The 42,930-nt window shown below is 61.6% G+C and carries 40 protein-coding genes (1 of these 40 cut by a window edge); 8 read left to right on the top strand and 32 right to left on the bottom strand.

What is annotated here, in order from left to right; translation table 11 throughout:
• Positions 1-833: lipoyl synthase (locus AC1DD7_RS21965; RefSeq protein WP_477516547.1), on the top strand; the 833-nt coding region annotated here is incomplete at its 5' end.
• A 113-nt stretch (positions 834-946) separates the two neighbouring features.
• Positions 947-1,708 (top strand): DUF4191 domain-containing protein, encoded by a 762-nt coding sequence (locus AC1DD7_RS21960; protein WP_431119694.1) that lies wholly within the window; start codon positions 947-949, stop codon positions 1,706-1,708.
• Between the two features lie 139 nt (positions 1,709-1,847).
• Here AC1DD7_RS21960 and AC1DD7_RS21955 read toward each other — a convergent pair whose 3' ends face one another.
• The gene (locus AC1DD7_RS21955; protein WP_477516546.1) at positions 1,848-2,285 is read right to left on the bottom strand and encodes an RDD family protein; all 438 of its coding nucleotides are present in this window, start codon (positions 2,283-2,285) and stop codon (positions 1,848-1,850) included.
• Positions 2,286-2,610: 325 nt separating this feature from the next.
• Here AC1DD7_RS21955 and glnA point away from each other — a divergent pair, with 325 nt between their 5' ends.
• Positions 2,611-4,035: a type I glutamate--ammonia ligase gene (gene glnA / locus AC1DD7_RS21950; RefSeq protein ID WP_477516545.1), complete on the top strand. Its 1,425-nt coding sequence runs from the start codon at positions 2,611-2,613 to the stop codon at positions 4,033-4,035.
• Positions 4,036-4,188: 153 nt separating this feature from the next.
• Here the strand turns inward: glnA and AC1DD7_RS21945 are convergent, their stop codons facing one another.
• The 5 genes from AC1DD7_RS21945 to AC1DD7_RS21925 all read right to left on the bottom strand — a co-directional run bounded on the left by AC1DD7_RS21945 (position 4,189) and on the right by AC1DD7_RS21925 (position 10,293).
• Positions 4,189-4,542 carry a hypothetical protein gene (locus AC1DD7_RS21945; protein ID WP_477516544.1) on the bottom strand — a complete coding sequence of 118 codons (354 nt, stop codon included), beginning with the start codon at positions 4,540-4,542 and terminating at the stop codon, positions 4,189-4,191.
• 572 nt (positions 4,543-5,114) lie between these two features.
• Positions 5,115-5,315: an AsnC family protein gene (locus AC1DD7_RS21940; protein ID WP_477516543.1), complete on the bottom strand. Its 201-nt coding sequence runs from the start codon at positions 5,313-5,315 to the stop codon at positions 5,115-5,117.
• A gap of 19 nt (positions 5,316-5,334) precedes the next feature.
• The gene (locus tag AC1DD7_RS21935; RefSeq protein WP_477516542.1) at positions 5,335-5,919 is read right to left on the bottom strand and encodes a GNAT family N-acetyltransferase; all 585 of its coding nucleotides are present in this window, start codon (positions 5,917-5,919) and stop codon (positions 5,335-5,337) included.
• A 12-nt stretch (positions 5,920-5,931) separates the two neighbouring features.
• Entirely contained in the window at positions 5,932-8,943 is a 3,012-nt protein-coding gene (locus tag AC1DD7_RS21930; RefSeq protein ID WP_477516541.1) for a bifunctional [glutamine synthetase] adenylyltransferase/[glutamine synthetase]-adenylyl-L-tyrosine phosphorylase, read from the bottom strand.
• Between the two features lie 9 nt (positions 8,944-8,952).
• Positions 8,953-10,293 carry a glutamine synthetase family protein gene (locus tag AC1DD7_RS21925; RefSeq protein WP_477516540.1) on the bottom strand — a complete coding sequence of 447 codons (1,341 nt, stop codon included), beginning with the start codon at positions 10,291-10,293 and terminating at the stop codon, positions 8,953-8,955.
• A gap of 188 nt (positions 10,294-10,481) precedes the next feature.
• Between AC1DD7_RS21925 and panB the strand changes: the two genes are divergently transcribed.
• A complete protein-coding gene (gene panB, locus AC1DD7_RS21920) occupies positions 10,482-11,387 on the top strand; it encodes a 3-methyl-2-oxobutanoate hydroxymethyltransferase (protein WP_477516539.1) in 906 nt (301 codons plus the stop codon).
• Between the two features lie 15 nt (positions 11,388-11,402).
• Here the strand turns inward: panB and AC1DD7_RS21915 are convergent, their stop codons facing one another.
• A complete protein-coding gene (locus AC1DD7_RS21915; RefSeq protein ID WP_477516538.1) occupies positions 11,403-11,567 on the bottom strand; it encodes an SPOR domain-containing protein in 165 nt (54 codons plus the stop codon).
• Positions 11,568-11,676: 109 nt separating this feature from the next.
• On the opposite strand from AC1DD7_RS21915, the gene map reads away from it, so the two are divergent.
• From map to AC1DD7_RS21900, 3 genes are all read left to right on the top strand, one after another.
• A complete protein-coding gene (gene map / locus AC1DD7_RS21910; protein ID WP_477516537.1) occupies positions 11,677-12,555 on the top strand; it encodes a type I methionyl aminopeptidase in 879 nt (292 codons plus the stop codon).
• 72 nt (positions 12,556-12,627) lie between these two features.
• On the top strand, positions 12,628-13,431 hold the full coding sequence (gene ppgK / locus AC1DD7_RS21905; protein ID WP_477516548.1) for a polyphosphate--glucose phosphotransferase: 804 nt from the start codon (positions 12,628-12,630) through the stop codon (positions 13,429-13,431).
• Between the two features lie 7 nt (positions 13,432-13,438).
• Positions 13,439-14,206: an SDR family oxidoreductase gene (locus AC1DD7_RS21900; RefSeq protein WP_477516536.1), complete on the top strand. Its 768-nt coding sequence runs from the start codon at positions 13,439-13,441 to the stop codon at positions 14,204-14,206.
• Here the strand turns inward: AC1DD7_RS21900 and nrdR are convergent.
• The 3 genes from nrdR to AC1DD7_RS21885 all read right to left on the bottom strand — a co-directional run bounded on the left by nrdR (position 14,203) and on the right by AC1DD7_RS21885 (position 16,830).
• Positions 14,203-14,724 (bottom strand): transcriptional regulator NrdR, encoded by a 522-nt coding sequence (gene nrdR / locus AC1DD7_RS21895; RefSeq protein ID WP_477516535.1) that lies wholly within the window; start codon positions 14,722-14,724, stop codon positions 14,203-14,205. The genes AC1DD7_RS21900 and nrdR overlap by 4 nt on opposite strands.
• Before the next feature lie 197 nt (positions 14,725-14,921).
• Positions 14,922-16,295, bottom strand: coding sequence for a histidinol dehydrogenase (gene hisD, locus AC1DD7_RS21890; protein WP_477516534.1), 1,374 nt, complete (start codon positions 16,293-16,295; stop codon positions 14,922-14,924).
• A gap of 4 nt (positions 16,296-16,299) precedes the next feature.
• Complete coding sequence (locus AC1DD7_RS21885; protein WP_477516533.1) at positions 16,300-16,830, bottom strand: hypothetical protein; 531 nt, start codon at positions 16,828-16,830, stop codon at positions 16,300-16,302.
• A gap of 115 nt (positions 16,831-16,945) precedes the next feature.
• On the opposite strand from AC1DD7_RS21885, the gene AC1DD7_RS21880 reads away from it, so the two are divergent.
• Positions 16,946-17,446 (top strand): flavin reductase family protein, encoded by a 501-nt coding sequence (locus tag AC1DD7_RS21880; protein WP_416418636.1) that lies wholly within the window; start codon positions 16,946-16,948, stop codon positions 17,444-17,446.
• 30 nt (positions 17,447-17,476) lie between these two features.
• Here the strand turns inward: AC1DD7_RS21880 and dnaE are convergent, their stop codons facing one another.
• The 22 genes from dnaE to AC1DD7_RS21770 form a co-directional block, all read right to left on the bottom strand.
• Complete coding sequence (gene dnaE / locus AC1DD7_RS21875; RefSeq protein WP_477516532.1) at positions 17,477-21,034, bottom strand: DNA polymerase III subunit alpha; 3,558 nt, start codon at positions 21,032-21,034, stop codon at positions 17,477-17,479.
• Positions 21,035-21,104: 70 nt separating this feature from the next.
• Positions 21,105-22,031, bottom strand: a complete 927-nt coding sequence (locus AC1DD7_RS21870) for an RluA family pseudouridine synthase (protein ID WP_477516531.1) — start codon at positions 22,029-22,031, stop codon at positions 21,105-21,107.
• Positions 22,024-22,629 (bottom strand): signal peptidase II, encoded by a 606-nt coding sequence (gene lspA, locus AC1DD7_RS21865; RefSeq protein WP_477516530.1) that lies wholly within the window; start codon positions 22,627-22,629, stop codon positions 22,024-22,026. The genes AC1DD7_RS21870 and lspA overlap by 8 nt, the downstream gene beginning before the upstream one ends.
• Before the next feature lie 99 nt (positions 22,630-22,728).
• The gene (locus AC1DD7_RS21860) at positions 22,729-23,424 is read right to left on the bottom strand and encodes a DivIVA domain-containing protein (RefSeq protein ID WP_431119671.1); all 696 of its coding nucleotides are present in this window, start codon (positions 23,422-23,424) and stop codon (positions 22,729-22,731) included.
• 171 nt (positions 23,425-23,595) lie between these two features.
• Complete coding sequence (locus AC1DD7_RS21855; RefSeq protein ID WP_431119670.1) at positions 23,596-23,883, bottom strand: YggT family protein; 288 nt, start codon at positions 23,881-23,883, stop codon at positions 23,596-23,598.
• Between the two features lie 132 nt (positions 23,884-24,015).
• Positions 24,016-24,549, bottom strand: coding sequence for a cell division protein SepF (locus tag AC1DD7_RS21850; protein ID WP_216922977.1), 534 nt, complete (start codon positions 24,547-24,549; stop codon positions 24,016-24,018).
• A gap of 85 nt (positions 24,550-24,634) precedes the next feature.
• Positions 24,635-25,393, bottom strand: coding sequence for a YggS family pyridoxal phosphate-dependent enzyme (locus AC1DD7_RS21845; protein WP_477516529.1), 759 nt, complete (start codon positions 25,391-25,393; stop codon positions 24,635-24,637).
• Positions 25,386-26,096, bottom strand: coding sequence for a purine nucleoside phosphorylase YfiH/LACC1 family protein (locus tag AC1DD7_RS21840; RefSeq protein ID WP_477516528.1), 711 nt, complete (start codon positions 26,094-26,096; stop codon positions 25,386-25,388). Before AC1DD7_RS21840 ends, AC1DD7_RS21845 begins: the two co-directional genes overlap by 8 nt.
• A 24-nt stretch (positions 26,097-26,120) precedes the next feature.
• Positions 26,121-27,341 (bottom strand): cell division protein FtsZ, encoded by a 1,221-nt coding sequence (gene ftsZ, locus AC1DD7_RS21835; protein ID WP_431119664.1) that lies wholly within the window; start codon positions 27,339-27,341, stop codon positions 26,121-26,123.
• A 216-nt stretch (positions 27,342-27,557) separates the two neighbouring features.
• Positions 27,558-28,418: a cell division protein FtsQ/DivIB gene (locus tag AC1DD7_RS21830; RefSeq protein ID WP_477516527.1), complete on the bottom strand. Its 861-nt coding sequence runs from the start codon at positions 28,416-28,418 to the stop codon at positions 27,558-27,560.
• On the bottom strand, positions 28,411-29,781 hold the full coding sequence (gene murC / locus AC1DD7_RS21825; protein WP_477516526.1) for a UDP-N-acetylmuramate--L-alanine ligase: 1,371 nt from the start codon (positions 29,779-29,781) through the stop codon (positions 28,411-28,413). Before murC ends, AC1DD7_RS21830 begins: the two co-directional genes overlap by 8 nt.
• Positions 29,778-30,896: an undecaprenyldiphospho-muramoylpentapeptide beta-N-acetylglucosaminyltransferase gene (murG, locus tag AC1DD7_RS21820; protein ID WP_477516525.1), complete on the bottom strand. Its 1,119-nt coding sequence runs from the start codon at positions 30,894-30,896 to the stop codon at positions 29,778-29,780. The genes murC and murG overlap by 4 nt, the downstream gene beginning before the upstream one ends.
• Positions 30,897-30,902: 6 nt before the next feature.
• Positions 30,903-32,204: a putative lipid II flippase FtsW gene (ftsW, locus tag AC1DD7_RS21815; protein WP_477516524.1), complete on the bottom strand. Its 1,302-nt coding sequence runs from the start codon at positions 32,202-32,204 to the stop codon at positions 30,903-30,905.
• Between the two features lie 2 nt (positions 32,205-32,206).
• Positions 32,207-33,796, bottom strand: a complete 1,590-nt coding sequence (gene murD / locus AC1DD7_RS21810) for a UDP-N-acetylmuramoyl-L-alanine--D-glutamate ligase (protein WP_477516523.1) — start codon at positions 33,794-33,796, stop codon at positions 32,207-32,209.
• Positions 33,778-34,887: a phospho-N-acetylmuramoyl-pentapeptide-transferase gene (gene mraY, locus AC1DD7_RS21805; protein ID WP_477516522.1), complete on the bottom strand. Its 1,110-nt coding sequence runs from the start codon at positions 34,885-34,887 to the stop codon at positions 33,778-33,780. The genes murD and mraY overlap by 19 nt, the downstream gene beginning before the upstream one ends.
• Positions 34,884-36,374, bottom strand: a complete 1,491-nt coding sequence (locus AC1DD7_RS21800; RefSeq protein ID WP_477516521.1) for a UDP-N-acetylmuramoyl-tripeptide--D-alanyl-D-alanine ligase — start codon at positions 36,372-36,374, stop codon at positions 34,884-34,886. The genes mraY and AC1DD7_RS21800 overlap by 4 nt, the downstream gene beginning before the upstream one ends.
• A gap of 6 nt (positions 36,375-36,380) precedes the next feature.
• On the bottom strand, positions 36,381-38,018 hold the full coding sequence (locus AC1DD7_RS21795; RefSeq protein ID WP_477516520.1) for a UDP-N-acetylmuramoyl-L-alanyl-D-glutamate--2,6-diaminopimelate ligase: 1,638 nt from the start codon (positions 38,016-38,018) through the stop codon (positions 36,381-36,383).
• A gap of 104 nt (positions 38,019-38,122) precedes the next feature.
• Positions 38,123-39,919 (bottom strand): peptidoglycan D,D-transpeptidase FtsI family protein, encoded by a 1,797-nt coding sequence (locus AC1DD7_RS21790; protein WP_477516519.1) that lies wholly within the window; start codon positions 39,917-39,919, stop codon positions 38,123-38,125.
• 42 nt (positions 39,920-39,961) lie between these two features.
• Positions 39,962-40,624, bottom strand: a complete 663-nt coding sequence (gene ftsL, locus AC1DD7_RS21785) for a cell division protein FtsL (RefSeq protein WP_477516518.1) — start codon at positions 40,622-40,624, stop codon at positions 39,962-39,964.
• The gene (gene rsmH / locus AC1DD7_RS21780) at positions 40,621-41,649 is read right to left on the bottom strand and encodes a 16S rRNA (cytosine(1402)-N(4))-methyltransferase RsmH (protein ID WP_477516517.1); all 1,029 of its coding nucleotides are present in this window, start codon (positions 41,647-41,649) and stop codon (positions 40,621-40,623) included. Before rsmH ends, ftsL begins: the two co-directional genes overlap by 4 nt.
• A 136-nt stretch (positions 41,650-41,785) precedes the next feature.
• Entirely contained in the window at positions 41,786-42,217 is a 432-nt protein-coding gene (mraZ, locus tag AC1DD7_RS21775; protein WP_223936683.1) for a division/cell wall cluster transcriptional repressor MraZ, read from the bottom strand.
• 456 nt (positions 42,218-42,673) lie between these two features.
• Positions 42,674-42,930: the 3' portion of a DUF3040 domain-containing protein gene (locus tag AC1DD7_RS21770; protein ID WP_224167050.1), read on the bottom strand. It continues 112 nt past the right edge of the window; 257 of the gene's 369 nt are visible here — the last part of the coding sequence; the start codon falls outside the window, past its right edge; the stop codon is at positions 42,674-42,676.

Raw genomic sequence — 42,930 nt, 5'->3', positions numbered from 1 at the left:
GTTGCCCGAACATTTTCGAGTGCTGGGAAGACAAGGAAGCCACGTTCCTGATCGGCGGGTCCGAATGCACCCGGCGCTGTGATTTCTGCCAGATCGATACCGGCAAACCCTCCCCGGTGGACATGTTCGAACCCACCAAGGTGGCCCGCAGTGTTCAGGCGATGCAGCTGCGCTACGCCACGGTCACCGGCGTGGCCCGTGATGACCTCGCCGATGAAGGCGTCTGGCTGTACGCCGAAACGGTCCGCAAGATCCACGAACTGAACCCGGGCACCGGGGTGGAGCTGCTGATCCCGGACTTCTCCGGCAAACCCGAACACATCGCCGCGATCTGCGATTCCAAGCCCGAGGTATTCGCACACAACGTCGAGACCGTGCCCAGGATCTTCAAGCGGATCCGCCCGGCGTTCCGGTACAAACGCTCCCTGGATGTCATCACCCAGGGCCGGGACCTGGGCATGGTGACCAAGTCCAACCTGATCCTGGGCATGGGCGAAACCCGCCAGGAAATCTCCGAAGCCCTGCGGGACCTGCACGCGGCCGGGTGTGACCTGATCACGATCACCCAGTACCTGCGCCCCTCCGAACGGCACCTGCCCGTGGACCGGTGGGTCAAGCCCCAGGAATTCGTGGACCTCCAGCACGAGGCCGAAGAAATCGGCTTCCTCGGTGTCATGTCCGGACCCCTGGTGCGCTCCTCCTACCGGGCCGGACGTCTGTGGGCCACCGCAATGCGCAAGAAGGGCTGGGAAATCCCCGCCGCCCTGGCCCACATCGAGTCCTCCGGCACCACCCGCCAGGAAGCCTCCACCATCCTCGCCGCCCACGCCTAACCCCTGGTCGGCAAACACTTCACCAGCAATACCATGAAGCAGTACCGAAGGGCCGGATGCCAAGCGTAATGGCGTCCGGTCCTTCGGCGTCCATCACGTAGAATTAAGGCACTATGGCGAATTCCTCTGATTCCAGCAAATCGACCCCCTCGGCCGACGCCCCCAAGCGTGGGCTGTTCCAGCGCAAGCCCAAGGAAGCCAAGGCCAAGAAGCCGAGCCAGCTGAAGCAGATCGCTGAAGTCTTCAAGATGACGCGGCGCAATGATCCCCAGGTTGTGTGGATCATGCTGCTGGCTTTCCTGGCGGTAGTTGCCGTGGCCTTCCTCGTCGGCTACCTCTTGGAAAACTGGGTTACCGGCCTCATTATCGGTATTCCGCTGGGTCTCCTGGCCGCCGTTTTCATCCTCTCCCGTCGCGCAGAGAAGGCTGCCTTCGCGCAGATCGAGAATCAGCCCGGTGCTTCCGGTGCGGCCTTGGGTACTCTACGTCGCGGCTGGGTCACGCAGGACCAGCCTGTCGCGGTTAACCCCCGCACTCAGGACGCCGTCTTCATGGCAATTGGTCGTCCCGGCGTCGTTTTGGTCAGTGAAGGTCCCACGCATCGCGTCAAGCCGTTGGTGGAAGCCGAGCGCAAGCGCCTGACGCGCATCCTGCCCAACGTCACCATCCACGTCCTGGAATCCGGTCGCGGCGAGGGCCAGGTGCCTTTGAACAAACTCGCCAAGACCATGGGCAAGATGAAGAACGAACTCACCAAGGTGGAGGTCAACGCTGTGTCCAAGCGCATCAACTCCCTTGGTACCCGCCTGCCGATCCCCAAGGGCATCGACCCCTACAAGGCTCGCCCGGACCGCAAGGCTGCACGCGGACGCTGATTGTCCGTAGTTGCTTGATTGCCCACACGAAAAACCGCCCCTGTCTCGAAGGAGACAGGGGCGGTTTTTATTGGTCCATGCTTTTTTATTTGTGTTTGCTTGCTATGGGGTTGGTTCCAACCGGTGAGGACTGAAGACGCTACATCCGAATGAGGATGGTGTTCATGGCTTTATCGTGAAGTCCACGCTGATCCGGATCAAAGATGACTGCAGGGATAACCAGGCAGAGGAGCACGGTACGCACCACAGCGGCCAGGGGGCCGGCGGGACCTCCCCCCAAGCGGACCACATGAATGCCGGCAATCCTGTGGCCGATGCTGTACCCAAGGGTGCCGATCAGCAGAATCTGCTCCGCGGCAAAAATTGCGAGCGTTGCCCACTGGTTGCCGCCAAATGCGAAGTTGCTAATGACCAGTGCAATGGTCCAGTCGATCACGATGCCCAGGATTCGTCGCCCAGCACGCGCCATCGAGCCTGGTCCGGCCTCAGGAAGGCCGAGTCTCTCACCCGGGTATTTGGAGATGCCGGATGTGTCCGGCCCGCTTAGCCAGGAGCCTATGTCTTTTCGATCAACCACCCTCCAAGCCTAACGGTTGGCGGACGGACAGTCCGACGGCGAAGGCCGCCTTTGGTGCCTTCGTCTGGGCATATATTGCGCCAAAGTGTTCGCCCACTGGACCCGCGTGGACCTGACACCGGAAAGCCGACTACCGTTTACACAACAGATCATTCTGTAACCTGCCCGAAACAATACTGACACTCCCGGGAAATCCCATCTCCCTAAGGTGGTATGAGTTGCTAGCCACCGCGGCAAGGGGAATTTTTTGTGTCTCCGGGCCTCCGGCATGGGCTGGCTCACGCGGCCTTCCGGGCCTGTTACTTGATATGCATAAGGAGCATAGATGTTCAAGACTGCGGACGAAGTCCTCAAGTTCATCAAAGACGAAGACGTCAAATTCGTCGATATCCGCTTCACCGACCTTCCGGGCGTCCAGCAGCACTTTAACGTGCCGGCGAAGAGCGTAGACCTCGACTTCTTCGTGAACGGTCAGCTCTTCGACGGATCTTCCATCCGCGGCTTCCAGGGCATCGCTGAGTCCGACATGCAGCTCATCCCGGATGTGACCTCGGCTTTCATCGACACATTCCGCATTGAGAAGACGCTTGCGCTGAACTTCTCCATCGTGAACCCCCGTACGGGCGACCCCTACCACCGCGACCCCCGTGGCGTAGCGGAGAAGGCTGAAGCGTACCTGGCTTCCACCGGTATTGCGGACACTGCGTTCTTTGCCCCCGAGGCCGAGTTCTTCGTCTTCGACAACATCCAGTACCAGTCCTCCCCGCAGGGCAGCTTCTACAAGATCGACTCTGAAGAAGCCCACTGGAACACCGGCCGCAAGGAAGAGGGCGGAAACCTCGGCTACAAGACCCCCGTCAAGGGCGGTTACTTCCCGGTTTCCCCCACCGACAAGCAGGCTGACCTCCGCGACGCCATGTGCGTTGAACTGGACAAGGCCGGCCTCGAGGTCGAGCGCTCCCACCACGAAGTTGGCTCCGCCGGCCAGGCAGAGATCAACTACAAGTTCACCACGCTGACTGCAGCTGCTGACGACCTCCAGAAGTTCAAGTACGTCATCAAGAACACCGCAGACGCATGGGGCAAGTCCGTAACCTTCATGCCGAAGCCGGTCTTCGGTGACAACGGCTCGGGAATGCACTGCCACCAGTCGCTCTGGAGCAACGGCGACCCGCTGTTCTACGACGAAAAGGGCTACGCTGGCCTCTCCGACACCGCCCGCTGGTACATCGGCGGCCTGCTGAAGCACTCCTCGGCAGTCCTCGCATTCACCAACCCGACGGTCAACTCGTACCGCCGCCTGGTCAAGGGATTCGAAGCTCCGGTCAACATGGTGTACTCGCAGGGCAACCGCTCTGCTGGTATCCGTATCCCCATCACGGGCACCAACCCGAAGGCCAAGCGCATCGAATTCCGCGCTCCGGACCCCTCGTCCAACCCGTACCTGGCCTTCGCTGCCCAGCTGATGGCCGGCATTGACGGCATCCGCAACCGCATCGAGCCCCCGGCTCCCATCGACAAGGACCTCTACGAGCTCCCGGCCGAGGAAGCCAAGGACATCCCCAAGGCTCCGGGTTCCCTGGAAGAAGCCCTCGAGGCCCTGCGCGAGGACAACGAGTTCCTGCAGGCTGGCGGTGTCTTCACCCAGGACCTGATCGATACTTGGATTGAATACAAGTACGAGAATGAGATTCGCCCGCTGTCACTGCGCCCGAACCCTTACGAGTTCGAGCTCTACTACGGCGTCTAGCAACACCGGCGGCTAAACGAGGTTTAGTCTGCACAGAACCCAGCGAGGTTCCCGGTCAAGAAGGCCGGCAACAGGTTTGTACCTGTTGCCGGCCTTCTTTTTGCTGCCGCCGCCCGAGTCAGCAAAAGCCGTAAGGCTGTGGCGAACTTCGATCTATTCGGATTCCTTGCCCTGATCACGGTCCCGGATGTTTTTTCCGAACTCGTCCAGCTTCTCCCTGACGGCCTTCGCGGCATCCGCAAAACCCTTTTCCGCAGTGCTCAGGGGATCCAATTGAAGGTAGACGTGCTGATCGATCGGGAGGTCGTACTCGTCCTTCAAATGCGTGCCGCCGGAGACGCCATCGAGCGACAAATAGACAAGCGCCTCAGTTCTTGCGATGCCAGCGATCGTCCCGAAGACAACCGTGAAATCGTTGGGCTGAAAGCTAATGGATTGACCCACGTGGCGGCGATCCAGCTCTCCAGCAGGAATAGCCTTCTCAAACGAACTTCCGTTGTATTCCATGTACTTCTCCTAAGCATCGAGAGTAGTTACGGAACCGAGTCTATAAGGCTTTCCAACGGACGAACCAGCACCTTGCCTTTGGTCTTTAGTGCCTGGTTTTCGGGACTTCTCCAGGTTGCTGTGGAGCTGCGCAGTCCGCGCAAAACACCCGATCGGTTTCTTCACCGCAGCACTGACAGCGGTGAACCAGTGCCGCTTGTTCCATCACATAGGTTGTCATAGCAAATATGGTGCCTACCCAGGGCAGGTCAGGGCACGAGTAGTGTGTACTCGTTTTTTACCCTTCCGGCACAGCCAACTACTTGGTTTCGAAAAGGCCCTGCGCTCCCCCATCATCGTGCCGCCACTCGGCGTCAGTAAAAGTGGCGAAACAGCGCCGGCACGCATAGACGTCGCCGCGGCCATGCCGGGAAGACCAGTGCGGCCCTGCCTGCTCACACCGGAAGCACGATGCATCTGAGAAGGGTGCCCCCTCCGAATCCCGCCTGACTGTCACGCGAGAATCCTAAGGGACACCATGCCCGGACGAACAGACCCCAAGGGATCCCCGTCGCTGGTCGGCCGGACTGGTCCTACTGCTTCCCGTACTTTTTATGAACCGCCTGCTTGGTCACGCCGAGGCAAAGTGCGATTGCCTCCCACGACAAACCGGACTGCCTGGCTGCGCGTACAAGGGAAGCCTCAGCCCTGCCAACTTCCTTGTGAAGTTCAGCTACGGCATACAGCGCCTCCGCGGGCCCCATGCCGTCCATCGATCCAACAAGTGTTTTCATCCTGCCCGCCTCCATGGCGTCAACCATAGTTGACGCGATGATCGTCGTCAACTATGGTTGACAACAGTTCCCCCGAGGACGAAACGGGGGCATCCTCAAAGGCCTTGTACATGATGCGTTGAGGGCCGGAGTTGCCACCAAGGTAGCGGCCAGCGTCAACAAAACCAGCTTTTGCATAGGCTGCAATGCCTGCCGGATTGCGCTCATTGACAGAAAGCACGACGCCGGCCTGGCCGCCACCCCGCCTGACCGTCAGTTTGCGGGCCTCGTCTATCGCAGCCCCCGCGGCCAGCGTCCCGAGGCCCCGCCCCTGGCATTTCGAGTCGATAAGGAATCCCCTGAGAAGCCACGCCGAATCGTCGTTCGGCCACCCCGCAAGGCTCGCGGCCCCGGTTTGGAGGGTCAGCACTCCCACCCCCACCCCTTCGGACTCAATCACATAGGGCAACCGGGACTCCTCTTCTAGGCTGATGAGCATCATGCGCAGGGGGTCCCCCACGAAATCACGCTGCGCTTGCTCCACCGCCATTTCCGCCACCGCCCCCAACTGAATGGCGCGCGCGTCATCGTCCAGCAGCTTGAGGGGAATAAGCCAGATACTCATCACCAGCCGGCCTCAGTTACCGTAGAACTCTTTTTCGAAGACAGCCCTGGCACGGCGGCTAAGGCGCAGGTAGTCCTCCTCGAACTGCCCTGCGGCCCCGGGCGCGTAGCCACACCAACGCGCCACAGCTTCAAGGTCCCTCCGCGACGATGGAAGTACATCCGAGGCCCGGCCTGTCACGATGACGTTTGCCGAGCGGATGCGGCTGGCGAGCTTCCACGCCTCCCGCAAGAGTCCGGCGTCGTCCTTGCCTACAAGCCCAAGGTTCTCGGCCGCCGCAAGTGCCTCCAACGTGGACGTAGTGCGCAATGCAGGCTGCTTGCCCGCATGCTGCAACTGGATGAGCTGGACTAGCCATTCAACATCGCTCAATCCACCGCGGCCAAGCTTCACGTGCCGGGCCGGATCAGCGCCACGAGGCAGCCGCTCCGATTCCACGCGCGCCTTGATGCGCCTGATTTCCCTGACATCCTGTTCGGAGAGCTCAGCCGGGTAGCGGATGGGATCAATAAGCTGAAGGAAGTCCACTGCCAGGTCGTCTGAACCTGCCATGGGACGCGCCCGCAGCAGCGCCTGCGCTTCCCATATCAGTGACCACCGGCGGTAGTACTCGGCGTAGGACTCCAAAGACCGGACCATGGCGCCGTTCTTGCCTTCGGGCCGCAGGTCCGCGTCCACCATCAAGACCCGCTCGGCCATGATGGCGGGCTTGAGCGGTTGGGTAAGGAGGCTGGAGACTTTGGCGACTATCGCCGTCGCCTGCTCCTGCGCTTCCTCATCGGTGAATCCAGGCCGGGCACGATGAACGTACATGACGTCGGCGTCTGAGCCGTAGCCGATCTCACGGCCACCCTGCCGGCCCATCGCCACCACCAGAACCTCGGTTTTCAGAGGATCGGACTGGGTAGCGATGCCTTCGGCCACATGCAGGGCTCCGAGCACGGCCGCCCGGTCTGTTTCGGCCAACGCCAGTCCCACGGCGTCCTGGTCAAGCAAACCGGCACTATCGGCAATCGCGGTCCGCAGAATCTCCCGGCGGCGGATCAACCGGATGAGGCGCATGGCACTCTCCGGATCCGGGTGCCGGGACAATTTGGACCGGATTTCCTGCCATTGCGCTTCAAAGGGAATGGGAGCCAGGTCCTTGTCGCTGCCAAGCCACGCCACGGACTCCGGTGAGACTTCCAGGAGGTCCGAAATGAGCCGGGAATTGGCAAGGACCTGGCAGAGGCGTTCGGCTGCCGCTTGGGAATCACGAAGCATCCCCAGATACCAGTGCGTGGTGCCCAACGCTTCGCTGACCCTTCGGAACGCCAGGAGCCCGGCGTCGGGATCCACGCCTTCGGCAAGCCAGCCTAGAAGAATGGGCAACAGTTGCCGCTGCAGTGCCGCACGTCGGCTTACACCGGCAGTCAGCGCCTCAATGTGACGCATTGCGCCCTTGGGATCGAGGTAGCCGAGGGCGGCAAGACGGCCCTGGGCTGCTTCCGGGCTCAGTTTGGCATCTTCGCTGCTGAGTTTCGCCGCGGTGTTGAGCAGCGGCCGGTAGAAAATACGCTCGTGCAGTTCCCGAACGGACCGCTTGGTCTTCTGCCAGGTGGCCATCAGCTGGTCAGGATGGGGGCGTTCAAGCGAGAAAGGCCCCAGGACAGCCTTCGCCAGCACCCGCTGCGCATCCTCCGCCACTGGCATGAGGTGGGTCCGGCGCAACTGGAACAATTGAATCCGGTGCTCCAGAAGCCGAAGATAGCGATATGCGTTGTCGAAACCGGCCGCATCGGCACGTCCGATGTAGCCGCCGGCGGACAGTGCCGCGATGGCCGAGGTGGTGTCGCGGCAGCGAAGAGATTCGTCCGATTTGCCGTGAACCAGCTGCAACAACTGCACAGTGAATTCGACGTCGCGCAGCCCGCCACGCCCAAGTTTGATCTGCCGCTGTTCCTCGGCGGCCGGAATGTAGTCCGTGACCCGGCGCCTCATGGCCTGGACGGATTCGACGAAGCCATCACGGCCGGCGGACGCCCACACGAGTGGTTCCACTGCCTTTTCATAGCGCTGGCCCAGTTCCCGGTCGCCGGCAATCGTACGGGCCTTCAGCAACGCCTGGAATTCCCAGCTCTCGGCCCATCGGGCGTAGTAGCTCAGGTGTGAGGGGAGGGTCCGCACCAACGGCCCGGATTTTCCTTCCGGGCGAAGGTTGGGGTCCACTTCCCACAAACCCGGCTCAGGCGCGGATGAGGAAATCGCCCGCGAGATGCCGGACGCCAGGGCGGTCCCGATGGTCGCGGCGCGGGCGTCGTCCAAGTCCTCTGCCTCGATGACGTAAATGACGTCGACGTCGGAAATGTAGTTAAGTTCGCGGGCACCACACTTGCCCATGCCAATGACTGCGAGCCCGACGTCGGCCACCTCCGAGGCGTCGAACTGGGCGGCCGCCTCGGCCCGGGAAACGGCAAGGGCAGCTTCAATGGCGGCACCGGCGAGATCGGCGAGCTCTGCACCCACAGCGGGCATGAAGTCCTGCGGCGACGCAGCGCAGAGATCCTTAATGGCAAGCTCCGTTAGCCCGCGGCGATACGCCGTCCGCAAGGCGGCATACGCCGGAAGCCCCGTCAACCCAGCCACCGGACGCTGCGCACCTGGCTCGGCCTTGACCGAACGAAGAAGCAGGGACCTGAGCTCTTCGCTTGATGCCGGGAGTGGCTCCGGGCTGACCCGGGCGTCAAAAACATCCAGATGCTCCGGCCTGCGCATGAGGAACTCACCCAGCGCCTCCGATGCCCCCAACAGCCGGTACAGGGATTCGCTTGTGTCCGGGTCAGCGCCCGCCAACTTCTTGAGGCCAGGGTTCTTCTCAATCAGCCGGACAAGTGATTGCAACGCGGTATCCGGGCTCGCCGCCAAGGAGAGCCCGGCGAACAGGGCATCCTGTTCGATGCCTTCCAATTCCGGGGCAGCAAGAAAACGCTCGCCCTTTTCCAGGTCACTGAATCCGGCTGAGATGAGCCGACGTGCAAGGCTCATTGGCCCTGCCTACAGAATGCCGAGGTTGCGCTGCAGCTCGTACGGCGTGACCTGAAGGCGGTAGTCCTGCCATTCCGCGCGCTTGTTGCGCAGGAAGTGTTCGAAGACCTGCTCACCCAGGATCTGGGCCACCAGTTCCGATTCCTCCATGGCACGGATGGCATCGTGGAGGCTGGCCGGCAGCGGAGCGTGGCCCATGGCTTTGCGCTCTGCGGTGGTCAGCGACCAAACGTCATCCTCGGCAGCTGCCGGAAGTTCGTAGCCTTCCTCGATACCCTTCAAACCGGCACCCAAAAGGACGGCATAGGCCAGGTACGGGTTGGTCGCGGAGTCGATGCCGCGGTACTCGATGCGCGCCGACTGGCCCTTGCCGGGCTTGTATAACGGCACGCGCACCAGAGCGGAGCGGTTGTTGTGGCCCCAGCTCAGATAGCTCGGTGCTTCGCCGCCGCCCCAGAGCCGCTTATAGGAGTTGACGAACTGGTTGGTGACCGCCGTGAACTCGGGAGCGTGCTTGAGGATACCGGCAATGAATTGGCGGGCCGTCTTGGACAGCTGGAACTCCGCGCCGGCCTCAAAGAATGCGTTGGTGTCCCCCTCGAAGAGCGAGAAGTGTGTGTGCATTCCGGAGCCGGGGTGGTCCGTAAACGGCTTGGGCATGAACGTGGCATACGTGCCCTGCTGCAGGGCAACTTCCTTGATGACCGTGCGGAAGGTCATGATGTTGTCCGCAGTCTGCAGGGCATCCGCGTAACGCAGGTCAATCTCGTTTTGGCCCGGGCCGCCCTCGTGGTGGCTGAACTCCACCGAGATACCCACCGATTCCAGCATGGTCACCGCGGTACGCCGGAAGTCCTGCGCAACACCCCCAGGGACGTGGTCGAAGTAGCCGCCTTCATCAACCGGGACCGGCGCGCCGTTGGGGCCAAGCTCCTTTGATTTCAGCAAGTAAAACTCGATTTCAGGGTGCGTGTAGCAGGTGAAACCCATATCGGCGGCCTTGGCAAGGGTCCGCTTAAGGACGTTGCGGGGATCCGCTGCTGACGGCTCGCCGTCCGGTGTCAGAATGTCGCAGAACATCCTGGACGTTTGCTCGGTCTCACCGCGCCAAGGCAGGATCTGGAAGGTTGAGGGGTCCGGCTGTGCCAGCATGTCCGACTCAAAAACCCGCGCGAGGCCCTCGATCGCCGAGCCATCGAATCCCAGGCCCTCTTCGAAGGCACCTTCGACTTCAGCAGGCGCAAGTGCCACGGACTTCAGCGAACCCACGACGTCGGTGAACCACAAGCGTACGAAGCGCACGTCACGCTCCTCGATCGTCCGCAGAACGAACTCTTGCTGGCGGTCCATAGGGCCTCTTTTCCGGTTCGGTGTCCATGCCGCAGTTCCCATCATTGAAGCCACGGCAGCTCAGACTTCACTCTACTAAGCATTCGGTGGGAATGCCGCCGCAGTAGCTGCGCGTAACACAGCGTTTACAAACAGTGACCCTTGGCACACTGCTGGCAGGCGTCGTCGGCACGGCTTAGGCTCTATCCATGGCCCCAAGCAACCTTCCTGAGTCCACCACGCCCGCCGAAGTCCCCGCGCCGTATGGCACCGGCCCCGCGGCGTCAGTCCAGGCACCTCCAGGGGGCGCCAAGAAGCAGGTCAGCAGGGTGCGCATTCATCACCTTCAGCAGGCCAAGGACAACGGCGAGCACTTCGCCATGCTCACCGCCTACGAGCAATACACCGCCGAGATCTTCGACCAAGCAGGCATCGAAGTACTCCTGGTGGGCGACTCCGCCTCGAACAACGTCTTCGGCAATGAGACCAGCCTTCCGGTCACTGTGGACGAGCTGCTGCCCCTGTGCCGGGCGGTAAGCCGTTCAGCCAAGCGCGCCCTCGTCCTGGCGGACCTGCCATTTGGCAGCTACGAGGTTTCAACCGAGCAGGCAGTCGCCACAGGCGTCCGTTTCCTCAAGGAAGGATTGGCCCACGCGGTCAAAATCGAAGGCTCTGCCTACTATGCAGACACTGTGAAGGCCATGGTCCAGGCAGGCATTCCTGTCATGGCCCACATTGGTTTCACTCCCCAGAGTGAACATTCCCTGGGTGGCTACCGGGTCCAGGGCAGGGGCGATGACGCCCAGCGGCTGATCGAGGACGCAGTGGCCTTGCAGGACGCAGGCGCCTTCAGCGTCCTCATGGAAATGGTGCCCGCGGATACTGCTGCTGCCGTCGATGCCGCGTTGCGCGTACCGACCGTAGGCATCGGAGCGGGCAAGAGCACCACCGGCCAAGTGCTGGTCTGGCAAGACATGGCTGGACTGAGAGGGGGCAAGATGGCGAAGTTCGTCAAGCAGTATGCAGATCTTCGCACCACGCTCACTGACGCCGCCGCAGCCTTTGGAGAGGACGTCAGGTCCGGGGAATTCCCCGGACCCGAGCATTCCTTCTAGCTAAGTCAGGGCGTCCTAGTCGTCGTCCTGGGCGTCCCAGGCATCGTTGCGTTGCTTGACCTTTTCCAGCGCGTGCTCGGCGTCTTCCCTGGTCTTGTAAGGGCCAATCAGCTGTGTCCAATCGGACATGGCATCCTCTTCGATCTCATGCGTCTTGACGTTGTACCAGTACTCCGTCACGTCTCCTCCTCGTCCCGTTTGCCCTCAAACGCGTAACGTTGGCGTCAGTCACGTGGGCCCAGCCGCGCTTTGTTACTTGCGTCTCTTGTGTGCCTTATATGATCAATCTATGCCTTCTCTTGCTTCGACCGCACCCATCGGCACGCTCACTCCGGGAATCATCAGCCCTGAACGGCCCGTCCCGGCGTCGATCCCCCGGCCCGAGTACGTCGGCAAGAAGGCACCCAGCAAGTTCACCGGCTCCGAAGTGAAGTCAGCGGAGACCATCGAGAAGATCCGTATCGCCGGCAGGATTGCTGCCCAGGCCATCGTAGAAGTTGGCAAGCACATCCAGCCCGGCGTGACGACGGACCAGTTGGACAAGATTGGCCATGAGTTCCTTGTGGACCACAATGCCTACCCTTCCACGCTGGGCTACCGGGGCTTCCCGAAGTCCCTCTGCTCTTCCCTCAATGAAGTTATCTGCCACGGCATCCCCGATTCCACGGTGGTTCAGGATGGGGACATCCTGAACATTGACATCACCGCATTCATCGGCGGAGTACATGGAGATACGAATTACACTTTCCTGGTTGGCGACGTGGACGAGGAATCCCGTTTGCTGGTTGAGCGTACGCAGGAGTCGCTCAACCGGGCCATCAAGGCCGTGGCCCCGGGCCGCGAAATCAACGTAATCGGCCGCGCGATCCAGTCCTACGCCAAGCGCTTCGGCTATGGCGTGGTGCGGGATTTCACTGGCCACGGTGTTGGCGAGGCGTTCCACACAGGCCTCATCATTCCGCATTACGACGCAGCCCCGGCGTACAACACCGTGATCGAGGCAGGCATGGTCTTCACCATCGAACCCATGCTGACCCTTGGCACGATCGAATGGGATATGTGGTCCGACGACTGGACGGTTGTTACCAGGGACCACAAGCGCACGGCCCAATTCGAGCACACCCTGCTGGTCACCGAGACCGGCGCGGAAATCCTGACCCTTCCCTAGCTTTCCGGAAGGTCCATCGCAGCCCCGGGCGGCTGCGCCATGCCCACCCCTCCTGCCATGATCGGAATTGCATTGTCCAAGAAGGATGAGAAGACCCACAAGAACGCTCCGCTGATCGGAATCGACATCGGCGGCACGGGCATCAAAGGCGGCATCGTCGACCTCAAGAAGGGCAAGCTGATCGGCGAACGCTTCCGGGTTCCCACGCCGCAGCCGGCCACCCCCGAAGCAGTTGCCGAAGTTGTGGCAGAGATCGTCGAAGAACTTTCCAGCCGCCCCGACGCCCCTGCCGCTGATTCCCCTGTGGGTGTCACGTTCCCGGGCATCATCCAGCACGGCGTGGTCAACTCTGCCGCAAATGTGGACAAGTCCTGGCTGGGCACCGACATCGACAAGAAGTTTACTGACCGTCTGGGCCGTCCCGTCGAAGTCATCAACGATGCCGACGCCGCGGGCCTCGCAGAGGCCCGCTATGGCGCCGGCGAGGGCGTGGACGGCACCGTCCTCGTCATCACGCTTGGCACGGGAATCGGCTCCGCCTTCATCTTCAACGGTCAATTGGTTCCCAACGCCGAGCTCGGCCACCTTGAGGTGGACGGATTCGACGCCGAAACCAAGGCCTCAGCCGTGGCCCGCGAACGCGATGGCTTGAGCTGGGACGAATACGGCGTCCTGCTCAACCGCTACCTGCAGCACGTCGAGTTCCTGTTCTCCCCCGAACTTTTCATTATCGGCGGCGGCATCTCCAAGCGCTCGGATGAATACTTCCCGCACCTGCAATTGCGCACCAACATTGTCACCGCCAAGTTGAAGAACGACGCCGGCATCGTGGGCGCCGCCCTTGAGGTCGCTTTGCACCACAAACTCGCCAAGTAGCCGCGAAGTGACTGTGGACAACGACGCCATAGCTGGAATCGCGATCGTAACGGGCGCCAGCCGCGGAATTGGCGCGGCAGTTGCAAACGCGGCGGCACGTTCCGGCTATGGCGTCGTGGTCAACTACTCCCTGGATGCCGAGGGTGCTGATGCGGTGGTGAAGGACATCCAGGCACAGGGGGGCAAGGCGGTGGCCGTGCAGGGCGACGTCAGCCAGCCCGCCGACGTCGGGCGTCTGTTCGACGCAGCTGCAGCTTGGGGTCCGGTAACAGCGGTCATCAACAATGCGGCTATTACGGGCAATCTGATTGGAACGCTGGCCGACGTGCCTGTAGAGACAGTGCAGCGCGTCATGGATGTGAACGTCGCCGGCATGATCTTCATGTGCCAGGAAGCAGTCCGAAGACTATCTACCGACCACGGCGGCCCGGGTGGTTCCATCATCAACATCTCCTCGACGGCAACGAAAGCGGGCTCCCCCGGGACATGGGTTCACTATGCGGCGTCGAAAGGTGCCGTGGACGTTTTGACGGTGGGCCTGGCAGCGGAAGTGGCAAAGCAGGGCATTCGTGTCAACGCCGTGGCTCCCGGCAGCACCAACACCGGACTCCACGCAGCTGCAGGAATGCCCGACCGCGTTGAGCGGCTCAATCCAACCATTCCCATGGGCCGGGGCGCTGAACCTGAAGAGGTGGCAGCAGCTGTGATGTGGTTAATGTCCGGCGAGGCCGGCTACATTACTGGAGCAGTCCTCCCCGTATCCGGCGGCCGCTAGAGCTGGCTTTTCTCGGAGCCTTTAGCTTCCTTGGCCCCGGCTTTGGCTTGCGTCCCGGCTTTAGCCTGGGCTTGGGCCTCATGCCGTAACAAGGATATTGCGGATTCGAAGTCCTCGAGCGACTCAAATGCTTGATAGACGCTCGCGAACCGCAGGTAGGCCACCTCATCCAGTTTCCGCAACGGACCGAGAATGGCCAGGCCTACTTCGTGAGCGTCGATTTCAGCGGCACCCGAAGAGCGGATGTTCTCCTCGACTTCCTGCGCCAGCATGGCGAGATCGTCTTCGGTGACAGGGCGGCCTTGGCACGCTTTCCGCACACCGCTGATGACTTTGATGCGGCTGAACGGCTCTCCGACTCCTGAACGCTTGATGACGGACAGGCTGGTGGTTTCCACCGTGGTGAAGCGTCGCCCGCACTCAGGGCATTGCCGGCGGCGCCGGATGGAAGTTCCGTCGTCGGCCATGCGGCTGTCAACGACGCGTGAGTCAGGATTCCGGCAGAACGGACAGTACACGCTGGGCCTCCCCTGATCAGTTCCGGCCCGCGTTCTTTCGGCAGGGTGCCGAAAACGCAAAGGTGCCGGAAGATTCTCTTCCGGCACCAGTTTACGTTCGATGACACTGTAATGACAAGCTTGTAATTACTACATGTAGTGGTGTTGACCCGTATATGTTGTGGTCAGGCCCCGTTTAGCGTGTGGTGGTTTCCATGTCAGCTTCGCCCGCTGAAGCGGATCCTGACCGCATCCCCATGGCCTGGAAGATCCTCGGCCCCAGCCAAACTCACGATGTGGCCACTGACCTGCTCCAGAGCCGCACGGTTGTAATTGATGACCTGCACTGCGCGCAGGAAGGTGGTGACGTTCAGTCCCGAGGAGAAGGCAGCGGTACCGCTGGTGGGCAGCACGTGATTGGACCCTGCACAATAATCGCCAAGGCTCACGGGACTGTAGTCCCCCACGAAAATGGCGCCTGCGTTGCGGATCCGCGCCGCCACCGCCGGTGCGTCCGCCGTCATGATCTCAAGGTGCTCAGCGGCGTAGGCATTGCACACCGCAATCCCCTGTTCCAGGTCATCCACCAGCACTACACCCGATTGCGGACCGGAGAGTGCCTCAAGGACGCGCACGCTGTGCTTCGTGGCGGCTGCTTGGCGTGCCAATTCACCCACGACGGCGTCCGCCAGGTCAGCGGAGTCCGTCACCAGGACAGAGGCGGCTTTGGGATCGTGCTCGGCCTGGCTGATGAGATCCGCAGCCACCAGCGCGGGCTGGGCAGTGGAATCGGCCAGGATAGCGATCTCAGTAGTTCCTGCCTCGGAATCGATGCCAACGACTCCCTTCACCAGCCTCTTGGCAGTGGCGACGAAAATATTGCCAGGCCCCGTGACGAGATCCACAGGCTCGATAGGAGGTACTCCCTCCGAACCGGGGATGCCGTAGGCAAACGAAATGATTGCCTGGGCACCGCCAATTGCGTAGACCTCATCGATTCCCAGCAGCGCTGCCGCCGCAAGGATGGTTGGGTGCGGGAGGCCGCCGAAGTCCTTTTGAGGCGGCGAAGCCAGGGCGATGGATTCGACACCTGCAGCCACGGCCGGAACAACGTTCATGATCACGGAGGAGGCCAGGGGCGCGAGACCACCCGGGACATACAGCCCAACACGCCCCACGGGAATCCAGTTCTGGCTGACAACCGCGCCATCAGCCAAAGCGACGTCAACATTGGCTGGACGCTGCTGATCGGCGAACTGCCTGGCCCGGCTGATCGACTCTTCCAGCGCGGCGCGGACAGTGGGATCAATGTCAGCCAGGGCCTTGGCCAGTGCCTCCGCCGGTACGCGCGGGTGGGACTGTTCAACGCCGTCGAAGTTCCTTGCAAGTTCAGTCAGAGCGGCAAAACCGCGGCTGCGGACGGCTCCCATAATGTCCAGGACCCTCTGCTCCGCATCTGCCATCGTCTGATGCTTCGCCCTGGGTACCGCAGCGCGCAGCTCAGCCAGCGAGAGGTGGCGGCCGCGGAAATCGATACTGCGGAAGTTCAAGGATGCAGCGGCAGGGGCGGAGGTATCCGAAGAAGTGGTCACCCGGCTATTTTACGGGCTTCCTGGAAAGAACCCCGAACAGCGCAAGTACGAACGTCACGAAGGCGATAGCGCCGGGCCACAGGACGAGGACGGCGTAGGAGCGAAGGGTGAAACCGTAGTCCGCACCCAGGGAAGGGTCCGGAGCGGGACCCCATAGCTGCGCTGCAACCAAGCCCACCACCCAGGCAACCGCTGCGCCGGCCGCGCCCCCTGCCAGCGCCAACGCCAACCGCCTGCCGATCCCAGTCCCCTGGAGCTTTCCGTCGAGCATGAGACCGGTGACACACCCGGCCACCAACATCAGCCCGGCAAGGACCAAGTCGCGCGGCAACCACGAATCAGGGTTTGCAGGATTTGCCAGTTCGGGGTTGCCCGATACCAGGTTTCCTCCGCCCGGCGCCAGGATCCACCAAAGAATGCCTATGACCACCCCCGCTGCCGCAGGCAGGACAAGCCACAGGGCGTCCCGCGAACGCCAGCGAGTTGCGGCGTCGGGCTGGACTTCCGCGGGAACGTGCACAGTGGGCTCAGTCATGGAACTCACATTAACAAAGGTTCACGTGTGCTCATTAAAATGGAGAAGTGGGGCACAGGGAGGAATACCCTGAGAGGAAGACGGCCCCGACCCCAGTTCCAGGAGATTCATCAACGTGGCAAGCGAACTATCCGGTTTCGAAAAGACGTTCAGGGAAATGTTTCGCCGCCATGCCGCCGGGGTGGCCATCATCACAGCCAACCTGAATGGCAAGCCCTTCGGCTTCACTGCCACTTCCGTTGCATCCCTGTCCGCCGAACCGCCACGTTTCACCTTCAACATGGCCCGAAGCTCAAGTTCCTGGCCCGCCATCGCCAATGCCAACTACATTGGCGTGCACATGCTCGGACTGGAGAACCAGGCGCTGGCAGATCGCTTCGCCAAGACGCGGGACCGCTTCGAAGGAGACCACTGGGAGCCAGGTCCGTACGATGTCCCCATTCTCAAGGACGTCGCAGGTTGGCTGGTGGGAAAGATCCAAATGCGGTTGTCGTTTGAAAACAACGCTGTGGTGGTCGTGGAGGTCGTGGATGGCCAGGTGGGCGACGACGGCGCTCCCCTGCTCTATCACGGTGGCGGCTACAGCCAGCCGAGGCCGCTGGACTACGAAATCTAGCCTTCTCCAGGATTCCGGCCTTCCAGTGCGCTAATTATCCAGGCAGGCCGGACCCAACAGGACCTTCAGGTCGCCAAAGAGCGATGGGCTGGGGTTGACCCGCATATGCACGGGAAGCCCCATGACCTCAACTTTGGTGTCCCCCATGAGCTTGAGCCGGACCTCGGAGTTGCCCCGATGTGTCCGCAGCACATCCCGAAGGTCAGTAACCACTGCCTCGGTGGCCTTGAACGTTGGAATGGTGATCACCACCGGTCCGTTCACGCTCTCACTGAGATCCGGTACCGAGAGTTCCATGCAGTTCAGCGTCACGGCTCCATCGTCCCTGCGCTGCAGGCGACCCTTGACCACCACGATCAGGTCTTCAGCCAGGACGGAGGCGATGGGCCCGTACACCTGGCCGAAGAACATGACCTCCATGGAGCCGCCCAGGTCTTCAATTTCCGCACGGGCGTAGGCGTTGCCACTGGCCTTGGCGATCCTACGGCTCAACGAGGTGATCATGCCCGCGATGGTGACTATCGCGCCGTCGTGCGGTCCGTCCTCGGCGATGATCGAGGTAATGGACTGCTCCGCATGCTGGCTGAGGACGCCTTCCAAGCCTTGCAAGGGGTGGTCCGAAACATAGAGACCCAGCATGTCGCGCTCGAAGGACAGCTTGTCCTTCTTCTCCCATTCCGGGAGGTCCGGAATTTCTGTGGTCAGCGAAGCCTCAGGTTCCTGGTCCTCGAAGCCGGCGAAGAGATCGAACTGGCCGATTGCCTCGTTGCGCTTGAGGGTGATGACGGAGTCGATGGCCTCTTCGTGGATCATGGCCAAAGCACGGCGATGGTGTCCCAGTGAGTCGAAGGCACCAGCCTTGATCAAGGATTCGATGGTGCGCTTGTTGCAGACAACTGCAGGGACCTTCATTAGGAAGTCCTTGAAGGATGTGTAGCTGCCTTCCGTGGTCCGCGCAGAGACCATGGCTTCCACCACGTTCACGCCGACGTTTCGGATGGCCCCCATGCCGAAGCGGATGTCCGTTCCCACAGGAGTGAAGTTCAACGAGGATTCATTGACATCCGGCGGAAGAACGGTGATGCCCATCCGGCGGCACTCGTTGAGGTAGATAGCGGACTTGTCCTTGTCATCACCGACGGACGTGAGCAGGGCAGCCATGTACTCGGGCGCATAGTGTGCCTTCAAGTAGGCAGTCCAGTAAGAAATGACCCCGTAGGCGGCCGAGTGCGCTTTGTTGAAGGCGTAGTCGGAGAACGGAAGCAGAATGTCCCAGAGCGTCTTGACGGCGGCCATGGAGTAGCCGTTGTCCTGCATGCCTTGGGAGAACCCGGCGAACTGCTTGTCCAGCTCCGACTTCTTCTTCTTGCCCATGGCACGGCGCAGGATGTCCGCTTGGCCCAGCGAGTAGCCGGCCAGCTTCTGCGCCACCGCCATAACCTGTTCCTGGTACACGATCAGGCCGAATGTCCCACCCAGGATTTCCTTGAGCGGTTCTTCCAACTCCGGGTGGATGGGAATTACTTCCTGGATCCCGTTTTTGCGCAGGGCGTAGTCGGTGTGGGCGTTGGCGCCCATGGGTCCGGGGCGATATAGCGCCAGGACGGCCGAGATGTCTTCAAAGTTGTCAGGCTTCATGAGCTTGAGGAGGGACCGCATGGGTCCACCATCGAGCTGGAACACACCCAGGGTGTCACCGCGCGCCAGGAGCTCGTACGACGCAGCGTCGTCGAGTTCCAGGTTTTCCAGGTCCAGGTCAACGCCGCGGTTCATCTTGATGTTTTCCAGGGCATCCGAAATGATCGTCAGGTTTCGGAGGCCCAGGAAGTCCATCTTGATCAGGCCGAGGCCTTCGGACGTCGGGTAATCGAACTGGGTGATGACCTGGCCGTCCTGGAAACGGCGCATGACAGGGATGACATCAATGATGGGATCCGAGGACATGATGACGCCGGCCGCGTGAACACCCCACTGGCGCTTCAGTCCCTCAATACCCAGCGCAGTCTCAAAGACTTTGGCGGCCTCGGGATCGGTGGCGATCAGCTGGCGGAAATCTCCTGCTTCGCTGTAGCGCTTGGATTCCGGGTTCTGAATATCGGCCAAGGGAATGTCCTTGGCCATCACGGCAGGCGGAAGGGCCTTGGTCAGCTGCTCGCCCATGCTGAACGGGTAGCCGAGCACACGGGAGGAGTCCTTGAGCGCCTGCTTGGTCTTGATGGTTCCATACGTGACGATCATCGCCACGCGCTCGTCGCCGTACTTCTTGGTGACATAGTCAATCACCTCGGAGCGGCGGCGATCATCGAAGTCGACATCGAAGTCAGGCATCGAGACACGGTCCGGGTTGAGGAAGCGTTCGAAGATCAGGCCGTGCTGGAGCGGATCAAGGTCAGTAATACGCATGGCGTAGGCCACCATGGAGCCTGCACCGGAACCACGCCCCGGACCAACGCGGATCCCGTTGTTCTTGGCCCAGTTGATGAAGTCGGCGACCACCAGGAAGTACCCGGGGAAGCCCATGGAAGTGATGACGCCGAGTTCGTAGTCAGCCTGCTTGCGCACCTTGTCCGGAATGCCTTGGGGATAGCGGTACTTAAGGCCGGTGTCTACTTCCTTGACCAGCCAGGAGGTTTCGTCCTCGCCTGGCGGGCAAGGGAAGCGCGGCATGTAGTTGGCGTCGGTGTTGAAGGACACCTCACAGCGCTCTGCAATGAGCAGCGTGTTATCGCATGCATCCGGGTGATCGCGGAAAAGCTCACGCATTTCCTGCGGGGATTTCAGGTAGTAGCCGCTGCCGGAGAAGGCAAACCTGGATCCGCCATTATCGTACGTGGGCTCAAGGAGCGTGGAACCGGACTGAATGGCCAGCAGTGCCTCGTGGGCCTTGGCATCGTGCTCGTGCGTGTAGTGGAGGTCATTCGTGGCTACCAAGGGAAGGTTCAGGTCCTTGGCCAGGCGCAGGAGGTCTCCTGTGACGCGGCGTTCAATGTCCAGGCCATGGTCCATCAGTTCGCAGAAATAGTTCTCCGCGCCAAAGATGTCCCTGAATTCTGCCGCGGCCTCCAGCGCTTCGCGGTACTGGCCAAGCCGAAGGCGGGTCTGGACTTCACCGGATGGGCAGCCGGTAGTGGCAATGAGGCCCTCGGAGTACGTATTGAGCAATTCCCGGTCCAGGCGGGGCCACTTGCCAAAGACGGAATCCAATGAAGCAATGGACGAAGCCCGGAACAGGTTCCGCATGCCCACGTTGTTGTAGCTCAGGAGCGTCATGTGGGTATACGAGCCACCACCCGAGACGTCGTCCTTGCGCTGGCTTTCGTCACCCCAGCGCACACGCTCCTTATCCCCGCGGGCGGTACCCGGGGTTACATAGGCCTCGACGCCGATGATCGGTTTGATGCCCTTGTCGGTGGCCTTGCGCCAAAAATCGAAGGCACCAAAGAGGTAGCCGTGATCAGTGGTGGCCAGGGCCGGCATCCCCAGGCGTTCGGTTTCATCGAACAGCTCACCCAGGCGGGCCGCTCCATCCAGCATGGAGTATTCGGTGTGGGTGTGCAGGTGGACGAACGAATCATTGCTGGAAGTCACCACGACAGTCTACCGTCCCGCCCCCGACAAAATTCGGAACCCTTGGACCGGGCAGGCCCGGAAGGGTTGCCTAGGCTGCGCCCGTGGCCAGCAGGTCCAAGGCGTACTGAAGGTCCGCTGGGTAGTCGCTGGTGACTTCCACCCACTCGCCGGTCCGCGGGTGTGTGAAGCCCAGTTGCCGTGCATGAAGCCACTGCCGGGTCAGTCCCAGGTTTGCCGCGAGGCGGGGATCAGCACCGTAGGTGAGATCGCCGGCGCAAGGGTGCCGCAAGGCAGAGAAGTGGACCCTGATCTGGTGCGTCCTGCCCGTTTCCAGGTGCACCTCCACCAACGTAGCTTTACCAAAGGCTTCCAGGACCTCGTAGTGGGTCACTGAGGGCCGGCCGTCTTCGATCACCGCAAAGCGCCAGTCATGACCAGGGTGGCGGCCGATCGGGGCATCAATAGTGCCCTCGAGTGGATCCGGAAGTCCTTGGACAACCGCATGGTAGACCTTGTCCACCGTGCGCTCCTTGAAAGCCCTTTTGAGGACCGTGTAGGCATGCTCCGTCTTGGCCACCACCATCACGCCGGAAGTGCCGACGTCGAGCCTGTGGACAATGCCCGCACGCTCGGGTGCTCCCGACGTCGAAATCCGGTAGCCGGCTCCAGCCAGGCCGCCGACCACCGTGGGTCCCACCCAACCAGGCGATGGATGCGCCGCCACTCCCACTGGTTTATCGATGACAACGAATTCCTCGTCATCCAACAGGATCTTCAGGCCTTCCACAACTTCCTCCACGACTTCCAAGGGATCCGGCCGCTCGGGAACCGTGACGTCCAGCACCGCGCCCGCAATGAGCTTTGCTGATTTGCCGAGGGCCGCGCCGCCGCTGGTGACGTTGCCTTCGGCAATAAGCAGCGCCGCAGCAGAACGGGAAATGTCCAGCAACCGTGCAAGCCCGGCATCAGCCCGCGCTCCTGCAAGGTCCTCAGGTACCACAACCGACTCACTCACCGACAGTCTCCTCGCTGGAGCCTGGAGCCGGTTTGGCTGGCTTCGCTGACTTCGGTGCTGCCACTTGCCGGGTGCCATCCATGCCCACCCCGCGCAGGGTCAGCAGGCAAATGATGACAACGCCGGACACCACAGCTGAGTCTGCGATGTTGAAGATCGCAAAGTTCGGTACCTGGATGAAATCAACTACATGACCCATGGCGAAGGAGGGTTCACGGAACAACCTATCGGTCAGGTTGCCCAATGCACCACCGAGCAGCAGCCCAAGTGACAATGCCCACCAGGCAGAGCCGAGCCGTCGCAACTGCAAAAGGATGGCAACGGAGACGCCGGCCATGACAATCGTGAAGATCCACGTGACGTTCTCACCGATGGAAAAAGCTGCCCCTGAATTCCGGATGTAGTACCAGTGCAGCAGTGGTGGCAGCACTGGAATGCGCTCACCTTCTATCATGGTGCTGGTCACCCAGAGCTTGGTGAACTGGTCAAAGGCATAGGCAAAAACTGCAAAACCGGCAAAAAGCCACAGCATTGCAGGACGCCATTTTCGGACGGGAAGTTCCGGCCGCGATGCGTCGTCGGTGAGGTCGTCGGTCATAGTGCTTTCGTTCGTGGAGCGTTGGGGGCTGCTGGCAGGGTGTTAACAGCAAAAGCCGGTGGCAGAGGAGACCCCAGCCACCGGCTTTCAGAATACTTGCTAAACGTCAGCGGTTGCTTCGCCGACCTCAGGGGCAGCGACGGAACCACGGGCGTCGAGGTCGCGCAGCTGGCCCTCGATGTAGGCCTTCAGGCGCGAGCGGTAGTCGCGTTCGAACCCACGGAGCTGCTCAACCTTGCGCTCCAGGACCGAACGCTGCTGCTCAAGGGCGCCAAGGATCTTACGGGACTTCTCCTGGGCGTCGTTGACGAGGCTGGAAGCCTCGATCTGCGCCTCAGCGATAATCTTTTCCTTCTGCTGTGCACCGTCGGCCACGTGTTTGTCGTGCATCTGCTGCGCCATGGCCAACAGGCCTGCAGCGGACTCAGCGGTAGGCGTAACACCGTTGCTGGGAGCCGGTGCCTTGGCGGCAGCAGCCGCAGCGGCCTGCTCGGCTTCCTTCTTCTTGGCAGCCTCAGCAGCCTTCGCTTCGGCTTCCGCCTTGGCCTCGGCTTCCTTGTCCACCTTGACCGGGGCCGGAACCTTCTCGACGACCGGAGCCGCAGCAGTTGCCGCGGGCACAGCCGAGCCAGCTTCGCCGAGCTTCTTGCGAAGTTCGTCGTTCTCCTGGTTCAGGCGGCGCAGTTCAACCACGATCTCGTCGAGGAAGTCATCTACCTCGTCCTGGTCGTAGCCTTCGCGGAACTTGGTCGGCTGAAAGCGCTTGTTGACAACGTCTTCTGGCGTCAAAGCCATCTGGTCACCTCGTTGGTCTAGTTAGTCAGTAGGCCTTCCGGCCGTTCAAAACTACGGTACCTAAATATCATCTGGTTCCTCCAATTCAACACCATCGTGTTGAATTGGAGAATTTGCGGGCCCTCGGACCCTTGCGAGCCCCCGGTTCCGCGGTACAGCATCACTGCGCAGCTACGCCAGGCTGTTGCTCACCGCCATGGCGATGCTCACGGCGATAATCAGGATCAGGAAGCCGAGGTCCAAGGAGATTCCACCCAGTTGCAGTGGCGGTATCAACCTGCGAAGCCTCCTCAGTGGTGGGTCTGTCACAGAGTAGACAACATGGGCTGTTACCAATGCCACACCGCGGGGCCGCCATTGACGGGCGAACATCTGAACCCATTCGAAGATCAGCCTGATGATGAGGGCAATGAAAAACAGCAACAACACAATATAGATAAGGCCGAAAACAATGCCCACGAGTTAGCTCAGATCTCCCACTTGTTCCGGAATGCCGATCAGTCCCTGCTCTTGAAACGCCGATCGGTCCTTACTATTGCAACACAGATGCCAGGCAGGTTGACCCGCCTGGCATCCTCGTAGCGATCGTTCTTAGCTCTGGTTAAAGAAGCTGGCCTGCGTTTCGCTGGCCTTCTTGTCGTCCCCGATGACTTCAACATACGACGGCGACAACAGGAAGACCTTATTGGTCACCCTCTCGATGCTGCCATGGAGGCCAAAGACCAAACCGGCCGAGAAATCCACCAGACGCTTGGCATCTGCCTCGCCCATATCGGTGACGTTCATGATCACGGGAATGCCATCCCGGAAGCTCTCGCCAATAATCTTGGCGTCGTTATAGGAACGCGGATGAACTGTGGTGATCTGCCTCAAACCCGAGGCATCTTCGCGGCTCGACGCCGCACGCTTAATGGGTGTCACGGGTGCGCGGTATTCCTCTTCGGCGTCAACAGTGGGCATTTCACGGACAACTTCCCGGACGGGTGCAGGAGCTCGGCGCTCTTCCCGGTCCTGTGCCTGGGGGCGTTCTTCGTCGTGGTGCGCGACGGCCTGCTCAGATTCGTAGTGTTCATCGCCGTCGGCGAGCCCAAGATAGATCATTGTCTTGCGCAGAGCGCCAGCCATGGTGCACTCCTATCGTTTCTGCAGTAGGCGGGCCGCCATGACTTGACATATTGGAACCCCGGCCCGTCATTCCAATACTTTGACGCTACCCCACGGCCGGACGCGAACCGAGAATATCGGAGCCAATTCTCAGGTGTGTCGCCCCGAACCTGATAGCGGCCTCAAGGTCCTGGCTCATCCCTGCTGATATCCCTGAAGCAGCCGGATGATTGGTCCGCAGTTCCGCGGAGACAACCGCAAGTCGTTCAAAGGCCGCTTCGGGATCGGTCCCCAGCGGGGCCACAGCCATCACCCCGGCGAGCCTCAGTCCTGGTGCGGAAGCGATCATTGCTGCCAGGGATTCCACTTCTGAGGGCCGGGCCCCACCACGGTGCGCCCCGGCGTCGTCATCCAAACTGACTTGGATGTAGCACACAAGGTCATTCCGCCCCGTGACGTCCTGTTCACGTACGATTGCCTTTTCAAGTGCCTCGATCACCTGGGGACGATCTACTGACTGCACCGAGTAGGCGTATTTGGCCACTGATTTCGCTTTTTTGCTCTGCAACTGGCCAATGAAGTGCCATCGGACGTCCAGGTCGGTGAGTTCGGCGCTTTTGCCTGCAGCCTCCTGGTCCCGGTTCTCGCCGAAATCCCGGACGCCCAGCGTGGACAGTCGCCGGACATCAGCTGCCGGGTGGAACTTGGTCACGACGATCAGCCCGGGCCGATCTACACGTCCCGCCGCAGCCGTCGCCGCCGAAATCCGTGTCTGGACAATCTCGAGCCGCCGGGCGAGTTCAGCGGTGCGGGCATCCGAAGCTGCGACGCCGGACTGGGCGTCGTCGTGTACGTGGCTAGTCATGCGTCCACACCAAACCTGCGAATCGACCCGTACGGGAATCCCGCCGGTAGGAAAAAAGGGAGTCATTTTCCAGGGTGCACTCCCCTGAATATTCAACGGTGACGCCGCCTTCGGCCAGCTGGGCGCGCACACCGGCTGGAAGATCCAAGGCCGGCGTTCCCCACGATGTACTCGACCAGGCAGCAGGTGCCACCGCGGCAACTTCTTCACGAAGCTGCTCGGGAACCTCATAGCAGGAGCCACAAATAGAGGGCCCCAGCCAGGCACTGATATTGAGGGCACCCAGCTTGCGCATCTCGTTGACGGTTGCCGGGACAACGGCGGAGGCTACGCCTGGCCGTCCTGCGTGCGCGACAGCGATGAGGGGACCGTTATCGCCTGCATCTCCAACGAGGACCACAGGAACACAATCAGCCACCATGACGGACAATGGCTGGGGAGCCTGGCTACCCGAAGACATTGAGACCATTGCATCCGCAGTGGGACCGGGACCGTAGCTCGAAATAAGCGCGACCTCATTGCCATGGACCTGGTCCATGTACTGAAAGCTACGGTTACCCAGGTTTGCAGCATCGTCCAACCGGGCACGACGCGCAGTCACATCCCCGGGGTTGTCCCCCACGTGGAGGGCCAGGTTCCCGGCGCCTGTGTCCGTGAAAGCAACAGAAACGCCGGGCTGTACTTCATTGCGCCACCAAAACACGGGATATTGACTCTCGAAGCCCGCTTACTTCAGGAAATCGGGAACGTCGAGGTCGTCCGAGCGGCTGCCGGACAGGTCCGGCTCCACAACGGCCGGAAGGTCGACGTCGAAGCCGGAGTCCGCGGGGAGAGCCGACGGACGCTGCTGGCCCCAGTTGCTCAGGCCTGCGGCGCCGATGCCTGCAGTTGCATGCTGCGGCGCGTTTGCGCTGGAAGGAGCCGTGCTTGGCGCAGCAGGACGCTCGGCAGGCACGGGGTTCTGCGCGGGACGCGACTGGTCCATGGACGGAGAGGTTGCCTTGACGTCGTCGAATCCGGCGGCGATGACGGTGACACGGGCTTCGTCGCCGAGGGCGTCGTCGATGACCGCACCGAAGATGATGTTCGCTTCCGGGTGCGCGACTTCCTGCACAAGGCGGGCTGCCTCATTGATTTCGAACAAGCCGAGGTCTGAACCACCCTGGATGGACAACAGCACGCCATGCGCGCCGTCGATGGAGGCTTCCAGGAGTGGCGAAGCGATGGCCAGCTCGGCAGCCTTCACTGCGCGGTCTTCGCCACGGGCGGATCCGATACCCATGAGCGCAGAGCCGGCACCCTGCATGACGGATTTGACGTCGGCGAAGTCGAGGTTGATGAGGCCCGGGGTGGTGATGAGGTCCGTAATGCCCTGGACACCGGAAAGCAGTACCTGGTCAGCGGAGCGGAAAGCGTCCAGGACGGAGACGTTGCGATCGCTGATGGACAGGAGGCGGTCGTTGGGGATGACGATCAGGGTGTCGACTTCGTCACGCAGGGCATCGATACCGGCTTCGGCGGAACCTGCACGACGGCGGCCCTCGAAAGTGAAGGGGCGGGTCACCACGCCAATGGTCAGCGCACCCAGGGAGCGGGCGATGCGCGCGACTACAGGGGCTCCACCAGTGCCGGTGCCGCCACCTTCGCCGGCTGTCACGAAGACCATGTCAGCGCCGCGGAGAACTTCTTCGATCTCGTCAGCGTGGTCTTCAGCGGCCTGCTTGCCGACCTCGGGATTGGCTCCGGCGCCAAGGCCGCGCGTGAGCTCACGACCGACGTCGAGCTTGACGTCGGCATCGCTCATGAGGAGCGCTTGCGCGTCAGTGTTGATGGCAATGAACTCGACGCCCCGGAGGCCGACCTCGATCATGCGGTTGACTGCGTTCACGCCACCGCCGCCGATGCCGACGACCTTGATGACGGCCAAGTAATTCTGCGGTGCTGCCACGTTTCGTGCCCCTTGCTTGTGTCCTATAGCGAAACTGATCGAGTCCAACTTGAATACTTGGACCTTAACCCTCTAGTTGAAGGTTATAGTTATGTCAAGTAACTCTACTGCGACGGTATTTCCTCCGCTTCGCACATGCAATGACCGCTTGCGCGTGTCGCTTGATTGTCGCGAAATAAGGTCACCGAGGCCCGCAGGTTACGTGCTCAATGCTCTTTATTTGGTGAATGGATGCCGGGGCACACTGACGTCGTAGACGTTCACGGGAACTTTGGGATCCGACGGCATCTTCAGTAGTGCCTCAAGTGCCTTCGCCTTCAGTTCCTTGTCCTCGGCATTGCCCCACACTACCGTCTTTCCGTCCACCAGTTTTAGCTCAACGGCATCAGCCGACGCAGCAGACGCGGTGGACATCCTGGCGAGCACATCGGCCGGCAAAGTGTTCAGGACAGCAGCAATCGCTTTAAACAACCCAGTGTTGGTGGCACCTGCACCAGCGTCGATCAGGGGCAGCGCCACCGCAGACTGATCCTGCGTGGCTCCCAGCTGAACCCCATCCACATCCACCATCACAAACGAGTCACCTTGCTTCAACAGGGCCACCGGTACGCGCTCATTGACGTGCACCAGCAATTCCGACGGCGGCCTTGCCTCCACAGTTGCCGAACGCACCTGGATCAGGGGCTTCAGGAGCTCATTGACTTCCTGCTCGCTCACCTGCGGCAGCGGCTTGCCCTCCACACCCAACAAAGCCTTCTGCACAGCCTCCGGCGTCAGCAGCTTGGTGCCATCCACAGTGATGGTCCGGACCGCGAGCACGGGCGAATAGATGGCACCCGCTATCAGCACCGCGACGAAAGCCGTAACGATGGAGAGCGTCCACAGCAGGAGCCTGCGTTTGCGTTTGCCCTTCGGCTCGGGAAAAGCAATGACATTGTCGGCGCTGTTTTTTGGCGAAGCCTCTACTGACCGTTGGGCGCTGATGACGCTTTCCCTGGAACCGCCGGCCGGACGGCTCTTATTCTCCCGGCTGGAATCTGCCCCGGGCTTGAAGGTTGGCTTGCGGGTGCTAGCCACCCAACGCCTCCACAATCACCGGGCCATAAGCGGTGACATCGCCGGCTCCCACGGTCAGCACAATGTCCCCCTCACCAGCGGCCGCCACAACAGCTTCCACAGCTTCGTCACCAGAGACCAGCCGCCCCTGGGAGAGTCGGTCAGCAATCAACGAACTAGTGACACCGGGGATGGGGTCTTCACGGGCAGGGTAGATGTCAAGGACCAGCGCCGTGTCCGCAGCGTCCAGCGCCGATGCAAACTCCGCAGCGAATTCCCGGGTCCGTGAAAACAAATGCGGTTGGAAGAGAACGTGGACTTTGTTGCCGCCAGCCACAGAGCGGGCGGCGGACAGGGCTGCCCGCACTTCGGTTGGGTGGTGGGCGTAGTCGTCGTATACGCGCACGCCCCTCCCCTGCCCTTTGAGTTCAAAGCGCCGGGACGCACCGGTGAAGTGTCCCAGTGCAGTAGCCGCCATCCCGGGCGCTACGCCAAGCTCCAAGGCCACGGCGAACGCGGCAGCGGCATTGAGCGCGTTATGCCTTCCCGGGACCTGCAGGTCCAAGGTGTACCCGGCTCCATCCACGGCTACCGAGACATCACCCGGGCCGCCATCGTGAAGGCGGATATCGGCGTCGTGACTTGTCCCGTACGTAAGCACACGCGTGGTTCCCTTGGCGGCTGTCCGCTCCGCCAACGCGCGGGCGCCCGTGTCGTCCGCACATGCCAGAAGGACTCCGTGGGGCGGCAGGAGCGCCGCGAAGTTATCAAAGGAGGCGTAAACAGCTTCAGCGGTTCCGTAGTGGTCCAGATGGTCCGCCTCCACATTGGTGACGACGGCGATCAGCGGGCGGTAATTGAGGAACGAACCATCGGACTCGTCCGCTTCAGCCACGAAGATGTCCGAGGACCCGTGGGCCGCGTTGACTCCCAGTGCCGGGACGTTCGCGCCAATGGCGAACGACGGATCCAGTCCTGCTTCCTTGAGCAGGACCGCAACCATGGAGGTGGTAGTGGATTTGCCGTGCGTACCGGCGATGGTGACCACCCTGTGGCCGTCCATGGTCGCAGCCAATGCCTCGGAACGATGCAGCACGGGCAGACCGGCCTGACGTGCCGCAGACAACTCAGGATTGTCAGCACGGATTGCGGAGCCGGCAACAACAGTCTGGGCGTCACCCAGATTGCCGGAGTCGTATCCCACGGCAATACGGGCACCTGCTGCGGCCAGGTCATGCATGACGGGAAGGTCCTTGGCGTCCGTACCACTCACGGGAACACCGCGCGCCACCATGATCCGGGCGATGGCTGACATTCCCACGCCGCCGATGCCGATGAAATGTACTCGTCCAAGGGACTCAAGTGGTGCAATCGCGTGCGTCATGCGGATACCGCTTCCAAGACAAGATCAGCCATGCGCTGATCGGCGTTTCTGATGCCAAGGGCCTCGGACCTGCGGGCCATTTCATTCAGCCTGCCGCGATCCGACACGAGTGGAATGAGTTCTTCCTTGAGCCATTCCGGGGTGAATTCTTTGTCCTGGACCATCAGGGCACCGCCGGCCTCCACCAGGGCAGCTGCATTAAGCGCTTGCTCACCGTTACCGATAGGCAAGGGCACGAACACGGCAGGAACCCCTACTGCTGCCACTTCACTGACGGTTGCGGCCCCGGCACGGGCAAGCAGGACGTCAGCAGCAGCGTAGACATTCTCCATTCCATCCACGTACTCCACCTGCCGGTAGCCATCAGCGGTGAGGAGTCCGCCGTCGTGATCCAGAACAGCCTTGCCGGTACCGGTGATGTGCAGTGTCTGGATCCCCGCGGCTGCCAGCGCGGGCAACGCAGCAGCCACAGCGCGGTTGATGCTCAGTGCTCCGGAGGACCCGCCAGTCACGATCAAGGCAGGACGGTCCGGATTGAGGCCCAGCGAAGCCTTGGCAGCAGGCGCTGCCTCGGAGCGGTCCAGTCCTGAGATGGCGCGGCGCATGGGCATTCCCACGTGGCGGGCGCCGCGAAGGCGCGTACCGGCAAACGCCACGGCAACATGGCGGCTGAATCGTGCACCCACGCGGTTCGCCAGCCCCGCCTTCATGTTGGCTTCGTGGATCACGATAGGTGTTCCGCGCCTGCGGGCTGCCAAGTACATGGGAGTGCATACGTAGCCGCCCACACCCACCAGGACATCGGCCTGGGCGTCATCCAGGATTCGTTCCGCCTGCTTGACGGCTCCCCGCAAGCGCCCCGGAAGCTTCAGGAGATCAAGGGACGGTTTTCGTGGCAACGGGACCCGGTCAATAGTGGCGAGCTCGTACCCGGCCGCCGGGACAAGCCTGGTTTCCAGGCCCGACGGCGTGCCGACAGCCAGGATGGCAGCTTCCGGACGCTTTTCCTTGATTGCGTCCGCGATGGCCAGCAACGGACTGACATGGCCGGCCGTACCACCGCCTGCAAGCACGACGGTCAACGGCTTGGACGAGTGGGGGGAATCTGAAGTCATGAAGTGCTATTTACGCTTTCGTGCGGTCTTGGACAAACGACGCGGCAAGAGCCGGGGACGCTGTTGTGGTGGCAACTGTCCGCGGGCCAAGGACAACACTACGCCCACGCCGCACAGCGACATCACCAAGGCCGAGCCACCTGCCGAAATGAAAGGCAGCGGGACACCGATCACTGGAAGCAGTTGGGTCACCACTGCCATGTTCATGCTTGCCTGCCCCAGGAGCCACACCATGATGCCACCGGCGAGGGTGCGCTGGAACGGATCGGTCTGCCGGACAACGACACGGAAAATGGCGATGCCAAGGATGGCGAACAACACCAGGACCACAAGGGTGCCCACCAGTCCGAGTTCCTCGCCGATGATGGCAAAGATGAAGTCATTGTGGGCCTCAGGAAGCCAGTTGTACTTTTGCCGGCTCTGCCCCAGCCCAAGTCCCGTCCAACTGCCCTGCGCCAATCCGTACATGCCATTGGTGGACTGGTAGGTGAAGTCGGAATCTGCCGTGCATGAATCCCCTGCCATGCCCAGCCAAGCCGTCACCCGGCAGATCCGGTTGGGACTGATGATTGTCATGGCCGTAGCGCCAATGGCTCCGGCGACGCCCGCAATTGCCAGCATCTTCGTGGGAACCCCGGCAAAGTACAACCCCGCAGCCACAATGGCCATGACAACGATCGCGGTGCCCAGGTCATTGCCCACCAGGATCAGCCCAAGGACCAGGCCAGCCCCTGGGACCACCGGTATGATCACGTGCATCCAGCGATGAAGGTATTTCTCCTTGCGTGCCAGAACCGCTGCTATCCAAACACAAAGAACCAGCTTCGAAATTTCCGAGGGCTGGATGCTGATCCCGCCGATGTCGATCCAGTTCTGGTTGCCCAGTGTGCTGCGACCGAAAACCTGGACGAGTATCAGCAGGACCACAACGGCACCGAGTCCCCACCAGGACAGCCTCTTCATCCAGCTGACGTTGGTCCGGGAGATCAGGTACATCGCCACAAGTCCGACGACGCCAAACATCGCCTGCTTCAAGGCATCGGCGTACGGCGACTTGCCTTCAGAGATCGCTTCCACACTGGAAGCAGAGAGCACCATCATCACACCGATGGCGGTCAGGGCAAGGACGCATCCAAGAATGAGGTAGTACGTGGAGCTGTTCGGCGCTTTGCTCTTGCCTTCCAGGCCTTCCCAGAAAGAGCGGACGTGGCCCCGAAGCCCGGCGGGTTTCTTGCGGGCCGCCGGCGAAGCCTGGGCTCCGAGGTCCCCGGAAACCCTGCCGCGGCTGCGGGTGGGCGTGCTGACCATTGTTACTCCTCGGTGGTCTTTGCCTGCCCTTCCACAAGCTCGTGTACTGCCTGGACGAAAGCGTCGCCACGGTGAGCGTAGGAAGAGAACTGATCCATGGATGCAGCCGCTGGAGCCATGAGCACGGTGTCCCCCGGCTCCGCCACGCTGGCCGCTGCCCTCACAGCCTGGGCCATGATGGTCTCACCAAAAATCGGCGAGGAGGCGTTACCGTCTGCGGTCTGCACACTTTCAGTGTCGCCCTTGGGCTGGGCTATCACGGGGACATCCGGTGCGTGTCGCTGGAGGGACGCTTCCAGGGCCTCGGTGTCCGTGCCGATGAGAACCACGGACTTCAAGCGGGGAGCGTGCTCCTTGACGAGGTCATCGTAATTGACGCCTTTGGAGAGGCCCCCTGCGATCCACACCACGTTGTGGAAAGCAGAAAGAGCGGCCGAGGCAGCGTGGGGGTTGGTGGCCTTTGAATCGTTGATCCACAGGACGTCGTCGTTTTTGGCCACGAGCTGGATACGATGCGCGCCGGGCAGATAGTTGACCAGGCCCTGCTTCACGGCGGCAGGCTCAACCCCGTAAGCACGGACGAGGGCCGCGGCGGCCAGAGCGTTGGCCACCATATGCCGTGGTGCAACTGGCCCAAGATCGGAAATGGATGCGAGTTCGGCGGCTGAGTCTTTCCGCTCTTCGATAAACGCGCGGTCAACCAACAACCCATTCACGACGCCCAGCATGCTGATGCCGGGGGAGTTCGTGGTGAATCCGACCGCGCGGCAGCCTTCCACGACGTCCGCGTTCTCCACCATGCGTTCGGTTTCAATTTGATCGGCGTTGTAAATGGCCGCCTTCTGCGTGTTCTCGTAGACCTTGGCTTTATCGGCAAGGTACGACGCGTAAGAGCCATGCCAGTCCACGTGGTCTTCGGCGACGTTCAGGCATACGCTGGCCACCGGTGACAACGACTGGCTCCAATGCAACTGGAAGCTTGAGAGTTCCACCGCAAAAGCGTCGTACTCCACGGGATCCCTGAGCGCGTCCAGGATGGGCGTGCCGACGTTGCCCACGGCAATGGCCTTGAGTCCGGCCGCCTGCAGCATGGACTCTGTCATCCCTACCGTGGTGGTCTTACCGTTGGTGCCGGTGATGGTGAGCCAATCAGCGGTCTTCCGGCCAGCTCGTTCGCGGACGCGCCACGCCAATTCGACGTCGCCCCACACAGGAATGTGCTTGCGTTTGGCGGCGGCCAGCAGGGCTTGGTCCGGGCGCCATCCCGGCGAAGTCACAATGAGCTCCGGCTTGTTGCCGTCGATGAGGGGAAGGACTTTCACGGCCTCTTCGCCCAGCAGCACATCCACCGCACCAACGATTTTCAGGGTGTCGGCCTGCGCCTTTGCTTTCGCCGTGGTCGAGGCGTCCACCACCACAACTTTTGCACCAAGTTCGATGAGGGTATCTGCCGCAGCAAAACCGGACACGCCGATTCCGGTCACCACCACCCTCAAGCCACGCCAATCAGCATCCCAGCTGGTGAGATCCTTAAGGCGGTCGTTGGCCGAGGCCGCGCTCTCCTGGTTTGCGTTCACAGCAGCACCACCCATTCAGCGTAGAAGATTCCAAGGCCCGCTGCCACGAAGAGCCCGGCAAGGATCCAGAAGCGGACAACAACCGTGACCTCTGCCCAACCCTTCAGTTCGAAGTGATGTTGCAGTGGGGCCATCTTGAACACCCGTTTGCCACCCGACAGCTTGAAGAAACCCACCTGGATGATGACGGAAAGGGTGATCAGCACGAACAAACCACCGATGAAGGCCAGCAAAAGTTCTGTGCGGGACAGGATCGCGAAAGCGGCAACGGCGCCTCCGATTGCCAGGGAACCAGTGTCACCCATGAAGATCTTGGCCGGTGAGGTATTCCACCAGAGGAAGCCCACTAAAGCAGCGCTCAGGATTGCCGCCAGGAGCGCCAGGTCCATGGGGTCGCGCACTTGATAACAACCGCTGCCGGCTTCACGGGGCGAACCGCATGCCTGGTTGTTCTGCCAGATCCCCATGATGGTGTAGGCGCCGAACACCATGATGGATGCTCCCGACGCGAGGCCATCCAGGCCGTCTGTCAGGTTCACGCCGTTGGTAGCTGCGGTGATGATGAGGTTGGACCAAACGACAAAAAGAATTGCGCCCAGGATGGTGCCGCCAAAGGCGAGATCCAGCCAGGGGATGTCGCGCACGAGGGAAATTTGCGTGGAAGCCGGACGGAGTCCGTCCTCGTTGGGAAACTGCAGCACCAGAACGGCAAAAATGATGCCGACGGCGGCTTGCAGGATCAGCTTGGCGCGGGCGTTCAAGCCCAAACTGCGCTTGTTGGAAATCTTGATGTAGTCATCCAGGAAGCCAACGAACCCCATTCCTACCATGAGGAACAGCAGAAGCAGCCCGGACGCGGAGGGTCCCGCGGACCGCGGATTCATCATCCACATGATCAAGTGGGTCACGAAGTAGCTGATCAGAACCGCAGCAACAACCACGGTTCCGCCCATGGTGGGCGTGCCGCGCTTGGTGTGGTGCGAGGTGGGGCCGTCGTCGCGGATGAACTGCCCATAGCTCTTGGCCACCAGGAACCTGATGAACAGGGGCGTCCCTATCAGGGCAACCAGAAGGGCGACGCCGGCGCCGATCAAAAGTGCAATCACAGCAGCTCGTTCCCTTCGCTTGCGGCATCTTCAGCCGCGCTTTCCCCGGTGGACTCGGCCCGTGGGGGTAATGCTATCCGATCACCCAAATGCCTCAGCCCCACTCCATTGGAGGACTTGAACAAGACCAGGTCTCCTGGTTGCAGCTCCCTTTGCAGGAGTTCGTAAGCTTCTTCGGCAGTCTCCGTGAACGAACATTCGTCCCCCCACGAACCTTCCTGGATGGCCGATATATAAAGGGCCCGCGCTTCGCGTCCCACCACCACCAGCCTGGAGATGTTCAAGCGCACCACCTGCGTTCCCACTGCGGTGTGCTCGCGGATTGAATCATCGCCGAGCTCCAGCATGGCGCCAAGGACGGCCCAGGTCCGCCTGCCCTGGCCAAGATCAGCGAGTGTGCGCAGTGCAGCCCGCATCGACTCCGGATTGGCGTTGTACGCGTCGTTGATGATGGTGACACCGTCAGGGCGTTCGGTTCGTTCCATGCGCCAGCGGCTGGCAGCGGACTGGGAACTAAGCGAGGAAGCAATGTCTGCCGCCGGAATGCCCGCGGCAAATGCCGCAGCAGCAGCAGCCAGCAGGTTCGTCACGTGATGGCCGCCGATGAGGCGGCTTCGGACCGGAACGGAAGGGCCGCCGTCGGGCAGTACAAGATCAAACTCGGGGTGGCCTTCGGCGTTGACCACAACGTTGCGCGCTTCCACGTCTTCGTTCGTCGCTGGAGAGGCACTAAAGCCCAGGACTTTGGCCCTGGTGCGGTTCTTCATGGCGGCAACGCGGCCATCGTCCAGATTCAGGACGGCCGTTCCGTGCTCACTGAGCCCTTCAACGAGTTCGCCCTTGGCCGTGGCGATGTTTTCGACACCGCCGAATTCCCCGGCGTGGGCGGTGCCGACCACCAGCACCACACCGATGTCCGGCTGCACCATCCCAACGAGGTACTTGATGTGCCCGATGCCGGTGGCTCCCATCTCAATGACGAGGAAACGAGTGTCCGTATCGGCAGCAAAGACCGTCAGGGGGACGCCCACCTCACCGTTGTACGAGCCCCGCGGAGCCACCGTGGGCCCGGCTTGGGACAACACGCCGGCGAGTAAGTCCTTGGTGGTGGTCTTGCCGGCGGAGCCAGTAATGCCGATCACCGTAAATTCCTCGCCGCGCTGTTCCCGGGCAGAGCGGATGCGGCGGACTGCTTCGGCAGCAAGGGCTCCCATGGCGAGCACGGCGTCATCAACAACGACGGCGGGATACGGCTTGCCGTCGACGTCGGTGACTTCGCGTTCGGCCAGCACCAGGACGGCACCCCGCTCGAAGGCAGCGTCAACGAAGTCATGACCGTCTGCGTGCTCGCCGGGCTTCGCCACGTAGAGCGAACCAGGTGTAGCTTCCCGGGAATCAGTGACGACGGAAGTGGGCGCGATGTCCCCGTCTCCGGTTAAACGGCCATGGGTGATGTGGGCGATCTCCGCCGCAGTAAGTGCAATCATCTCGGTTTAGGACTCTATCCGCTGGTCCGTTGAAACGCTGAATCCCCTGGATGTCAAGGCGGTCCGCAATTCCACTCTGTCGTCAAGGGCCAGGTTGACGCCCTTGACCTCTTGCCATACCTCGTGGCCGCGACCTGCGATGAGGATCGTGTCCTTCGGGGTGGCCAACTCCACTGCGAGTCGGATGGCGGCATCCCGCGGCGAGGATTCGATGATTTCACAGGTCAAGTTCCCTGCTTCACGGGCAGCGTAGGCACCTGCCAGGACCTCTGACCGGATAGCTGCTGCATCCTCATCGTGGGGGTCGTCGTCGCTGACGATGACAATGTCTGCCAAGCGCGCCGCAATGGCGCCCATCGTAGGACGTTTGCTTTGATCCCGCTGCCCGGTAGCTCCGAACACCACGATCACGCGGGAGCCTTCTTCACTGGACCGGACAGCCTGCAGCGCGCGGGCCAGGGCATCCGGATTGTGGGCAAAGTCCACCACGGAGGCCGGCGCGGTGGAGATGAGCTGCATTCGTCCAGGAACGGCCACGGTAAAGGGATCGTGGGCGTCGAGTGCGCCCTGGAGGGTCTCTACATCTATACCTGATGACAGGACCATGATCGTGGCCAGGGCCGCGTTCGCCACGTTGAAGTCACCCGGCAACCCCGTGTGTACACGCAGGACATGGCCGTCGGTGTGCCGCAGTTCAAAATCGGTGCCGAGTCCACGGGCGGCGGTTGAGGCAACGGACCAATCGGCAGGGCTGCCTCCTGTCGTTGCAGTAAGTGTGGTGACCGGAATGTCCGCTGTTCGCGCCAGGTTGCGGCCCCACTCGTCATCGACCATCACCACTGCCTGGCGTGCCCGTCCTGCGGTGAACAGCTCAGCTTTGGTGCGGAAGTACTCTTCCATGCTGCCGTGCAGGTCCAAGTGGTCCTGGGTGAGGTTCGTGAACCCTGCGACATCGAACATCACGCCATCCACGCGGTGATAAGCAACGGCGTGGGAGGACACCTCCATGGAGGCCGCTTCCAGCCCGCGTTCCCGCATCAAGGCGAGCAGTGCATGGACGTCAGTGGATTCCGGCGTCGTCAACAGGCTGGGAATAGGATCTCCCCCGGCCAGGATCTCGATTGTTCCGATAAGGCCCGGGGTTTTACCCAGGGCACGGAGCAAGGAGTTGATGAAGTACGTTGTGGTCGTTTTACCGTTGGTCCCGGTCACTCCAAACAGCGTCGGGAACCCGCTGTCGTCCGGCTGGCTGCGGTAGATCAGGGCAGCCAAACGCCCGACGACGGTGCGCGGCTCGTCAACGATAAGGACAGGCACGGGCTGCTCGCCTGCCAGGGCAAGCTGCCGTGCCCCGGCGTCGTCCGTGACTACGGCGACGGCGCCAGCCTCAACCGCCTGTGGGACGAAGTCGGCACCATGGCGCGAAGCCCCGGGCAGGGCCATGTAAAGGTCACCAGGTTCAATGGCCCGGGAATTCAGCGAGATCCCCGTCACTCCCCTGGTCCCGCCGTCCGCCGGGACGGCGACACCCAGGGCTTCTGCAAGGGACGACAAAGGCACTGCAGCCACAGACGCCGGACGGAAGCCGGATGTGCCGGTCTCCGGCGTCTCGGCGTGGAAAGCGGCCTCATTGTGCTCTGACACGTGGTTCTCCGTTGATGCTCGGTGGAACGACCGGCTTGGGGCCAGCGGCGCCCAGCCGGTAGTGATGGATCAAATTCTTTGGCCGAAACAGACGCCCAAGAAGCTTACTTGACGAACTGCGGCAGGCGCGCGGGGGTGCCGGTGGATGGTGCCACGTTGTAGGTCCTGAGGACCTGGGACATGACGGAACGGAACACCGGACCATTGGTGATGCCGTAGATATTTCCCCTGGGACGCTGCAGGACGACCTCGACGATAAACCGGGGGTCATCCATGGGCGCCATGCCCACCATCGAGGCCGTGTACCCGTCAAAGCCGGCGAGTCCATCTTCGCGGGGTGCCTGTGAGGTGCCCGTCTTGGCGCCCACGCGGTAGCCGTCAATGGCTGCGTCCTTGATCTGGCCCTCGGTCACTGCGCTTTCCAGGATGTCCCGCATTTGTTGTGCAGTTTCCTTGGACACCACCTGCCGGGACTCCTTGGCCGGAACCTTCTGCTCTTCACCCTCGGGGGTGATGTAGCTGTCGATGAGCCTGGGCTGCAACATCACGCCGCCGTTGGCAATCGACTGGAAGGCCCGCACGGTTTGCAGCGTGGACTGCGAAACTCCCTGACCGAACAGGACCGTGTATTGCTGGCGTTCGTCCCATTGATCAGGCTTGGCGAGGATACCCGTCGCTTCCGCGGGAAGGCCGATATCCGTTTGTTCGCCAACGCCAAACTTCTTCAGCCATTCATAGCGCTGCTCTTTGCTCAGCCTGCTTCCCGCCATCACGGTGCCGGTGTTCATGGACCAGCCCAGGATTCCGGCCAGCGTGCGTTCTTCGGTGCCGTGCTCGAACGCATCGGTGAACGTCTGGCCGTCAATGGTGTAGGACGGCGGGATGGTGAAATGGTCCAGCGGAAAGGACTTGCCCTCCTCGATCACGGCAGAGGCGGTGATCATTTTCTCGACGGATCCGGGCTCGTAGGCGGCCGTCACGGAACGCACACCCCGGTCCTTGGCATCAACTTTCCCGGGGTCGTTGGGGTCCGGGGCATTCGTGTCGGCCAGGGCAATGAGATTGCCCGTCTTGGTGTCGATCACAATGATGGAACCCCACTCGGCGTTCATCTTGTTGACCTGGCTTTGGATGGCCTGCTGTGCGAAGTACTGGATGTCCGTGTTGAGGGTCAGCTTGACGTCGCTTCCATCCACAGCCGGCGTGAGCTCATCAGTGGCCACGGGAATCCTGAGGCCATCAGCGCCAATCTCGAAAACACGCTTGCCCTCGGTACCGCGGAGGACCTGGTCCTGGGTTTGTTCGATACCTGCCTGGCCTGTTGTGCCGTCCTGGAGGAAGCCCACCACTCCGCCGGCCACGCTGCCGTTCGGATACACACGCTTACTGACGCCCTCGGCGGCCACACCGGGTATATGCAGCTTGGAGATGCGGTCTTCAAGCTCGGGTTTCACATCCTTGGCCACCGTGAAGTACTTCTTGTCACCAGTGAGCGACTCCCTGACCTTGGCGGGATCGGCCCCCAGGAGCGAAGCCAGTTCGGAGATACCCTGGTCCCGCGGGATAGTCTCCACTTCTTCAGTTTTTTCGTTGTAACGCTTGAACTCAGCGGTGGCGGTGTTCAAGACCTGGTCCACAACAATGTTGTAGCGGATGACACTGCTGGCCAGGACGGTACCGTTGGCATCCAGGATCCTGCCCCGTTCGGCAGGCAGAACCTGCGGCGTGAGACGGTTGGCAAGGGCGGCCTCGGCCATGCCGCCGACATCAAGGCCTTGCACCATGAAGAGTTTCCCGCCCACCACCAACAGCAGTGTCAGCATGATGCCAAGACCAACCCGGAGCCGCTTCCTCGCCGCCGGCACCTTCGTCTTTTTTGATTTGCCGGGGTTTTGCGCCACGTGGATTCCTTGCTGCTGGCCTTGCGTCGGTGATCTTGTGGGCTAGTGCCCTGGAGCCTTCTGCTGGGGAGCGGGAACGGATCCCCCGTGAAGCTCCGCAGGCGCGGCCGCCGGGGTTGCCGGCTTGGCAGCAGGCGCAGCCGGTGTGGACGCAGGCGCTGCAGGCGTTGCCGGCTTGAGGTTCTCCAACGGATCCTTGGTAGTCACCGAAGGCACCACATCAAGCTGGCCGGCAACGGCCGGAGGGGCGATCACGGCCGAGGGGTTGTCTCCCTTGACGGCCGGGGTTGCCTTTCCGGTGACCGTCATGGTGTTCAGATCGATCTGACCCTTGACGGTGGACTGTACCATTCCCAATTCTGCAGCCTTTGCAGCCAGATTCTGGGGAGCCTCGAAGTTCTGTTTCTTCTGTGTCAGGTCCTGGTTTTCCTTGTTCAGCGTGGCTGCTTCTGATTTGAGCTGCACCAACCGGTACTGGGCTGTGGATACAGAAATGTTAAGGACGAGCACCGTCAGCAGGGCGGCCGCCATCACCACGAAGCAGAGGACAACAAAGGGAGTGCGCCGCTTCCCGGGGGCGCTGCGCACAATCGAAAGCGGCGTACGCGCCTTTCGGCCGACGTCGGGCTTGCCGGCTGGAGCCGGGAGTGCCCTGGCCGTGTTGCCTACCACGGAGGGCAGTGTCTTCGCTGCGGCGGTGCTCATGCGACTCTCCTTGGCTTGATGCGCTCCACGGCCCTGAGTCGGGCAGACGCCGCGCGGGGGTTCTCGGCAATTTCTGCGGCCGTAGGCACTTCCGTGCCTTTGGTCAGCGTTTTCAGTTCGGGTTTGTGTTCTTCGAGTTCAACGGGGAATCCAAGCGGTGCTGAGGACTTGGATCCGGCCTGGAAAACAGACTTTACGATCTTGTCCTCCAGGGAGTGGTAGGACATCACGACAATCCGCCCGCCCATGGCCGTCGCTGCGACGGCGGCTGGAATAGCCCGTTCCAGGACGTCGAGTTCTTCGTTGACCTCGATACGCAGCGCCTGGAAGGTCCGTTTGGCTGGGTGGCCACCGCTCTTGGCTGCAGCAGCAGGTACTACACTGCGGATTTGCTCAACGAGTTCTCCGGTGGTGGCAAAGGGCTTCTCAGCCCGGGCAGTGACGATCCTGTTCGCAATCCGTCCGGCAAACTTCTCTTCGCCCCACTTGCGGATGATACGAACGAGCTCTTCTTCGCTGTAGTTGTTGACGACGTCTGCCGCGGTTTGCCCCCGGCTGGTATCCATGCGCATGTCCAGCGGAGCATCGTAGGAGTAGGCGAAGCCACGCTCCCTTTCGTCCAACTGCAAGGACGATACGCCCAGGTCCATGAGGATGCCGTGGACTTCAGCGATGCCGAGATCGGCCAGGACGTCCTCGATTTCGTCATAGACCGCGTGAACCAGATCCGTGCGCTCCGAGAAGGGTTCCAGCCGCGCACCGGCCAGGGCCAGCGCTTCCTCATCGCGGTCGATCCCAACGAGGTGCAGATCAGGGAAACGTTGCAGCATGGCCTCGGAGTGGCCGCCCATCCCCAGCGTCGCATCGATAACGATCGGAGTCTCACCACGGTCCCGGGCTGCTTCGAAGCCGGGGGCGAGCAAGTTGATGCAGCGGTCCTTCAGGACGGGCACGTGGCGCTCAGATGTGGGCTTTGCCGCGTCCTGCTCTTCCACGTTGCCTCCTCTTTCCTCAATCGCTTGCATTCAGTTCCTTGGATCGGATCCCCATCCGCGCCTATCGTTCCGCCGGCCTGGCTCAGGGGAAGTTGAGCCAGGAAGACAGTTCGATGGGCGGCTGGAGATCCCATCCAAGGACAGGGGCCAAGGCCCCATCCGCCGGTTAGATGAACCCGGGCAGATTGTCATCGTCGGTTTCCGAGAAGGCTGCTTCCTTCTCGGCGAGGTATTCATTCCAAGCCTCGGCATCCCAGATCTCCGCGCGGGTACCGGCACCGATAACTGCCAATTCCCGGCCAAGCCCTGCATAGGCCCGGAGCGCTGGCGGAATCGTCACGCGCCCCTGCTTGTCAGGTACCTCGTCAGAGGCCCCAGACAGGAAAACCCGAATGTAATCACGAGCCTGCTTGGAGGACAGTGGTGCCTCCCGCATCGATTCGTGAATGCGCTCGAATTCCTTCTGGCTGAAGACGTAAATGCAACGTTCCTGACCCCTTGTGAGAACCAGGCCCTCGGCAAGTTCCTCACGGAACTTCGCGGGAAGTATGATCCGGCCCTTTTCATCAAGGCGTGGGGAATGGGTGCCAAGAAACACCGGCCCACCGCCCCTCAGTCAAGGTGCCCGTTCATACCCAACCCTGCCAATACCCTCTTATGCGCTCCACTTTACTCCACAAAGCCCCACAGTCAACGCACCCCGGCGCGTTTCTCCACCACTTTGAGTTTCCGGAGGCCCGTAAATGCGCGGATCCAAGGGCATGGTGGGAAGTGGAGGACACAGGAAGGCCTGGGGCATGCCTCCATGCGCCACGGTCGGAATCAGGCACAGGCGTGGTCGCGCTGCGGATCCACAGTGGGCTATCAACGCCGAAGGGGTGGAAAGTGGAGGACGGTGCAGCAAGGACGAGTACGGCGGGTTAAACGCAAAAAGACCCATCAAGGGTCCTTTGTGTCCCCTGCAACTCAGGGGCATGCACCATTTGTCGGCGCAGGTATTAAGGAATCGTCGCTTGGAAAGGATCCAGCTCCGGGCTAATGCTGGCGGTCAGGCTCAGTTGTCGTCGCGGCGGCGCTCGTCCCAGCGCTCCTCGAGGTTGCTCATGAACGAACTCTTGGACTTTGACTTTCCGGCTTTCCCTTTCCGGGCCTTGCCGAACGCCGCGCCCCTAAGAGTCGCAAAATAGACACCTGCGCCCATCACCACGAAGCCGAGGACACCAACGAAAATCTGTTGGAGTGACACGCCGACCAGCAGCAAAAGGATGCCTGCGATGGCACCAAGGACACCAATTATCACGTGCCGGGTTG

The sequence above is a fragment of the Paenarthrobacter sp. 10L412 genome (assembly GCF_056395565.1).
Note: the sequence above shows the minus strand (reverse complement) of the source record. Positions and strands in the feature narration are given on the sequence as shown.

Coding starts and splice junctions, on each gene's coding strand:
- map (WP_477516537.1), top strand. CDS start 11,677: ATGCCTTCTCTTGCTTCGACCGCACCCATCGGCACGCTCACTCCGGGA.
- lspA (WP_477516530.1), bottom strand. CDS start 22,629: ATGACCGACGACCTCACCGACGACGCATCGCGGCCGGAACTTCCCGTC.
- AC1DD7_RS21945 (WP_477516544.1), bottom strand. CDS start 4,542: ATGGAATACAACGGAAGTTCGTTTGAGAAGGCTATTCCTGCTGGAGAG.
- ftsL (WP_477516518.1), bottom strand. CDS start 40,624: ATGAGCACCGCCGCAGCGAAGACACTGCCCTCCGTGGTAGGCAACACG.
- murD (WP_477516523.1), bottom strand. CDS start 33,796: ATGGGTGGTGCTGCTGTGAACGCAAACCAGGAGAGCGCGGCCTCGGCC.
- rsmH (WP_477516517.1), bottom strand. CDS start 41,649: ATGCAAGCGATTGAGGAAAGAGGAGGCAACGTGGAAGAGCAGGACGCG.
- glnA (WP_477516545.1), top strand. CDS start 2,611: ATGTTCAAGACTGCGGACGAAGTCCTCAAGTTCATCAAAGACGAAGAC.
- AC1DD7_RS21800 (WP_477516521.1), bottom strand. CDS start 36,374: ATGATTGCACTTACTGCGGCGGAGATCGCCCACATCACCCATGGCCGT.
- AC1DD7_RS21885 (WP_477516533.1), bottom strand. CDS start 16,830: ATGACTGAGCCCACTGTGCACGTTCCCGCGGAAGTCCAGCCCGACGCC.
- AC1DD7_RS21845 (WP_477516529.1), bottom strand. CDS start 25,393: ATGACTAGCCACGTACACGACGACGCCCAGTCCGGCGTCGCAGCTTCG.
- AC1DD7_RS21935 (WP_477516542.1), bottom strand. CDS start 5,919: ATGAGTATCTGGCTTATTCCCCTCAAGCTGCTGGACGATGACGCGCGC.
- AC1DD7_RS21860 (WP_431119671.1), bottom strand. CDS start 23,424: ATGGCTTTGACGCCAGAAGACGTTGTCAACAAGCGCTTTCAGCCGACC.
- panB (WP_477516539.1), top strand. CDS start 10,482: ATGGCCCCAAGCAACCTTCCTGAGTCCACCACGCCCGCCGAAGTCCCC.
- AC1DD7_RS21930 (WP_477516541.1), bottom strand. CDS start 8,943: ATGAGCCTTGCACGTCGGCTCATCTCAGCCGGATTCAGTGACCTGGAA.
- ftsW (WP_477516524.1), bottom strand. CDS start 32,204: ATGGTCAGCACGCCCACCCGCAGCCGCGGCAGGGTTTCCGGGGACCTC.
- AC1DD7_RS21850 (WP_216922977.1), bottom strand. CDS start 24,549: ATGGCTGGCGCTCTGCGCAAGACAATGATCTATCTTGGGCTCGCCGAC.
- AC1DD7_RS21960 (WP_431119694.1), top strand. CDS start 947: ATGGCGAATTCCTCTGATTCCAGCAAATCGACCCCCTCGGCCGACGCC.
- AC1DD7_RS21940 (WP_477516543.1), bottom strand. CDS start 5,315: ATGAAAACACTTGTTGGATCGATGGACGGCATGGGGCCCGCGGAGGCG.
- AC1DD7_RS21925 (WP_477516540.1), bottom strand. CDS start 10,293: ATGGACCGCCAGCAAGAGTTCGTTCTGCGGACGATCGAGGAGCGTGAC.
- murG (WP_477516525.1), bottom strand. CDS start 30,896: ATGACTTCAGATTCCCCCCACTCGTCCAAGCCGTTGACCGTCGTGCTT.
- murC (WP_477516526.1), bottom strand. CDS start 29,781: ATGACGCACGCGATTGCACCACTTGAGTCCCTTGGACGAGTACATTTC.